Below are 57671 nucleotides of genomic sequence, written 5' to 3' on the forward strand. Positions count from 1 at the left end.
ACGAGCCTCTCACTCGCCTGTCCGACCCCGATTGGAATGCCTTCTGGCGCATCGACCCGCGGCCCGACGGCAGCCGCGCCCCCGACGGTCCCCTGATCGAAACCCTGGAGGACAAGCTGGAACTGATCGCCGCGGGCAAGGCGGCGACCATCGTCCCCGCCACCGCCGCCGTCTTCCGGGCCGACCTCATCACCGTCCCCCTCACCGGGGTCGATCCCAGTCATGTCGTCCTGGCAACTCGTGCCGGCGAGCGCGGCCGGCTGGTTACCGCCTTCGGAAAGTTAGCCGCGGATCTGCTTCCGGGTGGGCGATCAGTGCAGGAACCGCCGGAAACATAGCGACCGCATTGCCCGCTTTTGGAAGAGTGCAGCGTCTTGTTCGGGCGACTGTTCAACAGTGACAATGTCTAAAAACTCCGTTGTTCACAGCATGCATCCATATTGTGTAACAAAGTATTAGGAAGTCTCTGACGCAAACGCTCAGTCGTAATTCGCATTTGAAGTCAGAACTGGCGAATCACTGTGGTAATCAGTCGCTTGTGGAGTGCCGGTGGCTTCGCGTCGCTAGCAGGCGGTCCAAGTTCAGCTCAACCGGACCGGCATCGATCGAAGACTTGACGCTTCCTGTTCGGTCAGAATCCTTCATAACAACTGTGCTCACGCCGAACCGTCAAAGCATGCCCCTGCCGAGCCCCAGCACCGCGAGCCGGACCCGGTTCGATGCCCCGGTCTTGGCCATCAAATTGGTGATGTGGGTCTTCACCGTGGTCACGCCGACATGCAGGCGCTGCGCGATCTCGGTATTCGACAAGCCCTCCGCCACCAGCCCGAGCACCTCCCGCTCCCGAGCCGTGAGCCCCGATTCCCCGGCGGGAGCGGGCATTTCCGCACCCGCCCGGGCCGTCACGGCGGATCGCACCACCCGGCGCAGCACCTCGGGCGAGAACGGATGGTCACCGGCCGCGGCCCGGCGGATCCCGGCCAGCAGAAGGTGGTCAGCACCACCACCCGGGCGACGGGCCGAGCTGCGAGAATCCGCTCGGTGGCCCGGATTCCGTCCATCCCGGGCATGCGCAGATCCATCAACACCACATCCGGCCGCAGCCGCGCATCCATGCGTACGGCATCGCCGCCGGTGGCGGCCTCCCCGACGACTTCGAGATCGGCGGCGGTCTGGCACAGCATGCGCAGCCCGGCCCGAACCAGCTGCTGGTCGTCGACGACGAGCACCCGAATCGTCATGCCGCCACCCGCGATCGGCTGGGCAGCCGCGCGCTGACCAGCCAGCCGCCCGGCGCCGCCCCGGCGGAGAAGTCGCCGTCGAGCAATGCGACCCGCTCGCCCAACCCGATCAAACCCACTCCGTGCGAAGAACTTTCAGGTTCGCCGCCGTGCCCGCCGTAATCGGTCAGCTCGAAATCGACGGTGCTGTCCGTCATCCGAATCTCCAGGCGCGCTCGCACCCCGCCGCCCGCGTGCCCGCTCCACCGCCGCGCCGATCGCCTCGGCCAAATCCGCAGGCGCGATGAAGGATTCGTCATTGCCGTTCGGATCTCGCAGTATCGTCACCAGCTTCCGCAGATCGGCCAGCGTCTGCCGGCCAGCGGCGTGAATTTCGTCCAGCACCTGCAGCACCGGGAGCATCGGGCACCGCATGCCGGGCGATCCCCACCCGCAATACGGTCGACGACACGTGATGCGCGATGCGCTCCGCCGCGCGGCCAGCTCGGTGAGCGTGATGGCCGCCCCGACCTTCGCCACCACCGGGCCGGTATGCCCGAATTCGAATCCCGGCAGCAGCACTCCCTCGGCGGCCAGCGAGGTGGCGAGCGGATCCCGCCCACACCTGTCCCCAACCCTTTGCTGTCACATAGCCGAATGCACGCGCGATGACTGGGTAACAGTGCAACCCCGATCCGGGAGGACACGATGACGTCGTCCAACCCACTCGAGAACGCTGTCTGGGAGATCCGCGAACTCCGCCGGCGGGCCGCAACTCAGCTCGGCAACCAGGACCTCCCCGCAGCCCTCACCGCCATCGAGCGCGCGAACGAAAAGGCCGCCGAATTGATGCGGTCGATTCAACCGGGAGACAAGCGCGCCGGGACGTTGCGAAGGCTGGCGCGCTTCACGGAGTTGGAACACGCCGCCATCGCCGCCCTGTCCGCTGACGATCCCGAGCAGCTGGAACGGCTCATGAATGCCATTCGTGAACTGGAGGCCGGCGCGGTCGGTACCCGGACGATCCCCGGCGATATCGGGCGTTCGGTCCTCGCCCTGCGCGCGTGCATCCACGGCAACACCTCGATCACCGGTCAATGCCGCCGCCCACCATGTCCCTGATCTTCGTAGTCGCTGCCGTCGTGCTGGTGGCGATCCACGTCGATTGGATGATCAGCTATTTCGCCTTCCTGGTCCGGACCGACCCGCCCGGATATCAGCGCTGGGCGCGAATCCGCTCGGTGCTGCGCCGGGCTCGCGGTGTCGATCGGCTTCGGCTGTATTGCGCTGGCGCTGGCCTCGGCCCTGCGGGACTTGCTGCACGGACCCGTCGTGATCGGTGCCTTTGTCCTCGCGGGAGCGATCGTGATCCGTGACTGGTGCGATGTTCGTGGGCAGATCCGCGCGACTTCATCGCCCTGAGCTGCTGGTCAGGGCGGGATTGGCGGGTGTTCGCCGGGGGCGAACAAGGTCACGGAATTAGTTCGGGAGGCGGGGAGTTGACTGGGTATCGCTCAACCTGAGTTGAGTAGGAGACGCTCAATGTTGGAAGAGGTAGAGAAGTGACCAACCCTCAGAACCTGCCGGTGCTGTTCCTGACCGATCCGATCGTGCTGCCCGGCATGGTCGTGCCGATCGAACTCGACGAGTCCAGCCAGGCCGCTATCGATGCCGCCCGTGCGGGCAAGGTCAACCAGGTGTTGGTCGCGCCTCGCCTCGACGAGGGGTACGCGAGTTACGGCGTGGTGGCCACCATCGAACAGGTGGGCCGGATGCGGGGCGGTGCGCCCGCGGCGGTATTGAAGGCCGAGAGCCGGGCCAAGATCGGGCACGGGGTGACCGGGCCGGGTGCGGCGCTCTGGGTCGAAGCCGAGCCGGTGGAGATTCCGGCCGCCGATGGCCGGACCAAAGAGCTTGCCGCCGAATACAAGAAGCTGGTCGTGTCGGTGCTGCAGCGTCGCGAGGCGTGGCAGGTGATCGACGCGGTCAATCAGATGAACGATCCGTCCGCGCTGGCCGACGCCGCCGGCTGGGCGTCGTACCTGAGCAACGAGCAGAAGCGCGAGATCCTGGACACCCCGGACACCGTGGCGCGGCTGCGCAAGCTGATCGAGTGGACCACCCAGCACATCGCCGAGACCGAGATCACCGAGAAGATCAGTGAAGACGTCCGCGAGGGCATGGAGAAGCAGCAGCGGGAATTCCTGCTGCGCCAGCAGCTCAATGCCATTCGCAAGGAACTGGGCGAAGGCGAGCCCGAGGGCGCGGAGGACTACCGCACCCGGGTCGAGAACGCCGACCTGCCGAAGGACGTGCGGGAAGCCGCGCTGCGCGAGGTCGATCGCCTGGAGCGCTCCAGCGATCAGAGCCCGGAGACCGGTTGGATCCGGACCTGGCTCGACACCGTCCTGGAACTGCCGTGGGGCGTGAAAACCACCGACAGCACCGATGTTTCGGCGGCGCGCGCGGTGCTCGACGCCGACCACCACGGCCTGGACGAGGTCAAGGACCGCATGGTCGAGTACTTGGCCGTCCGTTCCCGCCGGGCCGCCCGCGGCCTGGAGGTGGTGGGCGGACGCGGGTCCGGCGCGGTGCTGGTGCTGGTCGGCCCGCCCGGCGTGGGCAAGACCTCGCTGGGTGAATCGGTCGCCCGGTCCCTGGGCCGCAAGTTCGTTCGCGTCGCCCTGGGCGGCGTGCGCGACGAGGCCGAGATCCGCGGGCACCGGCGCACCTACGTGGGCGCGCTGCCCGGCCGCATCGTGCGCGCCATGAAGGAGGCCGGTTCCATGAACCCGGTCGTCCTGCTGGACGAGATCGACAAGGTCGGCTCGGACTTCCGCGGCGATCCCGCGGCGGCCCTGCTGGAGGTCCTGGACCCGGCGCAGAACCACACCTTCCGCGACCACTACCTGGACCTGGATCTGGACCTGTCGGACGTGCTGTTCATCGCGACCGCCAATGTCATGGACACCATCCCCGGCCCGCTGCTGGACCGCATGGAACTGATCACCGTGGACGGCTACACCGAAGCCGACAAGGTGGCCATCGCCCGTGACTTCCTGATCCCGCGCCAGCTGGAGCGCAATGCCCTGACCGCCGAGGAGGTTTCGATCACCGACGCGGCCCTGCGCGAGATCGCCGCCAACTACACCCGGGAAGCCGGCGTGCGGCAGATGGAACGACTGGTGGCGAAGGCGCTGCGCAAGGCGGCCACCAAGCTGTCCGAGGGCGCGGATCTGGCCGATGCCGAAAGCCGGGTCATCGCCGGGGAGTTCGTGCCCGAAAGCCTGGGCTACGACGCCGAACTGGGCTACGACAAGCCGGAACGGGCACTGTCCGAAGCGAAGTCGGGTTCGCTCGTCATCGACCTGGACAACCTGAAGGACTACCTGGGCCGTCCGCGCTTCACCCCGGACGGGGTGGAACGCACCGCGGTTCCCGGCGTGGCGACCGGCCTGGCCGTCACCGGCGCGGGTGGCGATGTCCTCTACATCGAGGCCAATGCCGCCGAAGGCGACCGCTCCCTGACCCTCACCGGTCAGCTGGGCGACGTCATGAAGGAGTCCGCGCAGATCGCCCTGACCTACGTCCGCTCCCACCTGGAAGAGATCGGCATCGAGCCGAAGGTCCTCGATCGCAATATCCACATCCACTTCCCGGCCGGCGCGGTCCCCAAGGACGGCCCGTCCGCGGGCGTCACCATGGTCACCGCCCTGGTGTCGCTGGCCCTGGGCCGCCAGGTCCGCTCGGATGTGGGCATGACCGGCGAGGTCACCCTGAACGGGCGCGTCCTCCCGATCGGCGGCGTCAAGCAGAAACTGCTGGCCGCCCAGCGCGCCGGTTTGAAGACGGTCTTCATCCCGGCCCGCAACGAGCCCGACCTGGACGAGGTGCCCGCCGAGGTGCTGGCCGCCCTGGATGTCCGCCCCGTCGCCGACGTGGCCGAAATCCTGGCCTACGCCATCGAACCGGTCATCGAGGATTCCCTCGACCGCCCGGCCTTCGCGGCCACCGCCTGACCCCGCGAAGAGGGCTATCGAATAGCTAACGGCCCGTGTGTGTTTCGTTTCATGTGAAACATGCACGGGCCGTTTGCTTGCCATAGGCTCGGGTTCGTGATCACTGTCGCCACCTGGAATGTTCTGCATCGCACCCATGCCAATAATTGGGCGAGTGAGGTTGCCGAGCGCTGGCCCAATGAAGCTGAGCGGATCGATGCGGTAACTGCCGCTATTGCGCAGCGAACGGAGCGGGTGATCGCTTTGCAGGAGGTCAGCGGTGATCAGCTGGCCGGGCTGCGGGATGCCCTGCCCGGTAGGAACTTCCATGTGCTGCGATATTCGCGGATCCCGAAACCTCGCCGGCTCGTTCCGTCCCTGGCGGCGGCGCTGACGGACGGCACCGAGTCGCTGGTGCTGCTGGTCGATGGCGATTCTCGCGAAGTGCGCGGTGAGGTCTTCGACAACGATCCGGGTAATGGTTCGCTCACCGTCGAGGTCGATGGCGTGCTGGTGATCGCCACCCATGTCACCGGCGACGACCGCCGCGATGCCCAGTTCGCGAGGCTCGCGGAGCTGGCCGTGGCGGGTGAAAAAGCCGTCATTCTGGGCGATTTCAACGCGGACCGCCGGACCGTGGCCGCCGGACTGGGCGATGGATTCACGGTTTCCGAAGTGCCGGAGGCAATTCCGACCCGGCCGCGCACCAAGGGTTCGAAATCGCAGTACATCGATCACGTGGTGGTCCGGGGAATCACGCTGCGCGACACCGTGGTCGAGGATGTGGCCGGGGTTTCCGACCACAACCTCGTCCGCGCGATCATCGAATGAGGGAACCGAAGAATTCGCGGATATCGCCGGCCAGCAGCTCGGGCACTTCCAGGGCCGGGAAGTGGCCTCCGGAGCGGAATTCCGACCAGTGCACGATATTGTGGGCCTTCTCCGCGAACGGGCGGATGGCGAAATCGGCGGTGGTGAAGACCGCGACCCCGGTGGGCACGGTGCCCTTCGGCTTGGGCGCGAACATGCTCGGGTCGCTGAACCGCTCGAAGTAGTAGTTCGCGACGCTGCGCGCGGTGTCGGTGAGCCAGTAGATCGCGACGGTGGTCAGCAGCTTGTCCCGATCGATGGCCTGCTCGGGCAGCTCGTACGCCGCATCGGTCCACTCCTTGTACTTCTCGATGATCCAGGCCAATTGGGCGACCGGGGAATCGGCGAGCAATTGGGCGAGGGTGTTCGGTCGCGACCCGGCCAGGTTCATGTAGGCCGAACCGTTGTCCTGGAACCGCTTCATGGCGCCGAGGCGCTGCCGCTCGGCATCGGTGAGCGCGGCCATATCCGCCGGATCGCCGGTCGGGAAGGTGACCAGGGCATTGGCGTGCACGCCGAGCACGTGGTCCGCGTGCTCGCGGCCCAGGCGCGGGGCGATGAACGCGCCGTGATCTCCGCCCTGCACCCCGTACCGGTCGTAACCGAGGCGGGCCATCAGCTCGGCCAGGGCGCCGGCGACTTTGCCGTCGTGCCAGCCGGTTTCGGTGAGCGGACCCGAGAAGCCGTGCCCGGGCAGCGTCGGAATGACCAGGTGGAAGGCGGGCGCATCCGGTTCGCCGTGCGCCGCCGGATCGGTCAGCGGTCCCGCCAGATCCAGGAAGTCGGCGGCGGTGCCGGGCCAGCCGTGGATCAGCAGCAGCGGGGTGGCATCGGCGCGCTCGGAACGAATGTGCAGGAAATGCAGCCGCTGCCCGTCTATGACGGTGGTGAACTGCGGGAAGGCATTGAGGCGGGATTCGACTGCGCGCCAATCGAACTTCTCGGCCCAATAGGTGGCGAGGTCACGCAGGTACTCGGTGGGCACGCCCCGCTCCCAGCCCGCACCCGGGAGCTGATCGATCCAGCGGGTGCGGGTCAGGCGGTAGCGCAGATCGTCCAGGTCGGCCTGCGGGATATCGATGCGGAAGGGGCGGATCTCCGTGTTGCTCATGACATTTATGGTTCCGGTAAAGAGGGGACCGCCACATCATGAGAACTCGTTATTCGCGCAGCGTAGAGCGCCTTTACTCGGCTCAGAACTCGCCCGCCACACCCAGTACGGTGCGCCCGGAATGGGTACCGTCCAGGATGGAACGCAACACCGACTCCGCCTCGGTGATCGGCGCGTAGTTCTCCAGCAGCGCGAGATGCCGCGGCTTCAGATCCTTGGCCAGCCGGGCCCACAGTTCACGGCGCGCGGCGATCGGGAAATGCGCCGAGTCGATGCCGAGCAGCGACACGCCGCGCAGGATGAACGGCATCACCGTGGTGGGCACGGCCGGTCCGCCGGTGAGACCCGAAACCGCCACCGCGCCACCGTATTTGATCGCGGACAGAATATGCGCCAGCGATTCGCCGCCCACGCTGTCGACCGCCGCGGCCCACTGCGCCTTGCCGAGCGGGCGCAGCTTCTCCCCCTCGCCGGGCAATCGCCCGATGACCGAGGAAGCGCCGAGCGCGGTGAGCAATTCCGAAGCCCCGAGCTTCCCGGTCGAGGCGACCACTTCGTAGCCCAGCCCCGCCAGAATATCGACGGCCACCGTGCCGACGCCGCCGGTCGCGCCGGTGACCAGCACCGGACCGTCGTCCGGGGTGAGCCCCTGATCGAGCAGCGCCTGCACGCTCATGGCCGCGGTGAACCCGGCGGTGCCGAGCGCCGCCGCCTCGCGCGGGGTGAGCCCGTCCAGCGGCACCACCCATTCGGCCGGCACCCGGGCGTATTCGGCGAACCCGCCGTGATGCGCCACCCCGATGTCGTAGCCGTGCGCGACCACCAGCTGGCCGGGCACGAAATCGGCGTCGTCGGAAGCGAAGACCTCACCGGCGATATCGATGCCGGGGATCAGCGGATAGTTGCGGATGACGCCCCCGCCGGGGGTGATGCCGAGCCCGTCCTTGTAGTTCGCGCTCGTGAAATGCACCTTGATCGTCACGGTGCCGGGTCCGAGGAAGTCGTCGCCGACCGTCTCCCGGATCAGGCTGATGCCGTTGTCGGTTTCGTGGGCCACCATCGCCTGGAACTCCATTCGTCGAGCATAGGTCGCGCACCCGCCCGGAGGTGGTTCTTCCTGCGTCGATGGGGGTGTGCGCGGGGCTTTACCCGACGGGTAATCGCTTTCGTTCCCGAGCGCTGCGAAGGTTGGTTCCAACAGCGAAACAGCAAGGAGCACAGCAGCTATGCCGAACTTCCGGACCACCGACGGCACCACCCTCGCCTACCAGGAATACGGCACCGGCGCGCCGATCGTGTTCGTGGCGGGGTGGTCGCTCTACAGCGATATGTGGGAATACCAGCTGCCGTACTTCGTCGAGCGGGGTTACCGCTGCATCCTGGTGGATCGCCGCGGGCACGGGCGTTCGGACCGGTCGCCCGCCGGATACGACATCGACACCCGTGCCGACGATCTGGGGGCGCTCATCGAGCACCTGGATCTGCGCGAGGTCACGCTGGTCGCGCATTCGGCGGGCGGCGGTGAGGTGGTGCGGTATCTGAGCCGGCACGGGCAGGACCGGGTGTCGCGAATCGCGCTGCTGGCGCCCGCGATTCCGTTCATGTGCCGGACCGCCGACAACCCGGTGGGCGTGCCGATCGAATTCCTGGACGCGTCGAACGCGGAGCTGCGGGCCGATCGCCCGAAGTGGTTCGCCGATCGCCTCGAAGGGTATTTCGCCACCCGGCTGGGCGTGCGGGTCTCGCGGCCGGTCATGGAAGAGGAGATGCGCCGCTGCCTGTCGGCCTCGCCGTATGCCATCGATCTGATGCAGCGAGAACTGTTCACCAGCGATCACCGCGCCGACGTCGCCGCGGTGACGGTGCCCATGTTGCTGCTGCACGGCATTCCCGACGAGTCCATCCCGATCGACGTGTCGAGCCGGCAGGCGATAAAGCTGGCCCCGCACGCGGTCCTGAAGGAATACCCGGATGCGGGGCACGGCCTGTACATCAGTCATGCGGCGCAGGTGAACGCCGACATTCTGGAATTCGTGAAGGGTTGAAAGGCGCTGGGGGCCAATGGCCCCCAGCCGTCAGGCGTACTTCGGCGCGCGCTTCTCCACGAACGCCGCGATGCCTTCCGCGCCGTCGGTGGATTCGGCATTGCGGGTGATGAACGCGGCCTCGGTGGCCAGCTGCTCCTCGAGGGTGTGTTGCGAGGACACCAGCAGCAGCTTCTTCACGCTCGCATTGGACGCCTTGGGCCCCGCCGCGAACTGCTGCGCCAATTCCTCGACGGCCGCCTCGAGTTCGGCGTCCGGCACCACCCGGTGCAGCAGTCCCCACTCCAGCGCCTCGGCCGCCGGCAGCGTGCGATTGGTGAGCATGAGCTCCTGCGTCTTGCGCACGCCGATGAGTCGCGGCAGGTAGTAGGAAGCGCCGCCGTCCGGGCTCAGCCCGATCTTGGTGTACGCCATGGTGAATGCCGCCGACTCGGCCGCGACCACCAGGTCGCCCGCCACCGCGAGGCTGAACCCGGCGCCCGCGGCGGTCCCGTTCACCGCCACGATCAGCAGCGCGTCCATCCGGGCCAGCGCCGACACCGCGTGGTGCAGGGTGCCCGCCAGCTTCTCGATGAACTTCCCGGCATCGTCGGCGGCCGCCATGGCGCGCACGTCGCCGCCGGCCGAGAAGAACTTCCCCGCCCCGGTCAGCACGACCACCTTGATCGCGGGATCCTCCGAGCAGTACTCCGTCGCCCGCACCAGCTCCTCCGCCAGCGCCTGATCGATCCCGTTGGCCGCCTTGGGCCGGTTCAGCGTGATGCGCGCGATCGGTCCGTCGTGCTCGAACTGGATGTTCTCGTAACTGCTCATCGAGAGGGTGCCTTCCGTCGTGTGCGTGCTCAAAGCATCGCAAATTCGACCCGCACCCCGAGCAGGCGGATGGGGCGGTCCAGTTCGAAGGCGTGCAGGACGTCGAGGGCGGTGCGCACGATCTCGTCGACGTCGGTGCTGGGCTGTGGGAGTTTCCGCTGCTTGGTGCGGGTGAAGAAGGTCTTGGTGCGTACGCTGACACCGACCCGCCCGATGGCGCGGCCGTCCGCGAAGGTCTCCTCCGCGACCTGGGTGGCGAGCCGGGTGAGGGCGGCATCGAGAGCGGCGCGCTCGGTCAGGTCGACCGGAAAGGTTTCGGACCGGCTGTGCCCCACCGGTTCTCGTGGCTCGGTGATATCGGTGTCCCCCGCCCCGTGCCCCAGTACCCACAGGTAGGGACCGGTATTCGGCCCGAACTCCGCCGCCAGCAGTTCGCGATCGGCGGCGGCCAGCTGGGCGACGGTGTCGATGCCGAGTGCGCTCATCCGTTTCGCGATCCGCGGGCCGATCCCCCACAGCGCGCTGGTCGGCCGGTGCGCCATCAGCGATTCCCAGTTTTCTGCCGTGAGCCGGAAGATCCCGGTCCCCTGTTCCGCCGTTTCGGGCCCGTCCCCCTCCCCCGCCTTGCCCACCGCCTTGGCGAACCCGGTGGCCAGCTTCGCCCGGGTCTTGTTGTCCCCGATCCCGATCGAACAGGTCAGCTCCAAACCCTCGATGGCGTCCCGAATCTCGCGCGCGAGCCCTTCCGGATCATCGGTATCCACCGCGAGAAACGCCTCGTCGAACCCCAGCACCTCGACGCGCTCGGTGAACCCCCGCAGCACCTCCATGATCTCCCCGGAAGCCTCCGCATAGGTGCTCAGATCCTGCGCCAGAAACACCCCCTCCGGACAGATCCGAGCCGCCGTCCGCAACGGCATCCCCGCCCGCACCCCGAACCCCCGCGCCGCATAGGACGCACAAGAAACCACTTTCCGAGGCTCCCCGGGATCCCCGTTCCCACCCACGATCACCGGCTCCCCCCGCAACTCCGGATGCCGCCGAAACTCGACCGCGGCCTGAAATTGGTCGAGGTCCACGTGCAACACCCAGCGCCCCACCCCTCCGTCATACCGCATGGTCTGCACCAACGCCCGCAAATCCACCACCGCACTCCCCCGCGCGGCCAGTCTCCGGGCGAAGAGTCCCGGCCCGCAGTCGGCACCTCGCGGGCGCCCTGACTTCGGTCAGCGCGCCCCGAGTGGCTTGGCCGGCCACACCGGGTCGGGCGGGCAGCCTGCCTGCCGCTGTTCAGCCGTCCGCAGGACCAGGGGGTCCGGGGCTCAGCCCCCTTTTCCTCTTGTGCGGCTCACAAAACAGAACTAAATTCTGGATATGAAGATTCGAGATCGGTTGCTGCTGGCGGCCGAGCGGCAGTTCGCCGAGCAGGGGGCGCTCGATGCCACGCTCACGCAGATCCGTGATGCCGCGGGCGCGAGCGTGGGCGCGCTCTATCACCACTTCCCGGACAAGGCGGACCTGTACCGGCAGGTGTGGGTGAACGCGCTCGAGGACTATCAGCGGCATTTCTGGGCCGCGGTCGGCGAGAGCACCGGCGCGGAGGAGGGCGTGCGCGCGGGCGTCACCGAACATCTGCGCTGGGTGACCGAGAATCAATATCGCGCAAAGGTTCTCACCTCGGCCCGCCCGCCGGGCGTTCGCGACAGCGACGGCAATCGCGATTTCATGCGCGCGGTGCTGCGCTGGTGGCGGACGCACGCCAATTACGGCGCGGTCCGCGAACTCGACTTCGACCTGCTGTACGCCCTCTGGCTGGGCCCGGCGCAGGTGTACTCCCGGCACTGGCTGGGCGGCGAATTCACCAAAGCGCCCAGCGAGGTGGCCCCGCAATTGGCGGATGCGGCCTGGCAGGCGCTGGGCGTTCCCGAGCACGAACGAAAGGCCGGCAGATGACCCTGGTACTGGACCTCGACCTGGCGCGGAAAGTGCTTGCGGCACAGCCTTTCAGCCAATTGGTGGGCGCAGAGCTCACCGCCTTCGGTGACGGCCGCGCCACCCTGGAGATCCCGATCCGCCCCGAACTGGGCCAGCAATTCGGCCTGGTGCACGGCGGCGTCCTCGCCTACGCCGCCGACAATGCCCTCACCTACGCGGCCGGAACCGTGCTGGGCGCGAACGTGCTCACCGGCGGTTTCACCATCACCTATCTGCGCCCGGCCGGCGGCGTCCGGTTGCGCGCCGAAGCCACCGTGGTGGACGCCACCCGGCGCCAAGCCGTCTGCCGCTGCGAGATTTTCGCGGAGGACGCCGACGGCGCGGCGGTGGTGGTCGCGGTGGCGCAGGGCACCACGCGCAGTGTGGAACGCGAACTCAACGGGAACGGCGCAACCACGCCAGCGGCGTCCGAAACGCATAACGCGCCTTGACCGTCCCGGTCTCGACCGCGCCTGCCACCCGAATCAGCGGCGCGCCCGGAAACCGCGGCAGTTTCACGCGATTCGACACCGTCCCACCGCTGTCATTGCGCACGCCGTCCATATCGACCCGCCAGCCGCGCGGCACGATCAGCACGATCGCGCCCGCGCCGGCTTCGACCCGCAGCTCGATTTCCCGGCGCGTGCAATGCGCGGTGGTGAAATCGATCACGAGTTTTCCGGAAACCGCTTCGGCGGTAATGGTTTTCGGCACCGTCCAGGATTCTCCGGTGCGCTGCGTACCGCCGTTCACCTGCAGGTGCAGTGGCGGGACGTCGGCCGGCTGTTTACGCCGGGCACCGAACATCCGCTCGAAATCATCGTTGCGGACGGCGGCCGTGTGCCGCTGTTCCTTGGTACGGGTCACCGAAAACTCCTCCCCCGGCGAATGAAACGACATGACTTGGGTTTAGCCCGGGGAAGTCGAATTATGCCGTATAGCAGGATATTTCGGACCGCCAGATCGGCCCCTGCGGCCACAACACGGTGACGGTTGGAGCACGGCCAGATTACGGGGGTGTTCAACTCTCGAAACTCTCGGAGGCCGCGCCCCCGAACCCCCCGGAGCCGAGCTCCAACCGATCGCTGGTGGACCGGCGGTGGGTCAGCGGCGGCCGATGAAAACGGTTGTGGTGCCGAGCATGTAGATATCGTCGCGGTGGCCGAGGAAAGAGGGGGCGGCGGGGTCGAGGAGAGCGTCGAGGGTGGTCTTGTCGGTGTCGTCGAGATCCACGGCGCGCTCGCGGAGGAAACCGAGCCAGGCGATGACGCTTTCGCGGACGTCGTCGGCAGGCGGGGCGGGGTGGTCGGTGAGGACGCTGAAGGAGGTGACCTCGGTGAGGCCGGCGCGGGACAGGGCCGTGTTCCAGCCGTAGGGCATGGGGACGCTGCCTTCGATATCGGCGCGCATCTGGGCGAAACCGGCGTCGCGGGCGGCGAGCAGGCGATCCTGCAGGCCGGGGCGGCCGAGCCCGAGTTCCCAAGGCAGGCAACGGATCGGCAGGCCGCCTTCGGCGAGCGCGAGCCAGCCGCCGGGGCGCACCACGCCCGCCAGGCCGGTGGTGCCGGCCTGCTGGTCGGGGAGGTGGTGGACCATGCGGGAGGCCCAGACCAGGTCCGCGGCGGGCAACTGCTCGGCCAGATCGGCGGCCGCGGCATCGGCCTGGATGGTTTCGATGGTGACGCTGTCGCTGCCGTCCAGGGCGCGCTCGGCGGCTTCCTTTGCCACGTCCAGCAATTCGGGGGTGGCGTCCACGATGAGCAGCCGGCCGCCGCCCCGCGCCGCCAGTTCCTTGGCGAACGCCGCGCTCTGACCACCGGCTCCGGCCCCGGCGTCCATGACGGTGGGGCGATCCCCGCCGGCGTTCGGCAGCGCGATCAGGCGGCGGGCGATCTCCGCATTGGTGACCGCCGCCATGGCGTCGTCGCGGCGGAGGTTGTCCAGCAGCTGGGTCCAGTCGATCCCGTCGTGGGTATGACCCCCGTGCCCGTGGGAGTGCCCGTGCGAGTGTGCGTGCGAATGCTGTCCCTGCTCATGCGTGTGTGCTCCCATGCCCACGACGCTAGCGAGAGAACCGCGAAACCCGACACTTCTTTTGCCGGTTCGGCAAATCTCGTGCCGGGCGCGCGGGCCTCAGGCCGCGGCGGGCTCGCTGTCGTCGGCGAACTGGGTCCGGTACAGCTCGGCGTACCGCCCACCGGCCGCCAGCAACTGGGTGTGATTGCCGCGCTCGACAATGCGCCCCTGCTCCAGCACCACGATCTGGTCCGCATTGCGGATGGTGGACAACCGGTGCGCGATGACCAGTGCGGTGCGCCCGTCCAAGGCTTCGGCCAGGGCTTCCTGCACCGCGGCCTCCGAGGTGGAGTCCAGCGAGGCGGTCGCCTCGTCGAGAATGACCACCCGCGGCTGCTTGAGCAGCAATCGGGCGATGGTGAGCCGTTGCCGCTCGCCGCCGGAGAGCCGGTAGCCGCGTTCGCCGACCACGGTGTCCAGCCCGTCGGGCAGGCTGCTGATCAGGTCGTAGAGCCGGGCTCGCCGCAGCGCGTCCCAGATCTCGTCCTCGGTCGCCTCCGGCCGCGCCAGCAGCAGATTGGCCCGGATGGTCTCGTGGAACAGATGCCCGTCCTGGGTGACCAGGCCGACCGTGGCCTGGATCGACTTGCCGGTCAGCTCGCGCACATCCGCGCCGCCCAGCCGCACCGCGCCGCCGTCCACGTCGTAGAGCCGCGAAACCAATTGCGCGATGGTGGATTTACCGGCGCCGGAGGAGCCGACCAGCGCCACCATCTGCCCGGGTTCGGCGCGCAGCGAAATACCGTGCAGCACTTCCTCACCGCCGCGGGTGTCCAGGGTCGCCACATCCTCGAGCGAGGCCAGCGACACCTTGTCGGCGGACGGGTACCCGAAGCGCACCGCGTCCAGCTCGACCGCGATCGGGCCCTCGGGCACTTCGCGGGCGTCCGGCGCGTCCTCGATGAGCGGCCGCAGATCCAGGATCTCGAAGACCCGCTCGAAGCTCACCAGCGCCGACATGATGTCCACGCGGGCGCTGGCCAGTGCGGTCAGCGGCGAGTACAGGCGGGTGAGCAGCAGCGAAAGCGCCACCACCGCACCGGGTTCCAGCTTGCCCTGCAGCGCGAAGTAGCCGCCGAGCCCGTACACCAGCGCCAGGGCCAGCGCCGACACCAGGGTGAGCGCGGTGACGAACACGGTCTGCAGCATGGCGGTGCGCACCCCGATATCGCGCACCCGCCCGGCCCGCGCGGCGAACTCCACCGACTCCTGTTGCGGCCGTCCGAAGAGCTTCACCAGGGTCGCGCCCGGTGCTGAGAACCGTTCGGTCATCTGGGTGCTCATGGAGGCATTGAGTCCCGCGGCTTCCCGCTGAATGGTGGCCAGCCGCTCGCCCATGCGCCGCGCGGGCACCACGAACACCGGGAGCAGCACTAGCGCCAGCAGCGTGATCTGCCAGGACAGCCGCAGCATGACGGCGAGGGTGAGGACCAGCGTCACTACATTGGTGACCACCCCGGACAGGGTGGAACTGAACGCCCGCTGCGCCCCGATAACGTCATTGTTGAGCCGGCTCACCAGTGCGCCGGTCCGGGTGCGCGTGAAGAAGGCGACCGGCATCCGCTGCACGTGATCGAACACCGCGGTCCGCAGGTCGAAGATCAAACCCTCGCCGATGCGCGCCGACAGCCACCGGATGACCAGCCCGAGCCCCGCGTCCAGCACCGCCACCAGGGCGATCACCGCCGCGAGCACGACCACGGTGCGCACCGGGCCGCCGCCCACAATGGCATCGACCACCTGTCCGGCCAGTACCGGCGTGGCCACCGCCAGCAGGGCCGACACGATGCTGAACACCAGGAAGGCCGCCAGCCGCCGGTGATGCGCGTGCGCGAAAGCCAGAATTCGCTTGGCCGTGGCCAGGCGCAGCGGTCGCCGCTCGGTAGGCGCGTTCATCTGCCGATACAGCTGATTCCACGCCACGGATTCCATACTCATCCCGCACTCCTCACCGGTCAGGGTCCAGTGAACCCCAGGCCACCGACACTAAGACCTCAACCAAGGTTCAGATCAAGGGATTCCTCAACTCTCGAAACACTCAGGGGCTTCGCCCCCGAACCCCCTCGGGAGGGGAGAGCAACTCTCAGGGGCTTCGGCCCGGAACCCCCTCGGGAGGGGAGAGCAACTCTAAGGGGCTTCGCCCCCGAACCCCCAGGTACCTGGGTCCGGTGTTCGCATAGAGCGACCCGCCGCGCCGCATGCCGCCGGGCGCCTCGGGTCTGGTGTTCGCACAGAGCGAACCGCCGCTCCCACGGATGTCGGGGTTCGGATTGCCCTACTGCGTGAACGTCTGGGCTTTGCCGCGTACCCGGGGCCGTGGACAGGTCTGGCGGCCGGGCGGGGTTCGCGCGTGGCAGGGGTGCTGCTTCTAGGCTGGCGGGGTGACGGGATCGCTGGAGCGAGCGTTGGGTGCGCGGCTCGCCGGTGAGGTGGATGCCTCGGATCGGCGGCGTGCCGAGTACTCGTCCGATGCCTCGAACTATCGGGTGTTGCCTGCGGCGGTGGTGTTTCCGCGCGGGGATGACGATGTGGCGGCGGTGGTGGAGTTCGCGCGGGGGGAAGGGCTTTCGGTTACGGCGCGGGGTGCGGGAACGTCGGTGGCGGGCAATGCGATCGGGCCGGGGTTGGTGCTGGACTTCGGGCGGTATTTGAACGGGATTCTGGAGGTTGATGCGGAGCAGCGGGTTGCCCGGGTGCGGCCGGGGGTGGTGCTGGGGGAGTTGCAGCGGGCGGCGGGGGAGTACGGGCTGCGGTTCGGGCCGGATCCTTCGACGCAGAATCGGTGCACGCTCGGGGGGATGATCGGGAACAATGCCTGCGGGCCGCATGCGGTGGCGTGGGGGAGGACCTCCGATACCGTGCGTGAGCTGCGGATACTCGATGGGGCGGGGGTCGAGCGGCAGTTGGGTTCGGAACTCGCCGCGGTCCCGGGGCTGGCTGAATTCACGCGGTCGAACCTCGCGCTCATCCGGACCGAGCTGGGGCGGTTCGAGCGGCAGGCATCCGGGTACAGCCTGGAACATCTACTGCCGGAACGGGGTTCGTCGCTCGCGCGGGCGTTCGTGGGTACCGAGGGGACGTGCGGGCTGCTGCTGGAAGCGACGGTCGAGCTGGTTCCGCTGCCCGCCGCGACGGTATTGGTGGTGCTCGGGTATCCCGATATGCCCACTGCCGCCGACGATATCGCCGCGGTGATGGCGGTCGGCCCGATCGCGGTGGAGGGAATGGATGCCCGCCTGGTCGATGTGGTGCGGACCCATCGCGGTGGGGTACCGGAGCTGCCGCGCGGCGGCGGGTGGCTGTTGATCGAAATCGAGGGCGAGACAGCGGAACACGCGTTGGATACCGCCCGGAAGCTGTGCGGCTCCGCCCACGCGTTGGATGCGCGGATCGTCACCGACGCCGCGGAAGCCCAGGCGCTCTGGGGAATTCGCGCCGACGGTGCGGGCCTGGCGGGACGGACGCCGGACGGTCATCCGGCCTGGCCGGGGTGGGAGGATGCCGCGGTCCCACCCGAGCGCCTCGGCGACTACCTGCGGGAATTCGCCGAGCTCACCCGTGAGCACGGCGTGGACGGCCTGCTATACGGGCATTTCGGCGACGGCTGTATCCATGTGCGCCTCGATCTTCCGATAGCCGATGCGCCGCAACGCTTCCGAGCGTTCCTGGAGGACGCCGCCCGGCAGGTGGTGCGCTTCGGCGGCTCACTGTCCGGTGAGCACGGCGACGGCCGGGCGCGTTCGGAACTGCTGCGGTTCATGTACTCCGACCAGGCATTGGCTGCCTTCGCCGGGTTCAAGGCCCTGTTCGATCCGGACGACGTGCTGAACCCGGGCGTACTGGTCCACCCCCGCCCGATCGACACCGACCTCCGGCTCGCGGGCCTGCCCCCGCTGCCGCTCGCGGACGGTTTCAGCTTCCCGGCGGACCACGACCTGGCCGCCGCCGTGCACCGCTGCGTCGGAATCGGCAAGTGCCGCGCCGACAATCGCGCGTCCGGAGGTTTCATGTGCCCGTCCTACCTGGCCACCGCCGACGAGAAGGACAGCACCCGCGGCCGCGCGCGCGTCCTGCAGGAGGTGGTGCGCGGCGCACTCGACTGGCGTTCGGACGCCGTCGCCGAATCCTTGGATCTGTGCCTGTCCTGCAAAGCCTGTGGCTCCGACTGCCCGGCGGGCGTGGATATGGCGACCTACAAATCGGAGACGCTGCACCGCCGCTACCGGGGCAGATTGCGCCCGCGCGACCACTACTCCCTCGGCCGCCTCCCGCAATGGCTGGCCGCCGCGACCCGCTTCCCGCGCGTATTCAACGGCCTGACCGCCCTCGCCGGTCCGCGCCGACTCGGCCTGCGCGCCGCCGGCATCGACCCGCGCCGCCCGGTACCTGCATTGGCGCGCAAGAGTTTTCGTCGCCAGTGGCGCACCTCCGCACCTCCTGTCCGATCGGCGACCGCCTCGCCCGCGGTCATGCTGTGGACCGACACCTTCACCGATGCCTTCGATCCACAGATCGCCTGGGCGGCAGCCGAATTGCTCGAATCACTCGGGCATCGGGTGCGGATTCCGGAACGCCGGGTGTGCTGCGGCCTGACCTGGATCAGCACCGGCCAATTGGACGCCGCGCGCAAACGCCTGCGCGCCACCCTGGACGCCCTCGAATCGCATGTGCGCGCGGGCGGCGTCGTCGTCGGCCTCGAACCCTCGTGCACCGCGACCCTGCGCGCGGATCTGCCGCGCCTGCTCCCGGACGACCCCCGCGCCACAGCCGTAGCGGCAGCGGTCCGCACCCTCGCCGAGTTCCTCGAAGCGGACCCGTCCTGGCGGCCCCCGGACCGTTCCGGCGCCACCGTCCTGGTCCAGCCACACTGCCATCAGCACGCCGAATCCGGTTTCGCCGCGGACCGCAGAATTCTGGCGGCCACCGGAGCGCGGGTGCGCGAGATCTCCGGCTGCTGTGGACTCGCCGGGAACTTCGGAATGCAATCCGGGCACTACGACATTTCGGTCGCGGTGGCCGAGAACGGACTGCTGCCGGCGCTGCGGGACGCGGCCGCAGACACGATCCTGCTGGCGGACGGTTTCTCCTGCCGCACCCAGGCCGAGCAGCTGGCGCACCGCACCGCACGGCACCTCGCGCAATTCCTGCGCGGCGACCAGCTGTCAAAGGCAAGGCGCCCGGATGGATCCGGTAGCCCGGGCTGCCGGTGACAACTGATTTCGTGAGTCGGAGGTAACTCCCCGGGCGCCGGCTGATCGGTTCGGCACAGTCGTGATCCGCATGCCCCAGCTGGTAACGGCACTTCGCCGGGCGCTGGAGGAGCGGAGAGTCGGACTAGCATGTGGCGGTGACTTCCGCGCCGACCGCCACCGCCTGCACCCGTACGGTGCGGTCCGAGCGCCCCATCGATCTGGCCGCCACCTTATCGCCATTGCGGCGCGGGCTGGGGGATCCGTGTCACAAGGAGACGCCGGACGGCGCGCACTGGCACGCCTCCCGGATGCCGAGCGGACCGGTCACCTACCGGCTGCGGCAGGCCGATCGGCATACGGTCGAGGCGCGGGCCTGGGGTCCGGGTGCGGAGGAGTTTCTCGAGCGCCTGCCCGTCATGCTCTGCCTGGACGAGGACCTGGACGACTTCGCCCCGGACCATCCCAAGATCGTGGAGGCGCATCGCCGGAACCCTGGTCTGCGCATGTTGCGCACCGGTCTGGTGTGGGAAGCGGTGGTCCCGGCCATTCTGGAACAGAAGGTGCACACCCGCACCGCGCACGCTTCCTGGCGAAAACTGGTGTGGCGCTACGGCACTCCCGCGCCCGGCCCCGCCCCGGACGGTCTGCGCCTGATGCCGGATGCCGAGACCTGGCGGCACATCCCGTCCTGGGTGTATCACCGCGCCAATGTGGAACCGCAGCGTTCGAAAACCATTGTGCTGGCGGCTCGTATCGCCCCCAAGCTGGAGGAAGCCGCCGACCTGAGTCACGCGGACGCCGCCGCCCGGCTGCGGACGGTGCCCGGCATCGGCATCTGGACGGCCGCTGAGATCGCCCAGCGCGCCTTCGGCGACCCGGACGCGCTCTCGGTCGGCGATTTCCATCTCGCCGCGATCGTCGGCTGGACCCTGCTGGGCCGGCCCATCGACGATGCCGCCATGGTCGAATACCTGGAACCCCTGCGCCCGCACCGCTATCGAGCGGTTCGCCTGCTCGGGTTGGCGGGTTTCGCGCGCAAACCCAAGTTCGGCCCGCGCACCCCGTTCACCGATCACAGCCGCATCTGATCAGCCCGTCACTGCTCGTCCAGCACGTCGTTGCCTGCCCGCTGCGCGCGTTCCAGTCCCGCCGCTACCGGTATCCGGCCCAGGAACATCTCGTCGAACACCGGCATGATCGCCTCGAGCGCCGCGGGGAATCCCGGCCCGCCGCCCGCGGATATCTGCCGCCCGCGCAGCACCTCGAAGAACGGTGACACGTCCACACCCTGCCGCGCCCAATAGTCGCGGTACACCCGCTGTTCCGGCACCACCGCCGGAATACTCGCCCCGTCCAGCCCGAGGTACCGGTTCCCGGCCGCGCTGCCCAGCCAGCCCAGCACCCGCCGCACCGCGTCCGGGTGCGCCGAGGCCGCGTTCCCCGCGACCCCGATGGAATTGTTCGCGCTGACCCGGCCCGCCGGACCCGCGGGAATCATGGCCACGCCCCACCGGAATCCGGCGTTCTGCCGGATGGTGGCCAGATTGAAGGTGCCGGATTGGAACAGCGGCAGCCGGCCTTGCAGGAAGGCGTTCTTCGCGAAATCGCTGCTGCCGTTGGTATCCGCCGCGGACGGCGACAATCCGGCCGCGATCAATCCCACCAGATATCCGAACGCCGCCTGTCCCCGCGGGCTCGCGAAGGCGAACCGCCCGTCTTCCTGCACCTGCCCGCCGGCGGATCCGACGTAGGGCAGCAGCAGCGATTGAAAGTCATTGGCCGCGTTGTACGGCCACGGCGCGACGCCCGTCAACCTGCGTAGCAGCGGGCGGAAGGTGTCGACCGACTCGTCCGTGTCCCAGCGGGCCGTCCCGAGCTGTTCCGCACTCACCCCGGCGGCGTCGAGCAGGTCCCGATTGAAGTAGATCGCGCTCCCGCCGTCCACGAACTGCGGTACCGCCCAGAGCTTTCCGTTCCTGGTGAACTGCGCGACCGCGAACGGATCCCAGTCCCGCGCCGCCTCCGCACCGAGTGCCGCGCGCACATCCACCAGGTGCCCGCCGTCCGCGAAGTCCTCGTACAAATTGGTCCAGAACAGATCGTCGGCGATCCCGCCCGCCACATCCAGCCGCAGCTTCTGAGCGTAGGACCCCCACGGCACCACCGAGATCCGCACCTCGACATCCGGATTCGCCCGCTCGAACTCATCCAGCGAAGACCGGTACGCGGACACGAAACTCTGATCCCAGATCCGCAGCCGCACCACCGTCCGCCCCGACCCGTCCCCCTCCCGCCCCAGCCACAGCGCCGCCGCCACCAGCAGCGCGATCACCACCGCGATCCCGACCAGCACCCGAGTCGATTCCTTGACCCTCATTTGAGTCCCGTCCACGCGATCGACCGCAGCACCTGCCGCTGGAACACCACGAACAGCACCACCAACGGCGCGATGGCCAGCGTCGTGGCCGCCATGATCAACGTCCACTGCGCGTTGTACCGCGTCTGCATGTTCGCCGTGGCCACCGTGAGCACCTGCCACTTGTCCCCGCTGGCGGCGACCAGCGGCCACATGAAGTTGTTCCACTGCGCCACCACGGTGATCACCGTCAGCGTCGCCAGAATCGGCCGGCTCATCGGCACCACCACGTGCACCAGGATGTCCGCCGTATTCGCCCCGTCCATTCGCGCCGCGTCGATCAGCTCGCCCGGAATCGCCCGGAAGTACTGCCGCAGCAGGAAAATCGCGTACGGCGACCCGAACACGAACGGCAGCACCAGCGCCCAGAACGTATTCAGCCACCCCAGCTTCGCGAACATCAGATACAGCGGAATCAGCGTCACCGCCCCCGGCACCATCATGGTCCCCAGGTACACCCAGAACAGCACGTCCCGTCCCGGAAACTCGGTGCGCGCGAACGCATATGCCGCCAGCACCGACGTGAGCAACTGCCCGCCGGTGATGCACACCGTCATCAGCGCCGTCACCACAACGGCCCGCCCCAGCCCTTGATCGAGCACCGTCCGGAAGTTCTCCAGCGTGACGGGATCCGGTGGCGCCAGGGCGGATTCGCTCGCGAACTGCCGAGGCGTCTTCAACGCCGTGAACACCCCCAGCACCAGCGGCGCGACCGTCACCAGCGCCCCCGCCACCAGCACCGCGTACGCGGCCCCCGCCCGCAGCGCTCCCCGCACCTCAGTACTCATAACTCGTCCGATCCCGGAAATACCGGTGCTGCGCCACCGTGATCACGAACATCACCGCGAACACCACCACCGCCATGACCGCCGCCCGCCCCGGCTGCGCCGCCTCGAACGCCTCCGAATACATCCGCATCCCAACCACATCCGTCCGGTGATCCGGCCCGCCCCGAGTCAGCGCATACACGCTGTCGAACGTCTGAAATACACTCAAAACCCCGGTGACCAGCACGAAGAACATGGTCGGCCGCAAGAGCGGCAAGATCAGGAACCGGATCCGCCGCACCCCCGTGGCCCCGTCCAGCGCCCCGGCGTCCAGCAGCTCACCGGGTATCGCCCGAATCCCCGCGACGAAGAACAAAGCGACATACCCGACATTCATCCACACCGTCGTCACCGCCACCGCGGGCAATGCCAGCGCCGGCTCGCTCAACCACTCGATCCGCGTCCCCAGCAACGCATTCAAGGCCCCGTCGGTCGGCGCGAACAGCCATTGCCACAGCACCCCCACCGCCACCGGCGCGCACATCCACGGCAGCGCGTAAACCACCCGCAGCACCGTCCCGCCCCGCGCCCGCCGCGCCAGCAGGGCCGCGATGCCGAACCCCAGCGCGGTCTGTGCCGGTACCACCAACGCGGTGAGCGCCAGCGTCACCAGGATCGAGTGCCCGAATTGCCGGTCTGTCAGGACTGCCCGCCAGTTGCCGGCGCCCGTGAAAGTAATGGGGCCCAACAGATTCCAACTGTGTACGCTCAACCACAGCACCACCGCGACCGGCGCGAGCAGGAAGCAGCAGACACCGATCAGGCTCGGTAGTAACAGCAGGTAGCTGACCGCGTGTCGGCGAACCGTCCGATCCATGGTTTGCGACGCTACCTGCATACCGCGTGCGGCTCGGTGACGCATGATAGTTTGTGCCGCGTCCAGCGGGGCGGCCACCATACGGCAGGGGACAGCGTCGATGCGGATTCAGCCACGGCAGCAGATTCTCGGAATATGGCGCTCGCTGTTGAACGCCTGCTATCTCGACGGCGCCTGGACCTGGGGCGGGCGGGACGGCTCCAATTCCATCAGTGACGCCGAACAGCTGCTGTGCCTGCTGTATCCCGCCACGGTCATCGACGGCTTCGGGCTGCATCAGCCCGACGAGATCGCCGACGACATCAAGGTGGTGCTCGCCCCCATGGGCGCCGGCGCGCGGATCGGCGCGAATCTGGTCGGGGTGCTGGAGCAGTACATCGAGCGGTACACCAGGGTCGAGAAACTCGACGGCGAGCCGGAGACCAGGGAGGTCCCGGTCTTCTCCGCGGGCAGTTACCTGTCGGCGATGGGCGCGGACGGTCCGACCGAGCGGCAGCTCGACCTGGACGTCGTCGACTCCTACTCGATGTCCCTGACCCTGTGCCTGGCCGCGCTGAAATTCCTGCGCGGATTCCAGCCCTTCGTGCTGTCGCAGGCCCGGCCCGAGGCGCGGGCGCTGGCGAAGCGAATAGATGTGCTGGACAAGCGAATCAACGATCGGCTCACCGCCGCCATGGTCGGCCTGGTGCGCAGCTTCGTGGTCAATACCGTGCGGCCCGAGGACCCCGACGGGCAAGCCATGCTCACCATGCTGAATCAGACCGGCGCGTCCAGCGAGACGGTGGTGGAGTCGGTGGCCCGTCGCCTGGAACGCGTGCGCATCCGGCTGCGCAACGACCTGACCCTGAGCCAGACCCCGGGCGTGGATCTCTACGACGAAGAGCTGCTGTTCGAATGCGGCTGGAGCTGGAGCCTGGTGCGGGAGGCCGCGGCCATCGACTTCGTGGACATGCCGATCGCCGCGGAGCCGGGCTATGCCGTCGCCCGGCCGTACCTGCACTTCACGGTCGTCGCGCTGGACGGCATCAACGACCTCACCTCGGTGCGCACCCGTGAACTCGACCTGCTCGACGCGCAGCAGCGCCGCCTGGCCGAAGCCTTGCAGCTGCGCTGGGATCTGGCCCAGCGCTATTGGGCGGCGGTGGCGCGCTTCGGCACCGGCCGCTGGCCGCTGGAGGACATTCCGTGGCGGACCTCCGACGGCGAGGAGTCGGACTACTTCAGTCTCATCGTGTCCGCCGTGCTCATGCAGGATCTGCTCAACCGCGAAGCCAGCGACGACGATTTGACCAGGGCCGCACCGATTTTCGACGAACTCGCACGGCGCGGCCGGATCATCCGCCGTCTGACCGAGGACGATCCGGCGCGCCACCTGCACACCCCGGGCGTATCCCTGCGCCTGCACGGCAGCGGCGATGCCAATGGCGGCGGACCCCTGCTCACCTGGACGGTGTCCGATTACGCCACCGTGCTGTTGAAGCGCACCCTGCAGGCCGCGCGGCTGTCCGGCACCATGGAGACCCGCGATCGCCTGATGGCCCTGGCCCAGGCGACCATGGACCATCTGGATCGCCGCGCCTTCCGGGAAGGCCGGGTGACCGGACTCTGGGACGATCCGGCCCGCATCTTCGGCGGCGAGGAAAACGATTCGCCCTCTTGGTATCTCACCGAACGCGTGGTGGAGTGCCTGGTGACCGCCGCGCAGATGTACGAGGATCCGCCGCTGCGCCCGCCCGGCCTGGTGGTGCGGGCCATGGAACTGCTCACCGAGGCCGAACACCTGCTCAATCACGAGCTGCTGGAGTTGAGCGAGAAGGACGCCTCACCGCACCGGGTGGCGCTCACCCGCGCCGAGCGGCGGTTGCAGCGGGCCCGGCGGATCATCGACGAACGTCCCGGCACCGCACTGAGTCTGGCGTCCGAGGCTTTGCTGGAATTGGACGAACTGGACTTCGCCCGGCTCGACGCGACCAGGAGTATGTGACGACCGGCAGGGTTTTCGAACGAGCCCGAATCAACCCGTTCATGTGTTGTGACGCCACCTGTTCCCCGGTTCGAGAACGGTGGCGCGTGATAGTTTTCGCGCCAAGCGCGCGGCCGGGTGCGAAACCCAGGATCGCAGCACGCGGTGGCCCGATGACCGCCGCGTCGCGAGAACCAGGCGCGGCGTCGACCCGTGGTGACGCGGTAGGAGAGTGGTGAGGACATGTTGGTGTTCTGTGCCTCTGACAAAGGCGGCACCGGTCGCTCAGTGACGAGCTGCAATATCGCCTATCGGCTGAGCATGTCTGGTCGTCGCGTTGCCTATCTGGACTTCGACTTCGGATCGCCCACGGCGGGAGCGATATTCGAGATCGGTCGCTTGGACCACGGCATCTCCGATGGCATCGGACTGCATGGATTCCTGTCCGGTGAGATCGGGACCACTGCTCGTGTGAGCGTCGAACGGGAGACCGACCGTGTTGAAATGGCGAAGTCCCGGCATCCGGGCGGACGCTTGGTCCTGTTTCCGGGTGATCGGGACGGCAGCGAATTCACCGCCTTGGATCCGGCCAAGGTGTCTCGTTGCGCCGGACTCCTGTCGGAGTGTGAACAGGAATTCGATGTCACTCTGGTGGATTTGAGTGCGGGTCGCTCAATCGCTCTGGCATTGGCGCTACACGCGACCACGATGCCGCAGTTGCGGTCGGCCACGACCCGCTGGCTCGTATTCCACCGCTGGACGCGCCAGCACATCATGTCGACGGCGAACCTGGTGTTCGGCTCAAATGGCATCTTGGAGGTGAGTGTGGCGAGTGGGCACGATCCGGAGGTAATGCGCGACTCCTTGCGCTTCGTGCGGGTCGCGGTCCCGAGCCCGGATGGACCGGAGTATCTGCGCCCGGCGCAGAGTGCCTGGGTTCGAACACAATTGGAGGCTCTGCGCCGCCTGGCATCCAGGCACCAGATGGGCACATCGGCGGTGCTCGGCCAGACGCCCGACGATGTGATTTTGCGCTTTCGGGAGCAGGTGATACTCGATTCCGACGTCGCCAACCAGATCGCCGACAAGGAAACCGTCGAAGCCTTCCGTTACCTAGCCCAGCATCTGCTCGATGTGGCGGTGTGGGAAAGTCTGGGGTGAACAGTGGATTTCACGGCTGATTACAGCGAGCTCGAGACCCGCGACCGGATTGCCGGGCAGGCACTGTCGCACCTATCGGTCGAAGTAGGCCACTTCTACATGGATGAACTCGCCGGCCATGCCGATAGGGTGGAAGCGCAACTGCGGCAGGTCGCACCGCTTGTCGCAGCGTTCACTGGGGCGGCCGGCACGGAGTTCGGCGCCAAAGCACGAGTGAGCACCTGCTTTCTCGTCGACGACTACTTCTCCCAAGGCAGATCCATTGCGGGGGAGCAGGATACTGATCCCCGGGTGGTCCTCGGACGATTGCTGGAACTGGCCGAACGCACTGGAGTCCGCATCGACTATCTGGTGCGGGAGGCGGCTTGCGCCGTCACTCCCGTCTTCGCCGCAGGCGAGCCCACCGGGACTTCGATCCTTTTGGCGGACATGATGGCTGCCCGGATAGTTGATGAACCGGCCCCGAACACCAATGGTCGTCGCCCGCCCACTGCCGACACCGGATGGCTGTGCAACGGAAGACGCTCGCCGGAATCGGGTTCCTTCAATGCCATGCGAAAGGACTCGTGGCAGCCCCCGGAGGAGTTCAACGCCCGCAATCATTCCATATTCCTGGACGTGCAGTTGTGGAGCGACGACCATCAACAGTCGGGTTCGCGCCGGGTTTGGTCGTGCCCGTTCCTCGCCTGTATCTGGCAATTGTTGCGACTGGGCATGATTCGCTACGAGGGCGCAGTGATCGCGGAGCCCGTGCAGTGGAACGGGACGTGGCCGGGTGAGTGGGCGGAACTGCCCGCCGTGGTCCAACTGAACCCCCGCGCCCGGCCGTTCGCGGCGTACCGTGCGCTTTCCATCCTGCCCAACCACTATTTGGGGATCGAGCACGCGGTGCGGGTGATCCTGGAACATCTGCAACTCGACGATCAGGTGTATAACCAGCTCACCGACCGCGGTCTGCATGAAAGACCCGAGGTCCGAGTGCCGCGTGAGGTGACTCGGCGACTGCGATATGCCTTCATCGGTGACAGCTGAAACGGACCGGCCGTGACTGATCCACTGGTGCTGCTGGGTGAGGTACAGACCAGCCTGCTACCGAATTCGTTCGCGCTACCCCATGATCGGGTAGCCGAGTTGCTGACGTTGTTGCCCGGGCAACCGCTGGCGCGGCGGCAGCGGCCGGTGGCGCTGGCCATCTCGCCGAACACCATCCACGGGGTGGACACCGGGCTGGCGACCCTGTCACGGTCAGGCAGGCGCGCGGTCGGCCGGGCGATCGGGACTGTGGCTTCGCGCGCGGTGGTTACCGGCGGCCGAATTGCGCAGAGCTCGTCGAGCACCCGGGTGATTCGCGCCGAGGTGCCGGAGCGGCGGCCATGGTTGCATTATCTGGCCGGCGTGGGGACCGTCGAATTGATCAGCAAGATCACCGATACCGCTGCGGATGATCTCGCCCGGGGGTTTCTCGATTCCGCCGACGGCGGCACGCTGGACCTCCGCTCGATCAGTGAGCGCTTGCTGACCCGAATGCGGATGGACCAGAGCCTGGACCACCAGGTGCCATTACGGACTGCCGCCACCCGCACCCGTTGGGCGGCGCGTGTCTCCTCACAACCGGAGGGCTCCGAACGGCATGTGGCCTTCCGACTGGAGTCGGAGACGCTGCGATCCATTCGAATCGTGGTGCCGGACGTCCGTGAATTGGACTGGGTCCAGCGCTTCTGCGAGGACATGGCGGTGCACGACTGGCTGCTGACCACACTGACCATGGCGCTCCAGGCGGTCGTTCCGGGTGAGGACGGGATCACAGTAGCGGCCCCCGTACTGGAACATCTCATCCACCTGTGGATGCCGAGTGCGCACATGCCGGCCACCCTGCGCCCGCTGTGGACTTTGCTGGAGACCGAGGCGGGCTTCTCCCGGCAATGGAACGCACAGATCGGTCAGCTGCGTGACATGGTCGCGGTCGCGACCCTGCGCGCATTGCGCGCCAACGATGTTCGCGGAAACGATTGGTGATCAGATGCGGAACCAGCGCCGCACCAGCAGTGCGAAGAACACCGCAGACGTGAGTGCGCCGACATAGGATTCGATCAGGTAGAGCCACCGCACCGGGCCGCTCAGATCCGCGGTCTCCCGGGGCCCCAATGGATTCAGATAGTTGATCAGCACCTGTTGCAGTACGGTGCCCATGGCGAGATCCGAGACCAAGAGTACAGCCACAGCGCAAGCCAGCACCTGCAGAGCGATCCACCAAAGCAGGCGGAATGGCCGATATCCATAGCCACACAAAAGATCCGTGGCCAAATGGCCGAATCGCCGTACCATCGAGGCGGTCGCCCGGCGCCGGGCCCGGGCCAGCGCCAGCCCGCAGCGATCCTCCGCGCGACGGTCCTCGTCGACGCGATAGAGGTACTTCGCCCGCTGGAAGGCAAGGGCGGCATGACCTGGTAAACCGACCGAAGCCAGCCGTCCGCCCAACCGTTCATAGATTTCGGCCAGTTGACTGGTTTGGGTGCGGCTCAGCCGAAGTGGACCTCGGAATTCCACTTCCGCGGCGAGAAGGGCGGCAAGCAGGGGTTCGAGAGTCTCCGAACGAAGTTCGGTGGCGGAACCGTACACCGCCATCGCGTACAGATGACCGAAGATGAGATCGTCGCCGGTACGGCGAAGCCCTGGTGGCTCGTAGCTGGCGAGCACGTTCTCGACGTGCGTGGCGAAGCTGTCCAGCAAACGTTGCTCCGTGACCGCAGGCGGCCGGTCTAGGAAATTCACGACGCTGTCCAGATACGCGCTCGCATGCCGCTCGATACGCGTGCTGAGTGACGCGACGAACGGTGAGGAGGGCGAGCTCCGCTCGAGCATGAGCCATGTTATCCATGACCGTCCTGCGGATGCCGGATGCTGAGCGAATTCCGTTGTAGCCCTGTGCTATCCGAACCCTCACGTGACGCACCGGTGGCGGTTCTTGTTGCCGTGTGAACCGCCGTGCCGCACAATGGTGGTGCTGCTGTCGGGGGCTGGAGAGCGTGCAGGCTGGGAGACCGGTTTTCACATTTTCAGCAGCATGAGGAACAAACTGAGATGGTCGATATCACGGTCCGGGTCGCCGATGCGAGCGACTTCGCCGAACTCAGCCTGCTGGATCGGCAGTGCTTTCCCCCGGGGGATCCGGTGCGCGAGCCGTTTTCCGATGACGAGCTGCGAGACGGCCTCTCGGGTGGCCGCGTGTACGTGGCTGTGGCAGCGGGCCTGTACGTGGGGTTTATTCACTTCGAACGGCCGTCCGACCACCACATTTATCTCAGCGCGTTGGCCGTGCATCCCGCGCATCGGAATACGGGGGTGGGCAGTTGTTTGATGAAGCATCTGCTCGTGACACTGCAGCAGGCGGAGAAGGGGCGGTTACCGTCGATTTCCGCGGTCACCAGCCCGGAGAACAAGCACATGCTGCATCTGCTGTTCAAACACGGGTTCGTAGCGCGGACCATGATGCGGGGATACGCCGGGCCGGGGCAGGACCGGATCTACTGCCACTACAAACTGCGCGTCGACTATGTCGATCCGGATGTCCCGTACCTGGTGCCGACGACAGCATATGCGGAGATCGATCGAATGCTCGCCGACGATCGCTTCGTGATCATCCGGATGGTCGAGCTGTCCTCCGGGCAGTCGTTTTTCGAGTTCTTCCGATTCGACGAGGACGATCTGGCCGGATTGCAGGCGGATGAGACCTCGATCAGCGTGACTTTCGCGGGAACGATCCTGGCCGCGATCACCTTCGTGCTCGGCTTCGCGTTGCAGTCGGACAGCTTCCCGAACGCGGCCCGGGTGCTGTTGCTGGCAGCGGTGCTGGCGACCACCATGGCGCTGGTGGTCTACACGAACGCCTCGGGTGGTATCGCGCGGCTGCGTTTCGACGCGTTCGAACATCACATGCGGCTGGGTAATATCCTCTCGGAATTCGGGGGCATGCACCCGTTCCTGGTCGCGTTGCCGGTCACCTTCTCCTACTCCAACAAATCGTTCGTCGCCGGTATCTCGATGGGGGTGTTGTTTTCGGTGTCGCTGGCGATGTACGAGCGATCCCGGTACTCCATCTCGAGTCGTTTTCCCCGCTCGTCCGCCAGCCGGCTGGCCCAGCTGCTTGTGGTTACCGCACCTATTTCCGGTGTGCTCGCGATCGGATCGGAACGATGGCAATGGACCTGGGCGATCGCGTTGCTGGTGCTGCTATCTGCGATCTCGATCGGGTTGATGCGCAATCCGATGGGGGAGCAGGTGCCGAGAGGGCCTGCGGGGGGCTTCCACATCCGTGGATGATCAACCGATCAGGTCGCGCGCCAGCACGTCTCGGGGTTCCCGGGGGCCGAAGTAGGCAGGTTCGTGCGCTATGCGGTCGAATCCGAGGCTCGCGTACAGGCGGCCGGCCGGAACGTTCCCGGGAGCCACTGTCATCAGCAGACGTTTGATCTTCCGATCCTGGCAGTGCTGGATCCCGGCTCGGACGAGCGTTCTGCCGATTCCGCGTCGGCGATACCCGGTCGCGATAGTCAGCGCCAGCATCCACGCGTCCCCGTCGCTTCCCATTGCCAGGATCGCGTACCCGACTGTTGTACTGTCGATTTCGGCGACGAACCAGTGCTCGCCGCCGACGTCGTACAGTTGGCGCAGCACGAAGTATGGATACGCCTGATCACCGAACTCGGCGTGTTCGAGGGAGCGGATATCGGAAAGATCCGTCAGCCGAGCCGAACGCAGGACAGGTCCAGGTGAAGGCGGCACAAGTCCTACCCTAACTCCCGCGATCCCGTTCGAAGCGCATGGTCGAGGACGAACTGCCCGCCGAATCGGTTGAACCCGGTGGGGTGCGGTTCGGCCGTCCGTCGTCTGTGGAACGGACAGCCGAACCGCGCTGCCTCACGCGGAAGGGACCACGGCCGAACCTGGAGGTTGGGTTCGGACGCTCGAAAGTACCGTGGGGCAGCGGTCTGGGCGGTCGGGGACCTTCCCCGGGTCGTCTCCGGCCGCTTCTATGGCAGGGCGCGCTCGTCGAGCACGCATCGTCCTTCCTCCACCAGCGTCGCCCGGGCGCGGCGTCGGACCTTGCAGGTGTCGACGGTGCAATCGAGGTGCAATTGCATTGCGGCGTGGGCTTGTTCGACGCTCATGATGCCGGGGTCTGTGCGACAGCGCAGCAACTCGGCTACATGCATGTTCAAGGAGGTCAATTGCATGTTGCCGACTCCCCCGAACGGGTGCCCTTCGGCACGAGGTGATCGTACGGGCCTTGGGGTTTCAGGGGCGAAGCCCCTGAGAGCCCCGAGAGTTGGTGATGCGCCATTACTCCTCGTTCCTAACGGTTCCTGAAGTGCCCGGAGCATTCAGGAAAGGAAAGGGGGCCTAGCAACACCGCTCCGGGCACATATCTAGCACACCACGAGCAGCCCTCCGGCGCAGGATTTTCGAAGATGAGAACGCAAAGTTGCGCGAATCGCCAGCACCGAATCCGCTTGGGGGAGGAAGATTCTCCATAGTGGACGAAGCCTTTGCCCGCCGATGATGTGTGTCCGGACGGGGAGCCGGTGCGAGGCAGCCTGACTCACGCGAACCGGTGACCCGTGCGCGCACGCTACGAGAACGGAGCGCGCTGTGTCAGAGAGTTCCGCCAGTGTGTCCTCGACCCTGCCCCGACGCCAGCTCGGACGCTATTTGCGGGACTGGCGGATTCAGGCGGGGCTGACGATCGCCGAGGCCGCGAAACTCATGGAATGGGGCGCCAGCACGCTACAGCGGCTGGAGAAGGGCAATGCCGATCGCATCCGCACCATCGACATCCAGGAGCTGTGCCGGATCTACGGGATCCCGGACGAAATCGCCGACGGGCTCAAGGGTTTGGCGCAGCAGGCGGCCGTCAAGAGCTGGTGGCACTCCTACGGCGACCTCATTCCGGAGAACTTCGACGTCTACGTGGGACTGGAAGCATCCGCGCAGCAGTTGTCCTGCTACCAAAGCGAACTCGTGCCCGGGCTGCTGCAGACCCCCGACTACGCGCGGGCGCTGAACAAGCTGGGCTATCCCGGCGACGGTGCGGCCGAACTGGATCGGCGGGTGCAGCTGCGGATCCAGCGGCAGGCCTTGATCACCCGCCGCATGCACCCCGCCGCGGTCGCCATCGTGTTGCACGAATCGGTATTGCGCCGCCTGGTGGGAAGTGCAAGGGTGATGGCTGCGCAGGTGCGGCATCTGGCGGAGTTGAGTACCCGGCCCAATGTCGTGTTGCGCGTCCTCCCCTTCACTGCCGGTGTCCCCCTGGGACTTTCGACCGGCCCGTTCGTGATTCTGGAGTTCGGGGTCGACGGCAAGGGGCAACCGGTGGAGCCGCCCGTGGTCTACGTGGAGGGCTTCACCGGCGATCTGTATCTCGAAAGACAGGGCGACGTACAGCGGTATCGCCAGGCTTCGGAGTCGCTGGAACGCTGCGCGCTGGACGTCCAGGACAGCAGGAACCTGCTGCGGCAGGTGGCGAAGGAGTATTCGGCATGAGTGTGGATCTGGTCGGCGCTCGCTGGTTCAAGAGCAGCCGGAGCGGAGCCGGCAAGGAATGCGTGGAGGTGGCGTTCCTGGCCGATGCGGTAGGGGTGCGGGACAGTAAGAATCCGGGCGGTCCCGCACTGGTGTTCCCTAATTCGGCGTGGGAGTCGTTCCTGCGGAAGATCACGACTTGACAGCTGTTTCGCAACGAAAACATGTTTGCCCGGGCTAAGCATGGGTACACATATTTTCGTGGACCGAGGACTGAGGAATTCCCGTCCCCGGTACCGCCGAATAGGTCCGGATGATTGGGTGGAACGGCTGATCGTCGGGATGCTGTTCGCGGTATCGGCGGCGGGTGTATACGTACTCACCGGAGCATTGATGCCCGCGCTGGCGATCGGCGTACTCGTCGCCGTCGTGGCGATCGGTGTTGTCGCGATGCTATAGCTGCATCACAGCAAAAGGGGGTTCTTGGGGATGCCCCCAAGAACCCCCTTTTCTGTGCCCGGAAGGGCAGTGACGCGCCCGGGGCCTCTCGCTCAGCGTCGGAACAGCTTGTTCCCCAGCCAGACCAGGGGATCGTACTGACGATCCACCACTCGCTCTTTGAGCGGGATCAAGGCATTGTCAGTGATTTTGATGTGCTCGGGACAAACCTCGGTACAGCACTTGGTGATATTGCAGTATCCGAGTCCCGCATCCTCTTGCGCGAGCTCCCGCCGATCCGCCACATCCAGCGGATGCATTTCCAGTTCGGCTATGCGCATAAGGTATCGCGGCCCCGAGAACGCCTGCTTGTTCTCGTCATGGTCACGCACCACGTGACAGGTGTTCTGGCACAGGAAGCATTCGATGCACTTACGAAACTCCTGCGACCGTTCGACATCGGCCTGCTGCATCCGGTATTCACCGGGCTTCAAATCCACCGGCGGCGTGAACGACGGTACTTCCCGCGCCTTCTGATAGTTGAACGACACATCCGTGACCAGGTCCCGGATGACGGGGAAGGTGCGCATCGGCGTCACCGTCACCACCTCGTCCGGCGCGAACGTGGACATCCGCGTCATGCACAGCAGCCCCGGCCGCCCGTTCACCTCCGCCGAGCACGACCCGCACTTGCCGGCCTTGCAGTTCCACCGCACCGCCAGATCCGGCGCCTGCGTGGCCTGCAGGCGATGGATGATGTCGAGCACCACCTCGCCCTCGTTCACCTGCACGGTGAAGTCCTCCAGCCCGCCGCCCTCGGTATCGCCGCGCCAGACCTTGAATTTCGCGTCATAACCCATGGCTATTCGGCCTTCCCCTCGGTGCCGGCCCGCAACGGTGCGAGATCGGCAGGGCTGTAGTACTTTTCGAGCTCGCTGATTTCGAACAGGCCCAGCAGATCCGATCGCATGGGCACCTGGTCCTCGGGCGTGACCGTCACCGACGGCACGGTGAAGCCGACCTCGTCCGGATCCACCCGGCACACCAGCAGCTTGTTGCGCCACGCCGGATCCATGCCCGGATGGTCGTCGCGGGTGTGCCCGCCGCGACTCTCGGTGCGCAGCAGGGCCGCCTGCGCCACGCATTCGCTGATCACCAGCATGTTCCGCAGATCCAGCGCCAGATGCCAGCCCGGATTGAACTGCCGGTGCCCTTCGACCAGCACCCGGTCGTAGCGGTCCCGCAGCTCCGACAGCTTCTCGATGGCCTGCTTCAGCTCGCCTTCCTTGCGGATGATGCCGACCAGATCGTTCATCGTCTGTTGCAGATCCATGTGCAGGGTGTACGGGTTCTCCGACGCCCCGTCCTCGGTCGGATTGAACGGCGCCACCGCGGCTTTCGCGGCATTGGCGATATCGGTGTCGGAGATCTTGGGCCGGCCCGGCAGCTGCTCCACGTAGGTGGCCGCGCCGAGCCCGGCGCGCCGGCCGAACACCAGCAGATCCGACAGCGAATTGCCGCCCAGCCGATTGGACCCGTGCATACCGCCGGAACACTCACCGGCCGCGAACAATCCGGGCACCGTCGCCGCCCCGGTATCCGGGTCCACCTCGATGCCGCCCATGACGTAATGGCAGGTCGGGCCGACCTCCATCGGTTCCTTCGTAATGTCCACGTCCGCCAGCTCTTTGAACTGATGGTGCATGGACGGCAGTCGCTTCACGATCTCCGCGGCCGGCAGGCGCGAGGCGATATCCAGGTACACGCCACCGTGTTCGGTGCCGCGCCCCGCCTTCACCTCTTCGTTGATGGCCCGCGCCACTTCGTCACGTGGCAGCAGATCCGGTGTGCGCCTGGCGGAGTCGTTGTCCTTCAGCCACTGATCGGCCTCTTCCTCGGACTCCGCGTACTGCCCCTTGAACACCCCGGGGATGTAATCGAACATGAAGCGCTTGCCCTCGGAGTTCTTGAGCACCCCGCCGTCGCCGCGCACGCCCTCGGTGACCAGGATCCCCTTCACCGACGGCGGCCACACCATGCCGGTCGGATGGAACTGCAGGAATTCCATATTGATCAGCGTCGCGCCCGCCCGCATGGCCAGCGCGTGCCCGTCCCCGGTGTACTCCCAGGAGTTCGAGGTGGTCTTGTAGGACTTGCCGATACCGCCGGTGGCCAGCACCACGGCCGGGGTCTCGAACAGGATGAACCGGCCCGACTCCCGCCAGTACCCGAACGCGCCGGAGATCTTGTCCCCGTCCTTCAGCAGTTCGGTGATGGTGCATTCGGCGAACACCTTGATGCGCGCCTCGTAGTCACCGGTGGCGGCGAAATCCTCCTGCTGCAGCGACACGATCTTCTGCTGCATGGTGCGGATGATCTCGAGCCCGGTGCGGTCGCCGACGTGCGCCAGCCGCGGGTAGGTGTGCCCGCCGAAATTGCGCTGGCTGATCCGCCCGTCCTTGGTCCGATCGAACAGCGCCCCATAGGTTTCCAGCTCCCACACCCGGTCGGGAGCCTCCTGCGCGTGCAGTTCCGCCATCCGCCAGTTGTTGAGGAACTTGCCACCGCGCATGGTGTCCTTGAAATGGGTCTGCCAGTTGTCCTTCTCGTTGGCATTGCCCATGGCGGCCGCGCAGCCGCCCTCCGCCATGACGGTGTGCGCCTTGCCGAACAGCGACTTGCACACCACCGCCACCGACAGGCCGTGTTCGCGGGCTTCGATGACCGCACGCAGGCCGGCGCCACCGGCACCGATCACGACGACGTCGTACTTGTGCCGTTCGACTTCAGGCATGGACCGAATACTCCTGACAGAGATGGGTTTTGAGGATCAGCCGATGAGCCGGGGATCGGAGATGGTGCCGCTCGCGACCAGCATCACGTAGAAGTCGGTCAGGATGAGCGTGCCCAGCGTGGTCCAGGCCAGCTGCATGTGGCGGGTATTGAGCTTGGACACCACGGTCCAGAAGCGGTATCGCACCGGATGCTGCGAGAAGTGCTTGAGCCGCCCGCCCGCGATGTGCCGGCAGGAATGGCAGGACAGCGTGTAGGCCCACAGCAGCAGCGCGTTGACGGTGATGATGATCGTGCCGAGGCCGATGCCGAAGCCGCCGTCCTTGGCGTGGAAGGAAATCGCGGCGTCATAGGTATTGATGACCGCGATAATCACTGCCACATAGAAGAAATAGCGGTGCGCGTTCTGGATGATCAGCGGAAGCCGCGTCTCGCCGGTGTATTTCGCGTGCGGTTCGGCTACCGCGCAGGCCGGCGGCGAGAACCACACCGACCGGTAGTAGGCCTTGCGGTAGTAGTAGCAGGTGAGCCGGAACAGCAGCAGGAACGGCAGCACCAGGAAGCCCAGCGGAATCCACATGGGCAGGCTGGGGATGGGCGTCCCGAGATGGCTCGACCCCGCCACGCACGAATCGCTCAGGCACGGGGAGTAGAAGGGGGTCAGGTAGTGGTAGTCCTGGACCCAATACGCCGCGCGCGCAAAGGATCTGATGGTCGCGTAGACCACGAAGGTGCCGAGGCCCAGCACGGTCACCAGCGGCGGCAGCCACCACCGGTCGGTGCGTAGCGTGCGCGCGGCGATGGCCGCGCGGCCCTTGCTGAATACCCCGGTTGTGCTCGATTCGGGAGCCTTGATCGGTGCGGCGCTCACTACTGTTTGCCTCGCTGCCCTACCCCGTGGAACGTCATCGTTACCTCCGGCATCGAATGTGATGGTCAGCACCCTACGACAGGACAGCTATCACTCGAGCTGACTACAGCTATTTCGTGATCCCGTGATTTGCGCCACATTTCCGGCGCACGACGGCGAGTCGTTCGATTGGTGAACAAACGGCAATCTCACGAACCAGGAACATTCCCAGTGAGATTCGGATAGCGAACCAGAGAAAACCGGACGAACGGCTCGAAAATCCGTTCGCGCGTCGTCACACAGCAGCAACAACCCTGTGGTGCTCTGAGTTCGAAGCTGATGAACCCCGTCCCGGGGTAGCCGGTGCTGAGCGTGAAGGGAGCCGGTGATGAGGAGAGCCGCGATAGTGATGCCGATGCGGACACCCGTCGGCCTGCCGGGGGGAGCACTCGCGGCGGTCTCGCCGCAACGCCTGATCTCGACGGTGCTCACCGCCGTGGTCGGTCGTTCCGGGGTGGACCCGAATCGGATCGAACACCTCGTCTCCGCGGTGCCCAGCGCCGAAGCCGTGCGCCCGGCCGCGCAACTCGCCGGATTGTCGCCCGTGGTGGGAGAATTCGCGGTCGACGCGGGTCCGGGCAGCGGGCTGCGCGCCCTGATCACCGCCGCCATGATGGTGCAGACCGGGTCCGCCGACGTGGTGATCGCGGTCGGCGCCGAATACTTCGGCGGGCCCGGGGGACCCGACGACTCGGTGCTGAAGACGGCCGAGGATCTGGCCTACCACTACAACATCACCCGCGCCGAGGCCGACGACTACGCCGCCGACAGTCACCGGCGGGCCGCGCGCGGCCGCCGCCAGGGTCTGTTCGGGGCCGAGACCGCGCCGGTCGTGGTGTGCGCGAATCCCGACGACGCGAATTCCGATGTGGTGCAACTCGTCGACCGTGACGAGGGTCTGCGCGACGATGTGTCCGCTCGCGCCCTCGGCGGGCTGATGCCGCTGCTACCCGGTGGCATCACCACCGAAGCCAATTGCAGCGCCCGCACGCTCGCCGCCTCCGCCTGCCTGGTGGTGGCCGAGGACCGGCTGGTCGATCTGGAATTGGAACCGCTCGGCTATCTGGTGGGCTGGGCCACCGCCACCCCCGAACCGGGCGCGCTGGTCCCGGCGGCGACGCCCGCGGTGGCGAAAGCGTTGTGGCGGACCGGATTCGACCTGTCCGAGGTGGATCTGCTGGAGGTCGACGAGAGCACTGCGGCCGAGGTGCTGGCCCTGACCCATTCCCTCGGCTTCGCCGATCCGGCGGGGGAGCGGCTCAATGTGCACGGCGGCGCGATCGCGCTCGGTGATCCGGGCGGTGCGGCGGGCCTGCGCATGGTCACCACGCTGCTGCACGAATTGGCGCGGCGGGACGGGGGATTGGGGCTGGCGGTGAGCTCGGCCGGGCCCGGGCAGGCGTCGGCGCTGGTCTTCGAATCCCCGAACGTGGAGCCGATCGTGCCGACGCCGCGCGGGGCCCGGTTCCACGGGAGCCGGACGCGCCGATCCGGCCGCCATCGCGCGTGAGGCGATAGCGGCCGGGGAATCGCCGGTTACTTGGTGCGGGGACGGGAGTGGAAGCCGAGGCCCTCGTCCTGGGCGCCCATCCAGGCGGCCTCGTCGGACTTGGAGTCCGGGACGTAGATGGTCTCCTGCTTCGACCCCGGGGACACCGGTGGTGGGGTCTGTTCGAACTCATCCGTGTCGATGGCGAGCCGTTCCAGATCGTTCTCCAGCCGGCGCACCGTGCTCGCGTCGCCGTAGTGGGAGCGCAATGCGGTGACGCACTGCCGGAGCTGGCCGACCGCGTAGCGGAGTTCCGCAATCTCGCTGCGTGTCATCGAAACCTCCTCGAGCCGTGTGACAGACCACACATCGTGATCTACAACACAGTACGTGAAGAAATGGGATTCGTCGCGCTGCGGCGGTGAAGACGCAGGTCAGCGCCTTGCCCGCGCGCGGCTTCGGGCCTCGTGGGGGCAAGAAAAGGGAGATTTGGGGGCAATGCCCCCAAACCCCCGACAGGGGTGAGGAGATGGCGCGAGGCGCGAGGACGTGCCGCGGGGCGCGGCGGGAGACGCGGCGCGGGGCGCAGGGGATGTGGCGCGGGGCGCGAGCCCAATTCGCCGAGGAGGTCGAGCCCTCGGCATGTCGTTTTGCCCTCCGGCCGTCCGGCTGGGGCTGGAAAGCTAACCGGCGATGGCGAATTCGGAGCCGCCGGGATCGCGGCCCGCGAGTTTTGCCTGAGCGCGGTCGACGAGGGTGACGATGGCGGCGGCTACTTCTTCGGCGCGTTCGAGGATGACGCTGTGGCCGGCGCCGTCGAGGCGGACGAGTTCGGCGTCGTCGAGTTGGGAGGCCAGGACGACGGAGTGGGCGAAGGGGATGACTATGTCGGCGGAGCCGTGCAGGACCAGGGCGGGGATGGCGCCGAGGCGGTGCAGGTTCTCGGTTTCGTCGAAGCGGATGAGGGAGTCGAGGAAGCTCGACATGGTCAGCAGGGAGGTCTCGTTGAGCATGGTGGTGGCCACGGCGATCATGCGCGGGCTGACCTTGCGGGTGCCGAGCGCGGCCTCGCGCATGATGGGCTCGAAGAAGCGGCGGGTGAAATGCTTGGAGGCCTGCATGGCCCGGGGCGCGCGGCGCATGGCGAAGTGCAGGGAGTTCACCGCGGGGCCGTTCAGCAGGCGGCCCAGGCCGACCCGGGTGACGCTGTTGGCCGCGCCGGCGATCAGGCCGACGCCGATGACGCGGGAGCCGATGGTCTCGGGGAACAGGCGGGCGTAGGCCAGGATCGTCATGGCGCCCATCGAATGCCCCACCAGCACAACCGGACCGGTCGGCGCGACCGCCCGCAGCACGGCGTCCAGGTCCAGCGCCAGCTGCTCGATGGTGTAGGTGGCCGGATCCGCCGCCCCCGAATCCCCGTGTCCCCGATGGTCGTAGAACACCAGGTGGTTGGCATCGCCCCAATGCCGGTGCAGATGCTCGCGCAGCAGCTCCCAGGATTCGGTGCGCAGGCAGTGCCCGTGCGCGAACACCACCGTCAGCGGCGCGCCGGGGGTACCGAACTCGCGCACGGCGATCGGCGTGCCGTCGTCTGCGGACACGGTGTGGTGATGGCCGTCGTGATCGGCCGCGGGACGCGTGAGCGTGGACATGACGTGCTCCTGAAGAGTTCGCCTTTTGCCCGGTTGTCGATGGGGATTGCCGTCGCGTTAACCGCTCACACCCGGTGTTATTGACAAGTTGTCCAACTGACGCCGTCGATCTATGCAGCTCGATCGGAGGATCTACGAGAGTCTCGGCGGATTGCTAGAACCCCGTAGAAAACAATGACGATCCGCCTGGAACGCTGCGCGGACCCTTTCCGGCCGACAGCGCGGCCCCGCCCGTGTGCGGGGCCGCGATGATCGTTCTCTACATATATCTAGCGACAAGCCTAGATTTCGCTAGATTTCTATGTGGAGGCCGAGGCCCGGGTCGAGGGCAGGAACGGCCGCAGCACGTTCTCCTCCGTCGACGGCCCCGGTTCCCATTCCGCGATCCACGGCCCGGTGCCCTCGCTCGGATCCAGCGCCCCGCCTTCCAGCCACTTGTACCGGCCGTCCAGCACCCCGCGCGTCAGATCCACATCCGCGTCGTCGGTATTGGCCCACAGCGCCCCGAACAGCCGCTCCACCCGCAACCGCGCCTGCCGGCAGAACACGTCCGCCAGCTCCTCGGCCGCGATGCCGTCGGGATCGCCCGCCACGCGCAGGGATTGGGCCCGCACACAGGCCGCCGCCATGGCGAACAGCTCCGCGCCGATATCCACGATCCGGCCCAGGAAGCCCTGCTTGTACTCCAGCCGCGCCTGCCACCGCGCCATGCCGTACATGAGCGCGCGGGCCTGCTTGCGCGACATCCGCTCCACGAACCGCATATGCCTTGCCAGCGGCCCGAATTCGCTGAAACTCACCGGCGCGCTGCCCGAACCCACGGTCAGTTGCGGGAACCACTTGGCGTAGAAGCCGCTCGCGCCCACCGCCGCCTTGGCCTTGTCCTTCAGCTCGGCCTTGCGATCCACCAGCGCGCCCGCCGCGGCCATGTGCGCGTCGGCCATCTCGCGGGCGATGAGCAGGCGCATGATCTCGCTGGAGCCCTCGAAGATCCGGTTGATCCGCAAATCGCGCACCAATTGCTCGGCGCCCACGGCCCGTTCGCCGCGCGCGGCCAGCGAGGCGGCTGTCTCGTACCCGCGCCCGCCGCGGATCTGCACCAGCTCGTCGGCGATGGTGCAGGCCATCTCCGAAGCCCACAGCTTGGCCAGCGCGGCCTCGATGCGAATGTCGTTGCGGTTCTCGTCGCACATGGTGGCGGACAGATCCAGTACCGACTCCAGCGCGAAGGTGCTCGCCGCGATGAAGGAGATCTTCGCGCCGACCGCCCCGTGCTCGCCGACCGGCCGGCCCCACTGCACCCGGGTGCCGCTCCATTCGCGGGCGATCTTCAACGCCCATTTGGCGGCGGCCGTGCACATGGCCGGAATCGCCAGTCGCCCAGCGTTCAACGTGGTGAGCGCGATCTTCAGGCCGTCTCCTTCGCGGCCCACCAGATTCGCCTTCGGAACCCGCACATCGTGCATGCGGGTGACGCCGTTCTCGATGCCGCGCAGGCCCATGAAGGAATTGCGCCGCTCCACGGTGATGCCGGGACTGTCGGCTTCCACGATGAACGCGGAGATGCCGCCGCGATGCCCCTCGCTCTTGGGCACCCGCGCCATCACCACGAGCAGTTCGGCCACCACACCATTGGTGGTCCACAGCTTCACGCCGTTGAGCTCGTAGGCTTCGCCGTCGGCGGTCGGCACGGCGGTCGAGGCCATGCGCGCCGGATCCGAACCCACATCCGGTTCGGTGAGCAGGAACGCGCTCACCGCGCCCTTGGCGCAGCGCGGCAGGAATTCCTGCTTCTGCTCGGCCGTGCCCGCCAGCTTCAGCGGTTCGGGCACGCCGATGGACTGGTGCGCCGACAGCAGCACGCCCAGGCTGGCGTGCGCGGAGCCCACCAGCATGAGCGCCCGGTTGTAGCCGACCTGCGAGAGTCCCACGCCGCCATAGGATTCCGGGATCTTCAGGCCGAAGCAGCCGAGTTCCGCGAGCCCTTTGACGTACTCGTCGGGAATGCGCCCCTCGGTTTCGATGCGCTGCCCGTCGATGGTCTCGCAGAAGGGCGCCAGCCGCTTCAGGTACGCCTCGGTCTTGGCCGCGTCCGCCGCGCTGGGTTGCGGGAACGGATGTATCAGGTCCAGCCGGAAGCGTCCCAGGAACATTTCCTTCGCGAAAGAGGGCTTGTTCCAGGTGGTTTCGCGAGATTCCTCGACCAGTGCCCGGGCCTGCTCTTCGGTGGCGTCGACTTTCGATGTGGTCGCCATGCTGTGCTCCTCGAGGTGATGCCAATCACATTCGAGTGTAGGAGCCTTTGTTACCCACCGGTAGACGTCAGCAAAGATCAAAAATGCTTGTCGCGCAATGATCTTGGTGGTGTAGCGAACTGTCCGCTACTGCACGCCGCGTAGATAACGCCCGAAATGCGGCACCGTGAAACCGATGGTGCCGCGCTCCGCCGAATAGATGAGCCCCTTCTTGATCAGGCCGTCGCGGGCCGGGGACAGCGAGGCCGGTTTGCGATTGAGCTCCTTGGCCACGGTGGCGGTGGCGACCGGTCCGTCGTCACCGGACAGATCGGCCATGGCGCGCATGTACTCCCGCTCCGCCGGGGTCGCCCGCTCGTAGCGGGAACCGAAGAAACCGACCGCTAGTTCTTCCTCGGCGTGCGGCGCGGCCACCTCCACGTCCTCCGCCGAGATCGGGCTCTGCGCCGCCACATCCCAGGTCGCCTTGCCGTACGCCTGCACGAAATACGGGTAGCCGTCGGCCTTCTCGTACAGCGCCTCCAGCGCGGCGTCGCTGTACTTCACGTTCTCCCGCTCGGCCGGGGCGATCAGCGCCTGATCCGCCGCGCCCCGGTCCAGCCGGTCGATGCGGTGATAGGAGAACAGGCGCTCGGAGTAACTACGCGAGGCCGACAGCACCGCGGGCAGATGCGGCAGGCCCGCGCCCACCACGATCAAAGGCGCGGCGTCCTGGCTCAATTCGTGACACGCGCCGCAGATCGCCGAGATATCGGCCGGGCCCAGATCCTGCATCTCGTCGATGAAGATCGCGATGCCCACCCCGATATCGCGGGCCAGCTGCGCGGCCTCCATGAGCAGCTCGACCAGATCGATCTCGATATCGCCGGAATCGGCGCGACCGGTCACCGCCGGGACGTCGATACCGGGATTCCAGCGCTCCCGCATGCCCTTGTCCGCGGTGGAACGCAGCGCGAAAGCCTTGAGAATGCCCAGGAAATCGTCCACCTGCTCCGGATTGCGATGCGCCACCGCGATCGAGCGGACCGCCATGTGCAGGGCCGAGGAGAGCGGGCGGCGCAGCTCCTGATCCGGGCGCGCCTCCAATTTCCCGGTGCCCCAACCGGCCGCGCGGGCCGCCGAGCGAAGCTGGTTGAGCAGCACCGTCTTTCCGACGCCGCGCAATCCGGTGAGCATGACGCTGCGTTCCGGACGTCCGCGGGCCACCCGTTCCAGCACGATGTCGAAGGCGTCGAGCTGGCGATCGCGGCCCGCCAGTTCGGGCGGGCGCTGGCCGGCGCCGGGGGCGTACGGGTTGCGGACGGGGTCCATGCGGCCCAACCGTAGCGCGCGAATCCCGGCCGCGTAGGGCGATGATTCCGGATTATCCGGTCGTATAGCGCTGGTCGTAGAGGTAGTTATCGATCGGCATACCCGTGCGCCGGCGTTCGCACCCCTTGCGTCCCTTGCGGTCTCTACCCTTATGTCGGGTTCGCGAACGATCCAGTCCAGGAGGGGTACATGTCGGAGGAAACGCCGCAAACGCCGCACACCGTCGCGGAGGTGGTGGAATCCTGGGACGTGCCCGCGCAGGCCCCCGTGGCCACCCTGATCCGGAAGAACATTCTGGTGGCCATCGAACGCGGTTACGACGATCCGCAATTGGTGGCCGATCTCGCGGTGGGACCGCTGGTGATGGCGCTGGGCAAGCTCGAGGTCGAGCTGGCCGACGCCCGGCGGCGCATCGCGGAATTGGAGCGCGCGGTGACCGATCGCGGGTGATCGCGCCGGCATCCCATACGGAACCGGACACGGAGATCCCCCCATCCGGCCATCGCGCCCCCGTGCTTGTGCACGGGGGCGCGCTTCTATAACGGTGATGTCGATCAGGTATATCGAGCCGTGATCCGGCGTCCTGAACCGGATTTCGCTCGGCGACCGGGGAATTTGAGCTACGACACAACACGCCCGCGCGTTGGGGTGGACAACACACTCGGGTCGTCGTAATCTTCTCGTGACTTAGCGGAGTCTGTTGCTTCATCGGAGAGGCAGCCCGCGACGTTACCGCCTAATCGAGAGCGATCCACCACATCGCGATCGAACCGGGGACCCAGTCTCGTTTGGGGTGAATCTCCCACGGCCGCAAGCCGAAGGAGTAGGGCCTACTTCCTGGCCCGAACCCGTCAGCTAACTCGGTCGGCGGCAGGCTCAGGAAGAAATGGAGAACGGCTCGGTGGGTAAGCACAGCTTGCAGCGGGAATCTCGGCTACCGAATTCCGTGAAGGGTGCCATCGTCATGGGTGCGATGGCCGCGACGACGACCGGCGCCTTCCCGGCGATCACCGCCACGGCGGCCACCGTGGATGTACCCGGGCTCGGCAGCTTCGAAGTGCCGGACGAATTCGCCCCGCAGGTCACCCAGTTCAACCAGGCGGTCAAGGACGCGGCCACCGCGCTCCAGGTCCCGCAGGGCGGCACCGTCGGTGTGGCCCCGGGCCAGGATTTCCAGCTGCCCAGCGTCTTCGGCCAGCAGAAGCAGAACAACGTCGGCAATATCGCCCTGGACGCGGCCGCCACCAAGCTCGGCGCGCAGTACTCCTGGGGCGCCTCCGGCCCCTACAGCTTCGACTGCTCCGGCCTCGTGCAGTGGGCGTACAAGCAGGCCGGAATCGACCTGCCGCGCACCAGCTTCGAGCAGTCCCACGTCGGCGCACCCGTCGCCTTCGAGAACCTGCAGCCCGGTGACATCGTGATCACCAACGGCGGCGGCCACGTCGGCATCTACGCCGGCGGCGGCAAGCTGCTCAACGCGGTGCAGTCCGGTACCCCGGTCTCCTACACCAACCTCAACTCCGACCAGGTGGTCACCGCGCGCCGTATCGTGTAGCGCGTGCCCCCTGCTCCCACCAGCCAACCGGTCCAGGCCCGAGTCGATTCTTGGGTGTGGGCCGTTCGGCTTTTCAAGACCCGCTCCGCCGCCGCGACCGCGTGCCGCGCCGGGCATGTGCGGGTCAACGGGGTCGTGGTGAAACCGGCGCATGCCCTGAAACCCGGTGACGAGATCCGGGTCCGGGTCAATGGCGTGGAGCGCATCGTGATCGTGGAGCGGTTGATCACCAAGCGGGTCGGCGCGCCCGTCGCGGCGCAATGCATGATCGACAAGTCCCCGCCGCCGCCCGATCCCCAGCTGGTCGCCGCCCTGCCGCGCCGCGACCGGGGTTCGGGGCGGCCCACCAAACGCGAACGGCGCGAAACGGATCGGCTGCTGGGCAGGACGGCCGAATAGCGCTAGGCGGGGGAGGCGGCTGCCGCACGCCGCGAACCCACGGCCGCGGCGGCGATCGTGATCAGTGCGCCGAGCATCAGGGCCGCCGGTTCGCCCGGCTTCAGGACGTGCATCTGGGTGCCGACCGTGACCGCCGCGACCGGGACGCCGATCTGCGCGGAGGCCAACGCGCCCAGTGGAACCGGCTGCCGGAGCAATCGCATCGCGATGTGCGCGAGCACCGCCGCCGCACCGAGCGCCAGGCCCAGCAGGATCAGCGACGGGTGTTCGCCGAACTCGCGCAGGTTCAGGCGCGCGCCCAGCCAGATGAAGAACAGCGGCGCGAGGAATCCGTCGCTGATCGCGAACAGCTGCTTCGCCACCCGCCGGGGTTCGCCGACGCCCGCCACCGCGAGACCCATGGCGAACCCCGCCAGCATGATCGACACGTGGCCCCGGGTGGCGATCGCGCACAGCAGGAACAGCAGCGCCAGGCTGACCCGCAATTCCATGGCGAACTGCCGGTCCTCGGAGATCTTGTGCAGCCGGCGGCGCAGCCCGGACCGCTCCAGGTGGCGCAGCAGGAAGAAGATGCCGGCCGCGGCCGCCGCTACCGCCAGCGCGCCCAGCGCCGCCCGCCCGGCGTGTGCCGTGTCGATGACCAGCGGCAGCGCCACCACCGCGGCGGCATCGGCGATGGCGACCTGAGCGGTCAACTCCAGCACCGGTTTTCCGCTCAGCCCCTGCGAATCGATGATGGGCAGCACGATGGCCGCCGACGAGGAGGCGATGAGCACCGCGTACAGCAGGCCGTGCCCGGTATCGAACCAGGCCGCCACCGCGACGCCGAGCCCCACGGCGGCGAGACCGACCAGGACGGCCCGCAGCGCGCCGATGCCCAGCGCCGAGCGGATGGCCGCGTCGCGGATCGGGACGTGCGTGCCCGCCACGAACATGACCACCGCGAAGCCGACGTCGGCGAGGAAGGTGAAGGTCGGGTCCTCGGGGTGCAGGACGCCGAAACCGGTGGTGCCGAACGCGATTCCGGCGATCAGCTCACCCAGGATCACCGGCAGGTGCCAGGACGGCCGCCACGCCAGCAGCGGGCCCGCCAGCCCCAGCACGGTCACCAGGGCGAGAATCTCGAAATTCACGGCATCGACGCGATTTTCACCGGGATCTGGATGTTCTCGTCCGCGTAGTGGATGGCGCACACCCGGTGGTAGCCGTCCGCGATCACGGCCGGCACGCCCTTACGGAAATCCCCGCGCACCACCAGGATCGGCGACAGCGCCTTGCCCGCGACGATCTTCTCCAGATCCCGCCGCACATACGGATTCGACGCCGGCGCCAGCTCCAGCCCCGAGGCGCGCAGAATGTCCTTGGCCTTCTTGTGCGCCAGCTTCACCTGCCGCAACTCCTCGACCACCGTCTCGATGACCTTCGGTTCCGCGAGCATCTCCAGATAGTCCGCGGCCGCCGGATAGTCGTGCTCGTCCGGCTCCGCCTTCCACTTCACCTGAATAGTCGGCTCTGCCATCCCGTCATCATTCCCGCGCCGCCACCCCATCCCCACCCGACACGCGGGGCATCCGCCGCCACCCGCCGTCCCCGAGCAGCCACGCGAACTCGATCGGATCACCGGCCGTCAGTTCCGCCAGCGCCGCCACCACCCCCTCCCGCAATTCCGCCCGCGCGTAGACCACGCCCCGGATCGGCAACCCGCACTCGCGGATATCGTGCAGCGCCGCACCCAGATCCCGCCGATCCCCGACATCGCACCGCACCATCACCACCCGGTCCTCGAGCCCCTCCAGCAGCGTGGGCAGTGCTCGCGGCACCCGCGTGAGCACGACAACGTCCCGCGCACCGGCATCCAGCAGCCACCGCACCGCCGTGGCACCGTAGGCGCCGAGCCCGCCCGCGACCACGTACGTCGCGTCGCCCCGCACCATCACCCCGGGCAGGGGACCGAGCCAACGCCCGTCGCCCGGAAGGGAATACGCGTTCGCCGAGTCGTCCGGCGCGCCGGCCGCGAACGTCTCACCGGGCCGATCGGCCGGGTTCCCGGGATCCGGACGCCCCTCGGGTCCGCCCGGAACTCCCGGTCTCGCGCTCCGGCGCTCCCGTGTCGCCACGTTCGAATGACCGATGCCGCCGCTGATCTCCCCGGCGGCGTCCACCGGGAACCCCGCGCGGTCGTGCTCCCGTCTCGTTCCCGGCCGCCGCCACAGCCGGCGCGGCGGCGTCACCGTATGCGCCCCGAGCGCCTGCCAGTCCACCCGCCGTCCCTCCACGTGCAACTGCGCCAGCACGCGCAGCAGCGCCCCCGCCTCGTCGGTTGCCGAGCCGGTCGTATAGGTGGCGTCCCGCACCGCCCCGTAATCCCGCACCGCGGCCGCCAGCACCGGTTGCGGCGCGAGTTCGAGCACTGTCGAAACACCTTCCGCCACACCGCGTTCGAGTGCCGCCGCCAATTCGACGGGCCCGGCGGCATTAGCTCCCCAGTAGTCGGCGTCCATCACCGCGAAATCGGAACTCGTCCGATCCCCGCTTCGGGCCGGGACCACCGGCGTTCCATTGCGGGCCGCAGCGGCGTGCCCGTCGGTCGCCCGTCCGTCGCCGGTGGCGGGGCGGTACGGCGGGGCGGGGTGGCCCCCTCCGGAATCCGCGTCGACGATCGCGGGCGCCCCGATGCGGTTTTCGCCGTTCCGTCCGGGTCCGGCGCCGAAACGGCCGTGCGCGCTGGATCGCGCTGCGGCGGAGGCGTCGTCCGCGGCGGGGCCGGTGATCAGCGCGCCGCGGCGGGTGGTCGAGTAGAAGCGGTGGCGGGGAGCGGCGGAGGTCAGCCCGTCGAGGGTCGAGATCAGTTGTGGCGCAATGGTTCGGGCGCGCGGTATATGGACGATGGTGGCGGCGGAACCGTCCACGCTGTTCGCGGCGACGCGCTGGGCGAAGATGGCGCGGCGGTGGGCGCGGCGGACCAGGGCATCGATGTAGCGGGGTTCGCCGGTGACGGTGACCGAGCTGGGGCCGTGAATGGCTGCCAGGCCGACGGCCGTGCGCATGGGTTCGACCAGACGCAGGGCTTCCGCGGGCGTGGCTTCCAGCACCGCCGCCGCGCTCTCCTCCCCGGCGAGATCGAGCAACCGCCCGCGCGCCACCACGATGCGGGCGGCATCGGGCAGCAGCAGTACGCCGGCCGCCACCGCCGCCGCGATCTCGCCCGGGCCGTGCCCGGCCAGTGCATCGGGCAGCACGCCCCAGAACTCCAGCAGGGCGGCCAGCGCCACCTGGTAGACGAATAGCGCGGGCTGGGTGAAATCCGGTCCGGTGGAACAATTTCCGAAGCCGTGGCGGGGCGTCCAGACGCGCGGGCCGCCCGCTTCCGCGACCGCGTCGGCCGCCTCGGTCAGCCGCCGCGCGAACACGGGGTAGCGTCCGGCGAGCCCCCGGCCCATGCGCGGATGAAATCCGCTGCCCGAGAACAGGAAGAGCAGCCCGCCTTCTCGCTGCCCCGCTTGCGGACCGAAGACATCGCCTTCGACCGGGGTAGCCCACCGCAATGCCGGCAGCTCGACCCCTTCCCACCGTTCCGGCGCGTGACCCGTCGGCAGCCGGTGCCCCGCTCGCGTGCCGATCGACCCCGTGGCGGAGCCGGTCATCGCTCCCGACGCGGCCGGGCGCACCGGCGCGTCCGTGGAGTCCGCAGCCGAATCATGCTGCCGAACAGTGGTTCCCGGTGGTTCCGGGTGCTGCGTGGCCACGTTCCCGCTGGAATCGTGAACGACGGCGGTGGTTGCCCGGGTCCTTCGGCCGAGACTCGGGGCCGGGGTGACAGGGGGCGGCGGCGCCGCCGGGATGCGGGCGGCGAGGATGCGGAGCTGGGTGGCGGCTTCGCCGGGGTCGCGGGCGAGGACCGCGGCGCGGGTCGGCTCGGGCAGCAATCGGGCGGTGGCCGTGGCGAATTCGTGCACGCTGCGGTACGCGCCGACGCGATGGGCCCAGTGCAGGGCCTGCACTCGGATGGCGGCCGCGTCGGGGCCGCCGAGGAGGATCGGGAACGGAGTCGGCGCGGCGCGGACGGGTGAATCGGTACGGGGGAAGCGGCCGTACCCGCCATCGGACGAGCTGGGCGGCGGTTCATCCACGGCCGTGCCGGTCGCGCGGCTGCCGGGGGCGGCGGTGGACTGACCGGTATCCGTTGTGCCGGTGGTGTTTCCGATGGCGGCGCAGGCGGTCGTCGTGGCGTCTCGGTAGCCGCGTTCGGATCCGGTCCGGTGGTCTCGCGGGCTCGGCGCGTGGTGGTGGTCGTGCAGGTCTATGCGGGTGAGGCCCTGCCGGGGGGAGCCCAGGGCGGGGGCGGCGATGTCGGCGTAGCGGCGCGCGCCGGTGCGGGCGGCGTCGGCGGTGCGTTGCAGCACCAGCACGGTGCAGAGGTCTCCGTCGCCCGAGAGCTGGATGCCGGAAATGTCCGGGAGGACAGTGAGGTCGGTGCCACCGGCCAGGACGAAGGGGATGGATTCGTCGGCCAGCAGGCGGACCGCGGTGTCCACCGCGATCAGCGGAGTGTCGGATTCGCTGTCGACGAGCAGGCTGGGGCCGTGCAGGTCGAGGGCGCGGGAGAGCAGGCGGGCGGCGTTGGGGGTGGTGAAGCCGGACGCGCCGAAGACCACCGCGGCGGCGGAACCCGCTGCCAGGCAACCCAGTCCGGCGTCGTCGAGGGCTTCCACGGCGATCTCGAGACTCACCCGGTGGCGCGGGTCCAGGCCGGCGGCGTCGGTGGCGCTGATGCCGAACCAGTCGCGATCGAATTCGGGGTCGGCTGCCCGGCAGCCGACACCGACGATCGACACCCGCGGGAAGGGGGTGGAATCGTTGGACGCTGTCGTACTCTGCCGCACAGGGAGCCCCTCCCGTGTCCGGCGACGGAGGCCCGTCGCGGTACCTCCGGGAATTCTGCCAAGAATTCGCCGCGCTCAGAAGACCTTTCGGCCAGTCGGCTCGGCCGACTCGCCGACGGCGAGGGCGATCAGCGTCGTTCGCGGCCTACGCGGTGGCCGGCCGCGGATGGGGCCGGGCGTGTACGACCTCGTCGAAGTCGGCCGGTAGCGCGTGCGAGCTGAAGAAGCGCAGCGCCAGATTCACCGCGTCCTGTTCGCTGTACACCCCCGAGATGGCCATGGTCCGCCGCAGTGCGTCGTCATCGAGATAGATACGAGTGATTGCCATTTCGGCCACCTCCGCCATGTCCATCGGATACAGAAAGCATGACGGATTACGGGGTTTCCGATACCCAAAACGGCAAGAGCCCTCGACGATTCCGTCGAGGGCAATTGACCTATATGTCCCAGGTAACGCAGACGTGACAACAGATTTCGGGCCGATCCGGGTAACTCCTGGGGTACGCCCAAAACTTGTTCGGCACTCGACCGCCGGCACGCGAATGGGACGGATGTGGCTCTCAGTCCGGCGCTGAAGTCGCGGAGAGGCGGGGGAGCATCAGGCGAGCATGCCCGCCAGACGCGACGAGATGAGCGCCTCGGCCTCGGTCACCATGCGGGAGACCAGTTCCGCGCAGGTCGGGATGTCGTTGATCAGGCCCTGGACCTGACCGGCCGACCAGATGCCGGCGTCCAGATCGCCCTCTTCGAACACGCGGCGGCCGCGCGCACCGGCGACCAGATCCCGCACATCCTCGAATTTGCCGCCGGCCTTTTCGATTTCGACGACCTTGCGGCTGATCTCGTTGTCGGCCACGCGCGCGGTGTTGTGCATGGTGCGGAAGATCAGCTGGGTGGCGCGCTCGGAATTCGCCACGATCTGTTCCTTCACCGTCTGGTGAATGGCCGATTCCTGGGTGCACATGAAGCGGGTGCCCATGTTCACCCCGTCCGCGCCCAGCGCCAGCGCGGCGACCAGGCCGCGGGCGTCGGCGATACCGCCGGAGGCGATGACCGGGATGTCCAGCGCCGCGGTGGCGGCCGGGATCAGGATCAGGCCGGGGACGTCGTCCTCACCCGGGTGGCCGGCGCATTCGAAGCCGTCGATGGACACGCCGTCGACGCCGATCTTCTGCGCCTTGAGCGCGTGCCGCACGCTGGTGCACTTGTGCAGCACCTTGATGCCGGCTTCCTTGTAGTACGGGAGGAACGGCTCGGGATTGCTGCCCGCGGTCTCGACGATCTTGACGCCGGAGTCGATGATCGCCTTCACGTAGTCCTGGTACGGCGGCGGGTTGATCGACGGCAGGATGGTGACGTTCACGCCGATCGGCTTGTCGGTGAGCGCGCGCGCCTTCTCGATCTCGCGCAGCAGATCGTCCGGGGTGGGCTGGGTGAGCGCGGTGATGATGCCGAGGCCGCCCGCCTCGGACACGGCGGCGGCCAGCTCGGCGCGGCCGACCCACATCATGCCGCCCTGGACGATCGGATGCTCGACCCCGAAGGTCTCGGTGAACCTGGTACGCAGCATGACGCTTCCTCTCCCTGCCTCTCGCGGACGCCTTGATACTCGCATAGTTGCATATGGGGCGACAAGCCTCATGTGAGTCGGAGTTTGCAGCTGTTGCCCCGTCATTGCAGGTGGCCTGGGGATAAACCGATGAGACACGGACGGGTTGGAAGATCGATACAGCGGCTCTGACCTGCTGAATGAATGAGTGAGAATTTCTCACTGAAACCTTCTCTGTAACCCTTGTCACGCCAAGAAGTTAGCGAGTATTCTCACGCTCGATCAGCATCGTTGCTTTTGGGAGGACCACGCATGACCGCCGGCTCTTTGAGTAACACCAGCCTGCCGCTCGACGAGCCGATCCGGTCGCGCCGCAATCACTGGGTCAACCAGGTCGCGACCCACGCGGCCATGCGCCCCGACCAGGTCGCCTTCCGTTTCCAGGGCGTGGACACCAGCTGGAAGCAACTGCACGAGCGGTCGGAGAAGTTCGCCGACGCGCTCGCCCGCCGCGGGGTCGGGTTCGGCGATCGGGTGCTCATCCTGGCGCTCAACTACACCGAGTACATCGAGGCCGTCATGGGCATCAACGCCCTCGGCGCCATCGCGGTCCCGGTGAACTTCCGGCTCACCCCGCCCGAGGTCGCGTACATCGTGTCCGATTCCGGGGGCAAGGCCATCGTCACCGACAGCGTGCTGCGGCCCTTGGCGGCCGGGGTGGCGGCGCAGGCGCCGGGTCTGGACACCATCGTGGTGATCAACGGTGAAACCGGCGACGGCGTCATCGGTTACGACGACTTCCTCGCCGAGGCGGGCGAACCCCATGCGCCGCTGGACATTCCCGAAGACACCCCCTGCCTGATCATGTACACCTCCGGCACCACCGGCAGCCCCAAGGGCGCGGTGCTGTCCCACGCGAACATGAACGCGCAGGCGCTGACCTGCATCCGCGCGCTCGAGGTCACCCCCGACTCGGTCGGCTTCTGCACCTCGCCGCTGTTCCACATCGCCGGATTGGGCAGTCTCACCCCGTATTTCCTGCTCGGCGGCAAGACCGTGCTGCATCCGCTGGGCGCGTTCAACGCCACCGCGTTCCTGGACGCCATCGAGGCCGAACAGGCCACCACCGCGTTCTGCGTGCCCGCGCAATGGCAGCTCATCTGCGAGGACCCGACGCTGAAGGAGCGCAAGCTGGCCCTGCGCGGCCTGTCGTGGGGCGCGGCCCCGGCGTCGGATTCGGTGCTGCGCGCGATGGCCGAATGCTTCCCGGACGCCTCCAATGTGGCCGTGTTCGGGCAGACCGAGATGTCGCCCATCACCTGCGTGCTGGAGGGCAAGGACGCGCTGCGCAAGCTGGGTTCGGTCGGCAAGCCCATCCCGACCATTCAGGCCCGGGTGGTCGACGACGAGATGAACGATGTCGCCCCGGGCGAGGTCGGCGAGATCGTGTACCGGGGCCCGACCCTGATGGCGGGCTACTGGAACAAACCCGAGGCCACCGCGGAAGCCTTCGCGGGCGGCTGGTTCCACTCCGGCGACCTGGTCAAACAGGACGAGGAGGGCTTCGTCTGGGTAGTGGACCGCAAGAAGGACATGATCATCTCCGGCGGCGAGAACATCTACTGCGCCGAGGTCGAGAACGTGCTGTTCGCGCACCCCAAGATCCACGAGGCCGCGGTCATCGCACGGCCGCACGAGAAGTGGGGCGAGGTGCCGGTCGCGGTGGTCGCGCTGGTCGAAGGCGCGGACCTGACGCTGGAAGAGCTCGAGCCGTTCCTCAACGATTCCCTGGCGCGCTACAAGCACCCCAAGGATCTCGTCATCGTCTCCGAACTGCCCCGCAATCCCAGCGGCAAGGTCGTGAAATTCGAACTGCGCAAGCAGTATTCAGCTTGATCGCAGCACCGAGCGGATCCGGTTGTCCGGATCCACCCGGCCGCGGAGCTCGGCCAGCCGCTGGTGATTGCCGCCGAAATAGCGCGACATCGGATCGCCGGGCTCCAGGTAGTTGACGTAGGCCCCGGCCGTATCGGCGGCGAGCGTGGCATGGGCGTCGGCGATCCAGGCCACCGCGGCGGCGCGCGGAATCGGTTCGTAGGCGCCCCATTCCACCAGGGCGGCATGCGCGCGCCAGGGGAAAGCGGTGGCCGTGGGGGACAGGTCCCGGACGGCGCCGTCGAGGGTGTTGAGCTGCACCCAGCCGGTGCCGCCGACGCTGGAGAACCGGGTGACGGCCTCCAGCACCCGGCCGATGACCTCGGGCGTGAGCGCGGCGACGATATCGGAGCCGTTGGTGAATTCGCAGCGCGGCGGCTCGATGGTGCCGCCCGCCAGGTACATGACGGTGTCCAGGTGGCCGAGCGTGCGGGAGTCGCTCTCGGCGGGCGGCAGGCCGATGGCCTCCGACAGCTCGGCCGTGACGGTCTCGCCGGTGCCCGCCGGGCAGACCAGCAGCATCCAGCAGGTGAGACCGCCCGAGCCGTCGGCATCCACGCTGACCTGGGCCCACCGATCGCGGGCGGCGGTGCGCAGCCAATCCTGCCAGCCCGTGATGACGCGTTCCGCGACATCGCCCGGGAAGGCCAGGCGCACCACGTCTTTCGCCGTCGCCGGGATGGTGTCGAAGGTCATCGAGGTGACGATGCCCAGCCCCGGTCCGCCGCCGCGCAGCCCCCAGAACAGCTCGGGACGGGAGGTGGCCGATACCTCGGTGACGGTGCCGTCGGGCAGCACCAGGGTGGCGGCGGTGAGCCGATCGCAGGTGAGGCCGTAGGCGCGCGATTCGATGCCGAGTCCGCCGCCCAGCGTGAGACCCGCGAGACCGACCCCGGGACACGAGCCGCTGGGCAGGCTGCGACCGGATCCGTCGAGTTCCCGGTACACCTCGTAGAGGTTGTGTCCCGGTGCGATGACGGCCTGCTGGCCGTCGGTGCGCACCCCGCGCAGCCGCCGGACGTCGATGACCAGCGTGCCGGGCGCGGTGGAGAGTCCGGCGTAGGAATGCCCGCCCGCGCGCGCCGACACCGTGAGACCGTGCTCGGCCGCGAACGCCAGCGCGGTCGCCACATCCTTCTCGTCCGCGACCTGCACGACGGCCGCGGGCAAGTCGTCGTCGAAGCGGGTGTTGAAGACCTGCCGGGCCGCCGGGTAGTGCCAATCGCCGGGAACCAGCACCCGGCCGCGCATCCTGACCCGCAGCTCGTGCCAGGTCGGATCGCCGCCGCCGGATCCGGAACCGGAGCCGGACGCGCTGCCCGCGGCGCCCGCGCCGGGCGCCGCGCCGGACGTGGCGATGCGGCTGATCCCGGCGAAACCCACGGCAGCGGTGGCGATTCCGAGTGCACCGCGCAGAAATACGCTGCGCGAGAAGGGGGATCTCATACCGCGATCATGCTGCAATCGCCCGGCATTCGTGAAACCTGTTGCAGGGTGTCGGCGGCGAGCGAGCGCTAGATCATGTCCTTGGCGGTGAGCCAGCGCATGATCGGCCAGCCGCAGAAAACCGGCAGCCAGCAGGTCAGCACCCGGTAGAGCAGCACCGACGGCACCGCGATCCCCGGCGGCACGCCGAAGGCCGCGAGACCACCGATCAGCGCCGCCTCGACCGCGCCCACACCGCCCGGGGTGGGCGCCGCGGAGGCCAGCGTGCCGCCGATCATGGTGACGATGGTGACGGTCACGAAAGTCGTACTGCCGCCGAAGGCTTCGATGCTCGCCCACAGCGCCAGCGCCATGCCGAGCGTGGTGGTGGCGCAACCGCCGACGATCATGGCCAGCCGGGTGGGGCGCCGGCCGAGATCCTTGAGCTGCTCCAGCACTTCGGCCAGCTGCGGCCGCACCTCGGTGACCAGCCAGCGCCGCACCTTGGGAATGAACATGGTCGCGCCCAGCAGCCCGAGCAGCGCGCCCGCCACCAGGTAGAGCACGGTCGCGTTCGGCACGAAATGCGACAGATCCGTCGAAACCCCCGCCGCCACACTGAAGAACAGCAGCAGCACCAGGTGCGTGATGACCTGCACGGTCTGTTGCAGGGCGACCGCCGCGGTGGCCCGCACCGCGCCGAGGCCGCCCTGCTGCAGGAACCGCACGCTCAATGCCAGACCGCCGACGCCGGCCGGGGTGGTGGTCGCGGCGAAGGTATTGGCCACCTGCATGAGCAGCAGGTTGCGGAACTTCACCGCCTCGGAGGCGCACGCCCACAACGCCATTGCCGCGCCGACGTAGGTGAGCGCCGACACCGTCAGCCCCAGCAGCGCCCACCACCAGTTGATATTGCGCAGCTCGGAGGTGAAGGTCGGCACCGCGCTGATGTACGGGTAGGCCACGTACACCAGGCCGATCAGCAGCACCAGCTGGATGATCTGATTGCGCGAGAACCGGGTGATCTGCGCGGCCTCGATCTTGTCCTGCCCGGTCTGGTGCACCACCTCGTCGCGGGTGGCCTTCATGACCTCGCCCACGTCCGGCACCGCCTTGCGCACCTGCGCGGGGATGGCGGTCTTGGTGAGCCGCCGGGAGGCGTCGAGCACCAGGTCCTCGCCCAGCACCTCCAGGGCATTGCGCACCGCCACCTCCGGTCCGAACAGCGCGGCCGCCGACAGCAGCAGCTGCGCGATATCGGAGTCGAAACGGGCCTGGTACGCACCGAATTCGGAGTGCACGAAACCGCCGAAGAGCACGGTGTCGTCATCGAGCACCCGGATCTCCTCGGCGCGCAGATCGCCGTGCGAGATCTGGGCCTGGTGCATGGTGTGCAGCGCCTGCCAGACCTTGGTGAGCGTCTTCTCGCCGTCGCTCGCGGCCAGCGGCCGGCCCTGGGGCACGGTGTGCGCGTACAGCATCCAGCCGCGATCCAGGGCGGCGACGGTGAGCGGTTTGTTGCTGGCCAGCCCCAGATCGGCGATGGCGAAACCCATCAGCGCGCGATGCTCGACGGCGCGCCGCATGGACGCGAACGCCGCCGGATACTCGCCCTTGCGAATGGTCAGCCAGCGCCGGAACTGCAGCAGCACACCGCGGCTGCGCAGATTCGCCCCGTACATCTCGATGATCAGCTCGTCGTCGCGAGCGCCGTTCTCGCCGGGGCCGAGCGCCCCCGTGCCGGATTGCGCCGGATCCTTCGCGGCGGTGGCCGTTGTGCTCACGGCCGCGGGCTCGCGCTCGCCGGACGCCTTCGGGTCCGCCGGGGCGGCAATGAATTTCGAGGTCAGGCCCGGTTCCGGCGCGGCCGCCAATTCGGGCGCGGGGGTGGTCGTGGCCGAAATCACCAGCGGCCCACGGGCGGACGGGCGCAGCACCTTGAACGCGGTCACCCGGAAGCCGCGCTGCGCCAGCACCCGCACCGCCGCGTCCAGCGGCACCTCCAGCGCCGGGGTGCCCACCACCAGCACGATCACCGCGCCCACGAACCAGCCCACCGCCAGCCCGAG

Annotated in this window: 50 protein-coding genes, 1 pseudogene and 1 riboswitch (2 of these 52 only partly in view); of the genes and pseudogenes, 22 read left to right on the plus strand and 29 right to left on the minus strand. The window is 67.8% G+C overall.

The genetic code is table 11. The annotated features are described in order from the left end of the window. Positions 1-338 carry the end of a LysR family transcriptional regulator gene (locus LTV02_RS31850; RefSeq protein WP_233035403.1) on the plus strand. Its footprint begins 574 nt before the window's first position, so 338 of the gene's 912 nt are visible here — the last part of the coding sequence; its start codon lies beyond the left edge, outside the window; its stop codon occupies positions 336-338. A gap of 331 nt (positions 339-669) precedes the next feature. Here LTV02_RS31850 and LTV02_RS31855 read toward each other — a convergent pair. Then, positions 670-1241, minus strand: a pseudogene (locus tag LTV02_RS31855) (response regulator). Further along, the gene (locus LTV02_RS31860; RefSeq protein ID WP_233035404.1) at positions 1238-1438 is read right to left on the minus strand and encodes an ATP-binding protein; all 201 of its coding nucleotides are present in this window, start codon (positions 1436-1438) and stop codon (positions 1238-1240) included. The pseudogene LTV02_RS31855 and the gene LTV02_RS31860 overlap by 4 nt, the downstream one beginning before the upstream one ends. Before the next feature lie 490 nt (positions 1439-1928). Here LTV02_RS31860 and LTV02_RS31865 point away from each other — a divergent pair, with 490 nt between their 5' ends. From LTV02_RS31865 to LTV02_RS31875, 3 genes are all read left to right on the plus strand, one after another. Next, positions 1929-2342, plus strand: a complete 414-nt coding sequence (locus tag LTV02_RS31865; RefSeq protein WP_233035405.1) for a hypothetical protein — start codon at positions 1929-1931, stop codon at positions 2340-2342. Between the two features lie 500 nt (positions 2343-2842). Continuing rightward, positions 2843-5239 (plus strand): endopeptidase La, encoded by a 2397-nt coding sequence (gene lon, locus LTV02_RS31870; RefSeq protein ID WP_408639436.1) that lies wholly within the window; start codon positions 2843-2845, stop codon positions 5237-5239. A gap of 96 nt (positions 5240-5335) precedes the next feature. Further along, positions 5336-6049, plus strand: a complete 714-nt coding sequence (locus LTV02_RS31875; protein WP_233035407.1) for an endonuclease/exonuclease/phosphatase family protein — start codon at positions 5336-5338, stop codon at positions 6047-6049. On the opposite strand, the gene LTV02_RS31880 is transcribed toward LTV02_RS31875, so the two are convergent. Together LTV02_RS31880 and LTV02_RS31885 are read right to left on the minus strand one after the other, a co-directional pair. Beyond that, complete coding sequence (locus tag LTV02_RS31880; protein ID WP_233035408.1) at positions 6039-7199, minus strand: epoxide hydrolase family protein; 1161 nt, start codon at positions 7197-7199, stop codon at positions 6039-6041. The genes LTV02_RS31875 and LTV02_RS31880 overlap by 11 nt on opposite strands. An 82-nt stretch (positions 7200-7281) precedes the next feature. Next, positions 7282-8274 carry an acrylyl-CoA reductase family protein gene (locus LTV02_RS31885; RefSeq protein ID WP_233035409.1) on the minus strand — a complete coding sequence of 331 codons (993 nt, stop codon included), beginning with the start codon at positions 8272-8274 and terminating at the stop codon, positions 7282-7284. A 151-nt stretch (positions 8275-8425) separates the two neighbouring features. Between LTV02_RS31885 and LTV02_RS31890 the strand changes: the two genes are divergently transcribed. After that, complete coding sequence (locus tag LTV02_RS31890) at positions 8426-9244, plus strand: alpha/beta fold hydrolase (protein WP_233035410.1); 819 nt, start codon at positions 8426-8428, stop codon at positions 9242-9244. Between the two features lie 30 nt (positions 9245-9274). Here the strand turns inward: LTV02_RS31890 and LTV02_RS31895 are convergent, their stop codons facing one another. Both LTV02_RS31895 and LTV02_RS31900 read right to left on the minus strand, forming a co-directional pair. Continuing rightward, positions 9275-10057, minus strand: coding sequence for an enoyl-CoA hydratase/isomerase family protein (locus tag LTV02_RS31895; protein ID WP_233035411.1), 783 nt, complete (start codon positions 10055-10057; stop codon positions 9275-9277). Between the two features lie 29 nt (positions 10058-10086). Next, positions 10087-11157 carry a DNA polymerase IV gene (locus tag LTV02_RS31900; RefSeq protein ID WP_233041780.1) on the minus strand — a complete coding sequence of 357 codons (1071 nt, stop codon included), beginning with the start codon at positions 11155-11157 and terminating at the stop codon, positions 10087-10089. Positions 11158-11431: 274 nt separating this feature from the next. Here LTV02_RS31900 and LTV02_RS31905 point away from each other — a divergent pair, with 274 nt between their 5' ends. Together LTV02_RS31905 and LTV02_RS31910 are read left to right on the plus strand one after the other, a co-directional pair. After that, entirely contained in the window at positions 11432-12010 is a 579-nt protein-coding gene (locus LTV02_RS31905; RefSeq protein WP_233035412.1) for a TetR/AcrR family transcriptional regulator, read from the plus strand. Next, complete coding sequence (locus LTV02_RS31910; protein ID WP_233035413.1) at positions 12007-12483, plus strand: PaaI family thioesterase; 477 nt, start codon at positions 12007-12009, stop codon at positions 12481-12483. The genes LTV02_RS31905 and LTV02_RS31910 overlap by 4 nt, the downstream gene beginning before the upstream one ends. Here the strand turns inward: LTV02_RS31910 and LTV02_RS31915 are convergent. The 3 genes from LTV02_RS31915 to LTV02_RS31925 form a co-directional block, all read right to left on the minus strand. Continuing rightward, positions 12428-12898, minus strand: coding sequence for a cell wall-active antibiotics response protein (locus tag LTV02_RS31915; RefSeq protein ID WP_233035414.1), 471 nt, complete (start codon positions 12896-12898; stop codon positions 12428-12430). The two genes, LTV02_RS31910 and LTV02_RS31915, sit on opposite strands and share 56 nt — an antisense overlap. A 237-nt stretch (positions 12899-13135) precedes the next feature. Next, positions 13136-14083 carry a class I SAM-dependent methyltransferase gene (locus LTV02_RS31920; RefSeq protein WP_233035415.1) on the minus strand — a complete coding sequence of 316 codons (948 nt, stop codon included), beginning with the start codon at positions 14081-14083 and terminating at the stop codon, positions 13136-13138. Between the two features lie 81 nt (positions 14084-14164). Then, on the minus strand, positions 14165-16045 hold the full coding sequence (locus tag LTV02_RS31925) for an ABC transporter ATP-binding protein (protein ID WP_174567236.1): 1881 nt from the start codon (positions 16043-16045) through the stop codon (positions 14165-14167). Between the two features lie 443 nt (positions 16046-16488). On the opposite strand from LTV02_RS31925, the gene LTV02_RS31930 reads away from it, so the two are divergent. Continuing rightward, complete coding sequence (locus LTV02_RS31930; protein ID WP_233035416.1) at positions 16489-19317, plus strand: FAD-binding and (Fe-S)-binding domain-containing protein; 2829 nt, start codon at positions 16489-16491, stop codon at positions 19315-19317. Positions 19318-19454: 137 nt separating this feature from the next. Further along, positions 19455-20387, plus strand: a complete 933-nt coding sequence (locus LTV02_RS31935; RefSeq protein WP_233035417.1) for a DNA-3-methyladenine glycosylase family protein — start codon at positions 19455-19457, stop codon at positions 20385-20387. Between the two features lie 8 nt (positions 20388-20395). On the opposite strand, the gene LTV02_RS31940 is transcribed toward LTV02_RS31935, so the two are convergent. From LTV02_RS31940 to LTV02_RS31950, 3 genes are read right to left on the minus strand one after another with little or no spacing between them, the layout of a single operon-like run. Then, a complete protein-coding gene (locus tag LTV02_RS31940) occupies positions 20396-21676 on the minus strand; it encodes an ABC transporter substrate-binding protein (protein WP_233035418.1) in 1281 nt (426 codons plus the stop codon). Further along, positions 21673-22503: a carbohydrate ABC transporter permease gene (locus LTV02_RS31945; RefSeq protein ID WP_233035419.1), complete on the minus strand. Its 831-nt coding sequence runs from the start codon at positions 22501-22503 to the stop codon at positions 21673-21675. Before LTV02_RS31945 ends, LTV02_RS31940 begins: the two co-directional genes overlap by 4 nt. After that, on the minus strand, positions 22493-23359 hold the full coding sequence (locus LTV02_RS31950) for a carbohydrate ABC transporter permease (RefSeq protein WP_233035420.1): 867 nt from the start codon (positions 23357-23359) through the stop codon (positions 22493-22495). Before LTV02_RS31950 ends, LTV02_RS31945 begins: the two co-directional genes overlap by 11 nt. 100 nt (positions 23360-23459) lie before the next feature. Here LTV02_RS31950 and LTV02_RS31955 point away from each other — a divergent pair, with 100 nt between their 5' ends. From LTV02_RS31955 to LTV02_RS31970, 4 genes are all read left to right on the plus strand, one after another. Beyond that, positions 23460-25343 carry an SCO2524 family protein gene (locus tag LTV02_RS31955; protein ID WP_233035421.1) on the plus strand — a complete coding sequence of 628 codons (1884 nt, stop codon included), beginning with the start codon at positions 23460-23462 and terminating at the stop codon, positions 25341-25343. A gap of 222 nt (positions 25344-25565) precedes the next feature. Then, positions 25566-26483 carry an SCO2523 family variant P-loop protein gene (locus LTV02_RS31960; protein ID WP_233035422.1) on the plus strand — a complete coding sequence of 306 codons (918 nt, stop codon included), beginning with the start codon at positions 25566-25568 and terminating at the stop codon, positions 26481-26483. Positions 26484-26486: 3 nt separating this feature from the next. Further along, positions 26487-27515, plus strand: a complete 1029-nt coding sequence (locus LTV02_RS31965; protein WP_233035423.1) for an SCO2522 family protein — start codon at positions 26487-26489, stop codon at positions 27513-27515. Between the two features lie 12 nt (positions 27516-27527). Then, complete coding sequence (locus LTV02_RS31970; protein ID WP_233035424.1) at positions 27528-28499, plus strand: SCO2521 family protein; 972 nt, start codon at positions 27528-27530, stop codon at positions 28497-28499. Here the strand turns inward: LTV02_RS31970 and LTV02_RS31975 are convergent, their stop codons facing one another. After that, the gene (locus tag LTV02_RS31975) at positions 28500-29345 is read right to left on the minus strand and encodes a hypothetical protein (RefSeq protein WP_233035425.1); all 846 of its coding nucleotides are present in this window, start codon (positions 29343-29345) and stop codon (positions 28500-28502) included. 123 nt (positions 29346-29468) lie between these two features. Here LTV02_RS31975 and LTV02_RS31980 point away from each other — a divergent pair, with 123 nt between their 5' ends. Next, entirely contained in the window at positions 29469-30803 is a 1335-nt protein-coding gene (locus LTV02_RS31980) for a GNAT family N-acetyltransferase (protein WP_233035426.1), read from the plus strand. Here LTV02_RS31980 and LTV02_RS31985 read toward each other — a convergent pair whose 3' ends face one another. Together LTV02_RS31985 and LTV02_RS31990 are read right to left on the minus strand one after the other, a co-directional pair. After that, positions 30804-31265: a GNAT family N-acetyltransferase gene (locus tag LTV02_RS31985; protein WP_233035427.1), complete on the minus strand. Its 462-nt coding sequence runs from the start codon at positions 31263-31265 to the stop codon at positions 30804-30806. It lies immediately after the preceding gene. Between the two features lie 248 nt (positions 31266-31513). After that, positions 31514-31717, minus strand: a complete 204-nt coding sequence (locus LTV02_RS31990; RefSeq protein WP_233035428.1) for a hypothetical protein — start codon at positions 31715-31717, stop codon at positions 31514-31516. A 415-nt stretch (positions 31718-32132) separates the two neighbouring features. Here LTV02_RS31990 and LTV02_RS31995 point away from each other — a divergent pair, with 415 nt between their 5' ends. The 3 genes from LTV02_RS31995 (at position 32133) to LTV02_RS32005 (ending at position 33464) form a co-directional block, all read left to right on the plus strand. Then, entirely contained in the window at positions 32133-33026 is an 894-nt protein-coding gene (locus tag LTV02_RS31995; protein WP_084535587.1) for a helix-turn-helix domain-containing protein, read from the plus strand. Further along, complete coding sequence (locus LTV02_RS32000) at positions 33023-33208, plus strand: DUF397 domain-containing protein (RefSeq protein ID WP_067720479.1); 186 nt, start codon at positions 33023-33025, stop codon at positions 33206-33208. The genes LTV02_RS31995 and LTV02_RS32000 overlap by 4 nt, the downstream gene beginning before the upstream one ends. Before the next feature lie 118 nt (positions 33209-33326). After that, complete coding sequence (locus LTV02_RS32005; protein WP_233035429.1) at positions 33327-33464, plus strand: hypothetical protein; 138 nt, start codon at positions 33327-33329, stop codon at positions 33462-33464. A gap of 92 nt (positions 33465-33556) precedes the next feature. Here LTV02_RS32005 and LTV02_RS32010 read toward each other — a convergent pair whose 3' ends face one another. From LTV02_RS32010 to LTV02_RS32020, 3 genes are read right to left on the minus strand one after another with little or no spacing between them, the layout of a single operon-like run. Further along, on the minus strand, positions 33557-34303 hold the full coding sequence (locus tag LTV02_RS32010) for a succinate dehydrogenase/fumarate reductase iron-sulfur subunit (RefSeq protein WP_067720478.1): 747 nt from the start codon (positions 34301-34303) through the stop codon (positions 33557-33559). Between the two features lie 2 nt (positions 34304-34305). Next, positions 34306-36237 carry a fumarate reductase/succinate dehydrogenase flavoprotein subunit gene (locus LTV02_RS32015; RefSeq protein ID WP_233035430.1) on the minus strand — a complete coding sequence of 644 codons (1932 nt, stop codon included), beginning with the start codon at positions 36235-36237 and terminating at the stop codon, positions 34306-34308. A gap of 36 nt (positions 36238-36273) precedes the next feature. Then, entirely contained in the window at positions 36274-37107 is an 834-nt protein-coding gene (locus LTV02_RS32020; protein WP_067720476.1) for a hypothetical protein, read from the minus strand. A 394-nt stretch (positions 37108-37501) separates the two neighbouring features. On the opposite strand from LTV02_RS32020, the gene LTV02_RS32025 reads away from it, so the two are divergent. Next, positions 37502-38656: a thiolase family protein gene (locus LTV02_RS32025; RefSeq protein ID WP_084535617.1), complete on the plus strand. Its 1155-nt coding sequence runs from the start codon at positions 37502-37504 to the stop codon at positions 38654-38656. Between the two features lie 26 nt (positions 38657-38682). On the opposite strand, the gene LTV02_RS32030 is transcribed toward LTV02_RS32025, so the two are convergent. The 4 genes from LTV02_RS32030 to LTV02_RS32045 form a co-directional block, all read right to left on the minus strand. Then, entirely contained in the window at positions 38683-38970 is a 288-nt protein-coding gene (locus LTV02_RS32030; protein ID WP_067720475.1) for a hypothetical protein, read from the minus strand. Positions 38971-39318: 348 nt separating this feature from the next. Continuing rightward, positions 39319-40290, minus strand: a complete 972-nt coding sequence (locus tag LTV02_RS32035; protein WP_233035431.1) for an alpha/beta fold hydrolase — start codon at positions 40288-40290, stop codon at positions 39319-39321. A gap of 299 nt (positions 40291-40589) precedes the next feature. Continuing rightward, complete coding sequence (locus LTV02_RS32040) at positions 40590-42545, minus strand: acyl-CoA dehydrogenase family protein (protein ID WP_233035432.1); 1956 nt, start codon at positions 42543-42545, stop codon at positions 40590-40592. A gap of 126 nt (positions 42546-42671) precedes the next feature. Beyond that, the gene (locus LTV02_RS32045) at positions 42672-43856 is read right to left on the minus strand and encodes an AAA family ATPase (RefSeq protein WP_233035433.1); all 1185 of its coding nucleotides are present in this window, start codon (positions 43854-43856) and stop codon (positions 42672-42674) included. A gap of 189 nt (positions 43857-44045) precedes the next feature. On the opposite strand from LTV02_RS32045, the gene LTV02_RS32050 reads away from it, so the two are divergent. From LTV02_RS32050 to LTV02_RS32060, 3 genes are all read left to right on the plus strand, one after another. Then, positions 44046-44306, plus strand: a complete 261-nt coding sequence (locus LTV02_RS32050; protein ID WP_233035434.1) for a hypothetical protein — start codon at positions 44046-44048, stop codon at positions 44304-44306. Between the two features lie 273 nt (positions 44307-44579). Continuing rightward, positions 44580-44741: riboswitch (cyclic di-AMP (ydaO/yuaA leader) on the plus strand. Positions 44742-44820: 79 nt separating this feature from the next. Further along, complete coding sequence (locus LTV02_RS32055; protein ID WP_233035435.1) at positions 44821-45411, plus strand: C40 family peptidase; 591 nt, start codon at positions 44821-44823, stop codon at positions 45409-45411. Between the two features lie 3 nt (positions 45412-45414). Further along, entirely contained in the window at positions 45415-45810 is a 396-nt protein-coding gene (locus LTV02_RS32060) for an RNA-binding S4 domain-containing protein (RefSeq protein ID WP_067720470.1), read from the plus strand. Positions 45811-45812: 2 nt separating this feature from the next. Here the strand turns inward: LTV02_RS32060 and LTV02_RS32065 are convergent, their stop codons facing one another. The 5 genes from LTV02_RS32065 to LTV02_RS32085 form a co-directional block, all read right to left on the minus strand. Further along, positions 45813-46943 carry a cation:proton antiporter gene (locus LTV02_RS32065; protein WP_233035436.1) on the minus strand — a complete coding sequence of 377 codons (1131 nt, stop codon included), beginning with the start codon at positions 46941-46943 and terminating at the stop codon, positions 45813-45815. Continuing rightward, positions 46940-47329 (minus strand): hypothetical protein, encoded by a 390-nt coding sequence (locus LTV02_RS32070; protein ID WP_067720556.1) that lies wholly within the window; start codon positions 47327-47329, stop codon positions 46940-46942. The genes LTV02_RS32065 and LTV02_RS32070 overlap by 4 nt, the downstream gene beginning before the upstream one ends. A 7-nt stretch (positions 47330-47336) precedes the next feature. Beyond that, positions 47337-50693 carry an acyltransferase domain-containing protein gene (locus tag LTV02_RS32075; RefSeq protein WP_233035437.1) on the minus strand — a complete coding sequence of 1119 codons (3357 nt, stop codon included), beginning with the start codon at positions 50691-50693 and terminating at the stop codon, positions 47337-47339. Between the two features lie 145 nt (positions 50694-50838). Then, positions 50839-51021 carry a hypothetical protein gene (locus LTV02_RS32080; protein WP_157762552.1) on the minus strand — a complete coding sequence of 61 codons (183 nt, stop codon included), beginning with the start codon at positions 51019-51021 and terminating at the stop codon, positions 50839-50841. Positions 51022-51291: 270 nt separating this feature from the next. Then, positions 51292-52263 carry an NAD(P)H-dependent flavin oxidoreductase gene (locus tag LTV02_RS32085; protein ID WP_067720466.1) on the minus strand — a complete coding sequence of 324 codons (972 nt, stop codon included), beginning with the start codon at positions 52261-52263 and terminating at the stop codon, positions 51292-51294. A gap of 291 nt (positions 52264-52554) precedes the next feature. Here LTV02_RS32085 and fadD5 point away from each other — a divergent pair, with 291 nt between their 5' ends. Continuing rightward, entirely contained in the window at positions 52555-54138 is a 1584-nt protein-coding gene (fadD5, locus tag LTV02_RS32090; RefSeq protein WP_233035438.1) for a fatty-acid--CoA ligase FadD5, read from the plus strand. Here the strand turns inward: fadD5 and LTV02_RS32095 are convergent. Beyond that, the gene (locus LTV02_RS32095) at positions 54130-55623 is read right to left on the minus strand and encodes an FAD-binding oxidoreductase (RefSeq protein WP_233035439.1); all 1494 of its coding nucleotides are present in this window, start codon (positions 55621-55623) and stop codon (positions 54130-54132) included. The two genes, fadD5 and LTV02_RS32095, sit on opposite strands and share 9 nt — an antisense overlap. A 68-nt stretch (positions 55624-55691) precedes the next feature. Further along, positions 55692-57671 carry the 3' portion of a lysylphosphatidylglycerol synthase transmembrane domain-containing protein gene (locus tag LTV02_RS32100; RefSeq protein WP_233035440.1) on the minus strand. 576 nt of this gene lie beyond the right edge of the window, so only the last 1980 of its 2556 coding nucleotides appear in the window; the start codon falls outside the window, past its right edge; its stop codon occupies positions 55692-55694.

The organism is Nocardia yamanashiensis, assembly GCF_021183565.1.
Classification (GTDB): domain Bacteria; phylum Actinomycetota; class Actinomycetes; order Mycobacteriales; family Mycobacteriaceae; genus Nocardia; species Nocardia yamanashiensis.

Excerpts from the sequence above, each read along its gene's own strand:
- LTV02_RS31860 (WP_233035404.1), bottom strand. The coding sequence starts at position 1,438 with ATGACGGACAGCACCGTCGATTTCGAGCTGACCGATTACGGCGGGCAC.
- LTV02_RS31865 (WP_233035405.1), top strand. The coding sequence starts at position 1,929 with ATGACGTCGTCCAACCCACTCGAGAACGCTGTCTGGGAGATCCGCGAA.
- lon (WP_408639436.1), top strand. The coding sequence starts at position 2,843 with ATGGTCGTGCCGATCGAACTCGACGAGTCCAGCCAGGCCGCTATCGAT.
- LTV02_RS31880 (WP_233035408.1), bottom strand. The coding sequence starts at position 7,199 with ATGAGCAACACGGAGATCCGCCCCTTCCGCATCGATATCCCGCAGGCC.
- LTV02_RS31885 (WP_233035409.1), bottom strand. The coding sequence starts at position 8,274 with ATGGAGTTCCAGGCGATGGTGGCCCACGAAACCGACAACGGCATCAGC.
- LTV02_RS31890 (WP_233035410.1), top strand. The coding sequence starts at position 8,426 with ATGCCGAACTTCCGGACCACCGACGGCACCACCCTCGCCTACCAGGAA.
- LTV02_RS31895 (WP_233035411.1), bottom strand. The coding sequence starts at position 10,057 with ATGAGCAGTTACGAGAACATCCAGTTCGAGCACGACGGACCGATCGCG.
- LTV02_RS31905 (WP_233035412.1), top strand. The coding sequence starts at position 11,432 with ATGAAGATTCGAGATCGGTTGCTGCTGGCGGCCGAGCGGCAGTTCGCC.
- LTV02_RS31910 (WP_233035413.1), top strand. The coding sequence starts at position 12,007 with ATGACCCTGGTACTGGACCTCGACCTGGCGCGGAAAGTGCTTGCGGCA.
- LTV02_RS31920 (WP_233035415.1), bottom strand. The coding sequence starts at position 14,083 with ATGGGAGCACACACGCATGAGCAGGGACAGCATTCGCACGCACACTCG.
- LTV02_RS31925 (WP_174567236.1), bottom strand. The coding sequence starts at position 16,045 with ATGAGTATGGAATCCGTGGCGTGGAATCAGCTGTATCGGCAGATGAAC.
- LTV02_RS31940 (WP_233035418.1), bottom strand. The coding sequence starts at position 21,676 with ATGAGGGTCAAGGAATCGACTCGGGTGCTGGTCGGGATCGCGGTGGTG.
- LTV02_RS31945 (WP_233035419.1), bottom strand. The coding sequence starts at position 22,503 with ATGAGTACTGAGGTGCGGGGAGCGCTGCGGGCGGGGGCCGCGTACGCG.
- LTV02_RS31950 (WP_233035420.1), bottom strand. The coding sequence starts at position 23,359 with ATGGATCGGACGGTTCGCCGACACGCGGTCAGCTACCTGCTGTTACTA.
- LTV02_RS31955 (WP_233035421.1), top strand. The coding sequence starts at position 23,460 with ATGCGGATTCAGCCACGGCAGCAGATTCTCGGAATATGGCGCTCGCTG.
- LTV02_RS31960 (WP_233035422.1), top strand. The coding sequence starts at position 25,566 with ATGTTGGTGTTCTGTGCCTCTGACAAAGGCGGCACCGGTCGCTCAGTG.
- LTV02_RS31975 (WP_233035425.1), bottom strand. The coding sequence starts at position 29,345 with ATGCTCGAGCGGAGCTCGCCCTCCTCACCGTTCGTCGCGTCACTCAGC.
- LTV02_RS31990 (WP_233035428.1), bottom strand. The coding sequence starts at position 31,717 with ATGCAATTGACCTCCTTGAACATGCATGTAGCCGAGTTGCTGCGCTGT.
- LTV02_RS32000 (WP_067720479.1), top strand. The coding sequence starts at position 33,023 with ATGAGTGTGGATCTGGTCGGCGCTCGCTGGTTCAAGAGCAGCCGGAGC.
- LTV02_RS32010 (WP_067720478.1), bottom strand. The coding sequence starts at position 34,303 with ATGGGTTATGACGCGAAATTCAAGGTCTGGCGCGGCGATACCGAGGGC.
- LTV02_RS32015 (WP_233035430.1), bottom strand. The coding sequence starts at position 36,237 with ATGCCTGAAGTCGAACGGCACAAGTACGACGTCGTCGTGATCGGTGCC.
- LTV02_RS32025 (WP_084535617.1), top strand. The coding sequence starts at position 37,502 with ATGCGGACACCCGTCGGCCTGCCGGGGGGAGCACTCGCGGCGGTCTCG.
- LTV02_RS32030 (WP_067720475.1), bottom strand. The coding sequence starts at position 38,970 with ATGACACGCAGCGAGATTGCGGAACTCCGCTACGCGGTCGGCCAGCTC.
- LTV02_RS32035 (WP_233035431.1), bottom strand. The coding sequence starts at position 40,290 with ATGTCCACGCTCACGCGTCCCGCGGCCGATCACGACGGCCATCACCAC.
- LTV02_RS32040 (WP_233035432.1), bottom strand. The coding sequence starts at position 42,545 with ATGGCGACCACATCGAAAGTCGACGCCACCGAAGAGCAGGCCCGGGCA.
- LTV02_RS32045 (WP_233035433.1), bottom strand. The coding sequence starts at position 43,856 with ATGGACCCCGTCCGCAACCCGTACGCCCCCGGCGCCGGCCAGCGCCCG.
- LTV02_RS32050 (WP_233035434.1), top strand. The coding sequence starts at position 44,046 with ATGTCGGAGGAAACGCCGCAAACGCCGCACACCGTCGCGGAGGTGGTG.
- LTV02_RS32055 (WP_233035435.1), top strand. The coding sequence starts at position 44,821 with ATGGGTGCGATGGCCGCGACGACGACCGGCGCCTTCCCGGCGATCACC.
- LTV02_RS32070 (WP_067720556.1), bottom strand. The coding sequence starts at position 47,329 with ATGGCAGAGCCGACTATTCAGGTGAAGTGGAAGGCGGAGCCGGACGAG.
- LTV02_RS32080 (WP_157762552.1), bottom strand. The coding sequence starts at position 51,021 with ATGGCAATCACTCGTATCTATCTCGATGACGACGCACTGCGGCGGACC.
- LTV02_RS32085 (WP_067720466.1), bottom strand. The coding sequence starts at position 52,263 with ATGCTGCGTACCAGGTTCACCGAGACCTTCGGGGTCGAGCATCCGATC.
- fadD5 (WP_233035438.1), top strand. The coding sequence starts at position 52,555 with ATGACCGCCGGCTCTTTGAGTAACACCAGCCTGCCGCTCGACGAGCCG.
- LTV02_RS32095 (WP_233035439.1), bottom strand. The coding sequence starts at position 55,623 with ATGAGATCCCCCTTCTCGCGCAGCGTATTTCTGCGCGGTGCACTCGGA.